At 72.1% G+C, this 56953-nt stretch carries 50 protein-coding genes and 2 pseudogenes (1 of these 52 cut by a window edge); 22 read left to right on the top strand and 30 right to left on the bottom strand.

Going from position 1 to position 56953, the window contains the following annotated elements:
* Positions 1-358 carry the start of a hydroxymethylglutaryl-CoA lyase gene (locus ACIBJG_RS28245; protein ID WP_399311581.1) on the bottom strand. Its footprint begins 584 nt before the window's first position, so only the first 358 of its 942 coding nucleotides appear in the window; the start codon lies at positions 356-358; its stop codon lies off the left edge, out of view.
* A 64-nt stretch (positions 359-422) separates the two neighbouring features.
* On the opposite strand from ACIBJG_RS28245, the gene ACIBJG_RS28240 reads away from it, so the two are divergent.
* Together ACIBJG_RS28240 and ACIBJG_RS28235 are read left to right on the top strand one after the other, a co-directional pair.
* Positions 423-1616 (top strand): CaiB/BaiF CoA transferase family protein, encoded by a 1194-nt coding sequence (locus tag ACIBJG_RS28240; RefSeq protein ID WP_399311579.1) that lies wholly within the window; start codon positions 423-425, stop codon positions 1614-1616.
* A 1-nt stretch (position 1617) separates the two neighbouring features.
* Positions 1618-2259, top strand: coding sequence for an isochorismatase family protein (locus ACIBJG_RS28235; protein ID WP_399311577.1), 642 nt, complete (start codon positions 1618-1620; stop codon positions 2257-2259).
* A gap of 78 nt (positions 2260-2337) precedes the next feature.
* Here the strand turns inward: ACIBJG_RS28235 and ACIBJG_RS28230 are convergent, their stop codons facing one another.
* From ACIBJG_RS28230 to ACIBJG_RS28205, 6 genes are all read right to left on the bottom strand, one after another.
* On the bottom strand, positions 2338-3069 hold the full coding sequence (locus ACIBJG_RS28230; RefSeq protein WP_399311575.1) for a neocarzinostatin apoprotein domain-containing protein: 732 nt from the start codon (positions 3067-3069) through the stop codon (positions 2338-2340).
* Positions 3069-3728 carry a neocarzinostatin apoprotein domain-containing protein gene (locus ACIBJG_RS28225; RefSeq protein ID WP_399311573.1) on the bottom strand — a complete coding sequence of 220 codons (660 nt, stop codon included), beginning with the start codon at positions 3726-3728 and terminating at the stop codon, positions 3069-3071. The genes ACIBJG_RS28230 and ACIBJG_RS28225 overlap by 1 nt, the downstream gene beginning before the upstream one ends.
* Positions 3725-5608, bottom strand: coding sequence for a hypothetical protein (locus ACIBJG_RS28220; protein ID WP_399311572.1), 1884 nt, complete (start codon positions 5606-5608; stop codon positions 3725-3727). Before ACIBJG_RS28220 ends, ACIBJG_RS28225 begins: the two co-directional genes overlap by 4 nt.
* Positions 5605-6792 carry a hypothetical protein gene (locus tag ACIBJG_RS28215; protein WP_399311571.1) on the bottom strand — a complete coding sequence of 396 codons (1188 nt, stop codon included), beginning with the start codon at positions 6790-6792 and terminating at the stop codon, positions 5605-5607. Before ACIBJG_RS28215 ends, ACIBJG_RS28220 begins: the two co-directional genes overlap by 4 nt.
* A complete protein-coding gene (locus ACIBJG_RS28210; protein WP_399311569.1) occupies positions 6789-7805 on the bottom strand; it encodes a WxL protein peptidoglycan domain-containing protein in 1017 nt (338 codons plus the stop codon). The genes ACIBJG_RS28215 and ACIBJG_RS28210 overlap by 4 nt, the downstream gene beginning before the upstream one ends.
* Before the next feature lie 155 nt (positions 7806-7960).
* Complete coding sequence (locus ACIBJG_RS28205) at positions 7961-9574, bottom strand: hypothetical protein (protein WP_399311568.1); 1614 nt, start codon at positions 9572-9574, stop codon at positions 7961-7963.
* Positions 9575-10034: 460 nt separating this feature from the next.
* On the opposite strand from ACIBJG_RS28205, the gene ACIBJG_RS28200 reads away from it, so the two are divergent.
* From ACIBJG_RS28200 to ACIBJG_RS28150, 11 genes are all read left to right on the top strand, one after another.
* Entirely contained in the window at positions 10035-10631 is a 597-nt protein-coding gene (locus tag ACIBJG_RS28200) for a MaoC family dehydratase (RefSeq protein ID WP_399311567.1), read from the top strand.
* On the top strand, positions 10628-11704 hold the full coding sequence (locus tag ACIBJG_RS28195; protein WP_399311565.1) for an LLM class flavin-dependent oxidoreductase: 1077 nt from the start codon (positions 10628-10630) through the stop codon (positions 11702-11704). Before ACIBJG_RS28200 ends, ACIBJG_RS28195 begins: the two co-directional genes overlap by 4 nt.
* The gene (locus ACIBJG_RS28190; protein ID WP_399311564.1) at positions 11701-12927 is read left to right on the top strand and encodes a CaiB/BaiF CoA transferase family protein; all 1227 of its coding nucleotides are present in this window, start codon (positions 11701-11703) and stop codon (positions 12925-12927) included. Before ACIBJG_RS28195 ends, ACIBJG_RS28190 begins: the two co-directional genes overlap by 4 nt.
* Positions 12928-13030: 103 nt before the next feature.
* Positions 13031-14530 (top strand): MmgE/PrpD family protein, encoded by a 1500-nt coding sequence (locus ACIBJG_RS28185; protein ID WP_399311562.1) that lies wholly within the window; start codon positions 13031-13033, stop codon positions 14528-14530.
* A gap of 80 nt (positions 14531-14610) precedes the next feature.
* On the top strand, positions 14611-15660 hold the full coding sequence (locus ACIBJG_RS28180; RefSeq protein WP_399311560.1) for a RidA family protein: 1050 nt from the start codon (positions 14611-14613) through the stop codon (positions 15658-15660).
* On the top strand, positions 15657-16199 hold the full coding sequence (locus tag ACIBJG_RS28175) for a MaoC family dehydratase N-terminal domain-containing protein (protein WP_399311558.1): 543 nt from the start codon (positions 15657-15659) through the stop codon (positions 16197-16199). Before ACIBJG_RS28180 ends, ACIBJG_RS28175 begins: the two co-directional genes overlap by 4 nt.
* Complete coding sequence (locus ACIBJG_RS28170; protein ID WP_399311556.1) at positions 16196-16642, top strand: MaoC/PaaZ C-terminal domain-containing protein; 447 nt, start codon at positions 16196-16198, stop codon at positions 16640-16642. The genes ACIBJG_RS28175 and ACIBJG_RS28170 overlap by 4 nt, the downstream gene beginning before the upstream one ends.
* Positions 16639-17787: an acetyl-CoA acetyltransferase gene (locus ACIBJG_RS28165; protein WP_399311554.1), complete on the top strand. Its 1149-nt coding sequence runs from the start codon at positions 16639-16641 to the stop codon at positions 17785-17787. The genes ACIBJG_RS28170 and ACIBJG_RS28165 overlap by 4 nt, the downstream gene beginning before the upstream one ends.
* Positions 17784-18233 (top strand): Zn-ribbon domain-containing OB-fold protein, encoded by a 450-nt coding sequence (locus ACIBJG_RS28160; protein WP_399311553.1) that lies wholly within the window; start codon positions 17784-17786, stop codon positions 18231-18233. The genes ACIBJG_RS28165 and ACIBJG_RS28160 overlap by 4 nt, the downstream gene beginning before the upstream one ends.
* Before the next feature lie 3 nt (positions 18234-18236).
* Positions 18237-19400 (top strand): acyl-CoA dehydrogenase family protein, encoded by a 1164-nt coding sequence (locus ACIBJG_RS28155; protein ID WP_399311551.1) that lies wholly within the window; start codon positions 18237-18239, stop codon positions 19398-19400.
* A gap of 4 nt (positions 19401-19404) precedes the next feature.
* Positions 19405-20256 (top strand): HpcH/HpaI aldolase/citrate lyase family protein, encoded by an 852-nt coding sequence (locus ACIBJG_RS28150; RefSeq protein WP_399311550.1) that lies wholly within the window; start codon positions 19405-19407, stop codon positions 20254-20256.
* A 33-nt stretch (positions 20257-20289) separates the two neighbouring features.
* Here ACIBJG_RS28150 and ACIBJG_RS28145 read toward each other — a convergent pair whose 3' ends face one another.
* From ACIBJG_RS28145 to ACIBJG_RS28135, 3 genes are all read right to left on the bottom strand, one after another.
* Positions 20290-21789, bottom strand: a complete 1500-nt coding sequence (locus ACIBJG_RS28145; RefSeq protein WP_399311547.1) for an MmgE/PrpD family protein — start codon at positions 21787-21789, stop codon at positions 20290-20292.
* Positions 21786-22628, bottom strand: a complete 843-nt coding sequence (locus ACIBJG_RS28140; RefSeq protein WP_219569843.1) for a cyclase family protein — start codon at positions 22626-22628, stop codon at positions 21786-21788. The genes ACIBJG_RS28145 and ACIBJG_RS28140 overlap by 4 nt, the downstream gene beginning before the upstream one ends.
* An 89-nt stretch (positions 22629-22717) precedes the next feature.
* Positions 22718-23938: a CaiB/BaiF CoA transferase family protein gene (locus tag ACIBJG_RS28135; protein WP_399311807.1), complete on the bottom strand. Its 1221-nt coding sequence runs from the start codon at positions 23936-23938 to the stop codon at positions 22718-22720.
* 148 nt (positions 23939-24086) lie between these two features.
* Between ACIBJG_RS28135 and ACIBJG_RS28130 the strand changes: the two genes are divergently transcribed.
* On the top strand, positions 24087-25535 hold the full coding sequence (locus ACIBJG_RS28130; protein ID WP_399311544.1) for a dihydroorotase family protein: 1449 nt from the start codon (positions 24087-24089) through the stop codon (positions 25533-25535).
* 171 nt (positions 25536-25706) lie between these two features.
* On the opposite strand, the gene ACIBJG_RS28125 is transcribed toward ACIBJG_RS28130, so the two are convergent.
* Complete coding sequence (locus ACIBJG_RS28125) at positions 25707-26537, bottom strand: DUF4437 domain-containing protein (protein ID WP_399311542.1); 831 nt, start codon at positions 26535-26537, stop codon at positions 25707-25709.
* Between the two features lie 54 nt (positions 26538-26591).
* Complete coding sequence (locus tag ACIBJG_RS28120) at positions 26592-28184, bottom strand: class I adenylate-forming enzyme family protein (RefSeq protein WP_399311539.1); 1593 nt, start codon at positions 28182-28184, stop codon at positions 26592-26594.
* Positions 28185-28408: 224 nt separating this feature from the next.
* On the opposite strand from ACIBJG_RS28120, the gene ACIBJG_RS28115 reads away from it, so the two are divergent.
* Complete coding sequence (locus tag ACIBJG_RS28115) at positions 28409-29230, top strand: NAD-binding protein (RefSeq protein WP_399311538.1); 822 nt, start codon at positions 28409-28411, stop codon at positions 29228-29230.
* An 84-nt stretch (positions 29231-29314) separates the two neighbouring features.
* Here ACIBJG_RS28115 and ACIBJG_RS28110 read toward each other — a convergent pair whose 3' ends face one another.
* Entirely contained in the window at positions 29315-30751 is a 1437-nt protein-coding gene (locus tag ACIBJG_RS28110; RefSeq protein WP_399311536.1) for an FAD-dependent oxidoreductase, read from the bottom strand.
* 280 nt (positions 30752-31031) lie between these two features.
* Positions 31032-34277: a TIM-barrel domain-containing protein gene (locus ACIBJG_RS28105; protein WP_399311534.1), complete on the bottom strand. Its 3246-nt coding sequence runs from the start codon at positions 34275-34277 to the stop codon at positions 31032-31034.
* A gap of 946 nt (positions 34278-35223) precedes the next feature.
* Here ACIBJG_RS28105 and ACIBJG_RS28100 point away from each other — a divergent pair.
* A complete protein-coding gene (locus ACIBJG_RS28100) occupies positions 35224-35946 on the top strand; it encodes a GntR family transcriptional regulator (protein WP_399311533.1) in 723 nt (240 codons plus the stop codon).
* Positions 35947-35950: 4 nt separating this feature from the next.
* Positions 35951-36730 (top strand): sulfite exporter TauE/SafE family protein, encoded by a 780-nt coding sequence (locus ACIBJG_RS28095; protein ID WP_399311531.1) that lies wholly within the window; start codon positions 35951-35953, stop codon positions 36728-36730.
* A 197-nt stretch (positions 36731-36927) separates the two neighbouring features.
* On the opposite strand, the gene ACIBJG_RS28090 is transcribed toward ACIBJG_RS28095, so the two are convergent.
* The 5 genes from ACIBJG_RS28090 to ACIBJG_RS28070 all read right to left on the bottom strand — a co-directional run bounded on the left by ACIBJG_RS28090 (position 36928) and on the right by ACIBJG_RS28070 (position 42487).
* The gene (locus ACIBJG_RS28090) at positions 36928-37458 is read right to left on the bottom strand and encodes a hypothetical protein (RefSeq protein ID WP_399311529.1); all 531 of its coding nucleotides are present in this window, start codon (positions 37456-37458) and stop codon (positions 36928-36930) included.
* The gene (locus ACIBJG_RS28085) at positions 37455-38891 is read right to left on the bottom strand and encodes a sensor histidine kinase (RefSeq protein ID WP_399311528.1); all 1437 of its coding nucleotides are present in this window, start codon (positions 38889-38891) and stop codon (positions 37455-37457) included. The genes ACIBJG_RS28090 and ACIBJG_RS28085 overlap by 4 nt, the downstream gene beginning before the upstream one ends.
* A complete protein-coding gene (locus tag ACIBJG_RS28080; RefSeq protein ID WP_399311526.1) occupies positions 38888-39571 on the bottom strand; it encodes a response regulator in 684 nt (227 codons plus the stop codon). Before ACIBJG_RS28080 ends, ACIBJG_RS28085 begins: the two co-directional genes overlap by 4 nt.
* 64 nt (positions 39572-39635) lie before the next feature.
* Positions 39636-41327: a murein biosynthesis integral membrane protein MurJ gene (gene murJ / locus ACIBJG_RS28075; RefSeq protein ID WP_399311524.1), complete on the bottom strand. Its 1692-nt coding sequence runs from the start codon at positions 41325-41327 to the stop codon at positions 39636-39638.
* Positions 41324-42487, bottom strand: a complete 1164-nt coding sequence (locus ACIBJG_RS28070) for a lipid II:glycine glycyltransferase FemX (protein WP_399311522.1) — start codon at positions 42485-42487, stop codon at positions 41324-41326. The genes murJ and ACIBJG_RS28070 overlap by 4 nt, the downstream gene beginning before the upstream one ends.
* 243 nt (positions 42488-42730) lie before the next feature.
* On the opposite strand from ACIBJG_RS28070, the gene ACIBJG_RS28065 reads away from it, so the two are divergent.
* The gene (locus tag ACIBJG_RS28065) at positions 42731-43948 is read left to right on the top strand and encodes an Ig-like domain-containing protein (protein ID WP_399311806.1); all 1218 of its coding nucleotides are present in this window, start codon (positions 42731-42733) and stop codon (positions 43946-43948) included.
* 139 nt (positions 43949-44087) lie between these two features.
* Here the strand turns inward: ACIBJG_RS28065 and ACIBJG_RS28060 are convergent, their stop codons facing one another.
* The 5 genes from ACIBJG_RS28060 to ACIBJG_RS28040 form a co-directional block, all read right to left on the bottom strand.
* Positions 44088-44960, bottom strand: a complete 873-nt coding sequence (locus ACIBJG_RS28060; protein ID WP_399311521.1) for an amino acid ABC transporter permease — start codon at positions 44958-44960, stop codon at positions 44088-44090.
* Complete coding sequence (locus ACIBJG_RS28055; protein ID WP_399311519.1) at positions 44957-45601, bottom strand: amino acid ABC transporter permease; 645 nt, start codon at positions 45599-45601, stop codon at positions 44957-44959. Before ACIBJG_RS28055 ends, ACIBJG_RS28060 begins: the two co-directional genes overlap by 4 nt.
* Positions 45602-45618: 17 nt before the next feature.
* Positions 45619-46530 (bottom strand): glutamate ABC transporter substrate-binding protein, encoded by a 912-nt coding sequence (locus tag ACIBJG_RS28050; RefSeq protein WP_399311804.1) that lies wholly within the window; start codon positions 46528-46530, stop codon positions 45619-45621.
* A gap of 14 nt (positions 46531-46544) precedes the next feature.
* Positions 46545-47288 (bottom strand): amino acid ABC transporter ATP-binding protein, encoded by a 744-nt coding sequence (locus ACIBJG_RS28045; RefSeq protein ID WP_399311518.1) that lies wholly within the window; start codon positions 47286-47288, stop codon positions 46545-46547.
* A 131-nt stretch (positions 47289-47419) separates the two neighbouring features.
* Positions 47420-47860 carry a DUF6278 family protein gene (locus ACIBJG_RS28040; protein ID WP_399311516.1) on the bottom strand — a complete coding sequence of 147 codons (441 nt, stop codon included), beginning with the start codon at positions 47858-47860 and terminating at the stop codon, positions 47420-47422.
* A 474-nt stretch (positions 47861-48334) separates the two neighbouring features.
* Here ACIBJG_RS28040 and ACIBJG_RS28035 point away from each other — a divergent pair, with 474 nt between their 5' ends.
* Entirely contained in the window at positions 48335-49501 is a 1167-nt protein-coding gene (locus tag ACIBJG_RS28035) for a Cmx/CmrA family chloramphenicol efflux MFS transporter (protein ID WP_399311514.1), read from the top strand.
* A 13-nt stretch (positions 49502-49514) separates the two neighbouring features.
* Here the strand turns inward: ACIBJG_RS28035 and ACIBJG_RS28030 are convergent, their stop codons facing one another.
* The 6 genes from ACIBJG_RS28030 to ACIBJG_RS28005 form a co-directional block, all read right to left on the bottom strand.
* Positions 49515-50294 (bottom strand): exodeoxyribonuclease III, encoded by a 780-nt coding sequence (locus ACIBJG_RS28030; RefSeq protein ID WP_399311512.1) that lies wholly within the window; start codon positions 50292-50294, stop codon positions 49515-49517.
* Positions 50295-50342: 48 nt separating this feature from the next.
* A complete protein-coding gene (locus ACIBJG_RS28025; RefSeq protein ID WP_399311510.1) occupies positions 50343-51005 on the bottom strand; it encodes an MBL fold metallo-hydrolase in 663 nt (220 codons plus the stop codon).
* Between the two features lie 12 nt (positions 51006-51017).
* Positions 51018-52313: an alpha/beta fold hydrolase gene (locus ACIBJG_RS28020; protein WP_399311508.1), complete on the bottom strand. Its 1296-nt coding sequence runs from the start codon at positions 52311-52313 to the stop codon at positions 51018-51020.
* Positions 52314-52320: 7 nt separating this feature from the next.
* Positions 52321-53457, bottom strand: a complete 1137-nt coding sequence (locus tag ACIBJG_RS28015) for a tyrosine-type recombinase/integrase (RefSeq protein WP_399311803.1) — start codon at positions 53455-53457, stop codon at positions 52321-52323.
* A 352-nt stretch (positions 53458-53809) separates the two neighbouring features.
* The gene (locus ACIBJG_RS28010; RefSeq protein ID WP_399311506.1) at positions 53810-54652 is read right to left on the bottom strand and encodes an IS5 family transposase; all 843 of its coding nucleotides are present in this window, start codon (positions 54650-54652) and stop codon (positions 53810-53812) included.
* Positions 54653-54756: 104 nt separating this feature from the next.
* Positions 54757-55377 carry a TetR/AcrR family transcriptional regulator gene (locus tag ACIBJG_RS28005; RefSeq protein WP_399311504.1) on the bottom strand — a complete coding sequence of 207 codons (621 nt, stop codon included), beginning with the start codon at positions 55375-55377 and terminating at the stop codon, positions 54757-54759.
* A gap of 392 nt (positions 55378-55769) precedes the next feature.
* Here ACIBJG_RS28005 and ACIBJG_RS28000 point away from each other — a divergent pair, with 392 nt between their 5' ends.
* The 3 genes and pseudogenes from ACIBJG_RS28000 to ACIBJG_RS27990 form a co-directional block, all read left to right on the top strand.
* On the top strand, positions 55770-56279 hold the full coding sequence (locus ACIBJG_RS28000) for an enoyl-CoA hydratase-related protein (protein ID WP_399311502.1): 510 nt from the start codon (positions 55770-55772) through the stop codon (positions 56277-56279).
* A gap of 62 nt (positions 56280-56341) precedes the next feature.
* Positions 56342-56578: pseudogene (locus ACIBJG_RS27995) on the top strand (VOC family protein); the annotation flags it as partial.
* 136 nt (positions 56579-56714) lie between these two features.
* Positions 56715-56822 (top strand): annotated as a pseudogene (locus ACIBJG_RS27990) (IS5/IS1182 family transposase); the annotation flags it as partial.
* Positions 56823-56953: the final 131 nt, after the last annotated feature.

The following is a 56953-nucleotide window of genomic DNA, read 5'->3' as shown; positions in this document are numbered from 1 at the left end:
CCTGGTTGCGGCGGCAGAAGGTGTCGCTCGCCACCACGACGCAGTTGACCTCGTCCACGCCACTGCCCAGCGCGCGTTCCAGGCCGCGGAGGTTGAGCACCAGTCCGGAGTAGCTCACCCCCTCGGTGCGGGGCACGAGCGCCATCACCTCTTCGGCTCCCGCCATCTGCGGCACCCGGCCGGGGTGGACGAACGCCACCGCCTCCACCCGCCGCGCGCCTGCGGCGACGGCTCGGGCGATCAGTTCGGCCCGCTCGGCGGGCGTCAGGATCTCGGACTCGTTCTGCAGCCCGTCACGCGGGGCGACTTCGACGATGCCGACGGCGGACGGAGCCGCCTCGGCTGCTCTGCTTTCCATGTCCCTCATTCTGCCTGCCCGGTTCCTCTGGCGGAACAGCGTTTCCCAAATCTACACTCGGCACATGACTGGACCCCTCTCCGATATCCGCGTGGTGGAGACCGGCACGCTGCTGGCCGGCCCGTTCTGCGGTCAGTTGCTCGGCGACCACGGAGCCGAGATCGTCAAACTCGAAGACCCCGGCCGCGGCGACCCGATGCGCCAGTGGGGGCGCGAACGCCCCTACGGCACCTCCCTGTGGTGGCCGGTGGTCGCCCGCAACAAGAAGTCGGTCACCTGCAACCTTCGCCATGCCGAAGGCCAGCGCTTGGCAAAGGAGTTGATCGCCACAGCGGACGTGCTGGTGGAGAACTTCCGCCCCGGCACCCTGGAGCGCTGGGGGATGGACTACGCGACACTCTCCGCCCTGAACCCCCGCCTGATCCTGGTCCGCGTCACCGGCTACGGTCAGACCGGCCCGTACGCCCCCCGGGCGGGCTTCGGCTCCATCGGCGAGGCGATGGGCGGCATCCGGCACATCACCGGAGAGCCCGACCGGCCCCCGTCGCGCACCGGGGTCTCCCTCGGCGACGCCCTGGCCGGCACGATGGCGGCCTACGGCGCGACGATGGCCCTGCATGCCCGGGAGCGCACCGGACGCGGCCAGGTCGTCGACTCCGCGCTCTACGAGGCGGTGCTCGCGTACATGGAGTCGCTGATCCCGGAGTGGGAGATCGGCGGCTACCGGCGCGAACGCACCGGCGCGGTCCTGCCCAACGTGGCCCCCAGCAACGTCTACCCGACGGCCGACGGCGCCGATGTCCTGATCGCCGCGAACCAGGACACCGTGTTCTCCCGCCTCACCGAGGTGATGGGACGTCAGGACCTGGCGGCGGACGAGCGGTACGCCACCCACAGCGCGCGCGGTGCGCACCAGGTGGAGCTGGACGTGGTGATCGCGGAGTGGACCGGACGCCAGAAGGCCGAGGCGCTGCTCGCGGCGCTGCACGAGGCGGGTGTCCCGGCCGGGCGGACGTACACGGCCGAGGACATGCTGACCGACCCGCACTTCGCCGCGCGCGAGGCCATCGTCCGGATGCCGCACCCCGACTTCGGGGAGATCCCCATGCAGAACGTGGTACCGCGGCTGTCCGACACACCGGGCAAGGTCCGCTGGGCAGGCCCCGAACTGGGCGCGCACAACGAGGAGATCTGGGGCGGCGTGCTCGGCCTGGACGAGGCGGAGCGCGCCCGGCTGGCCGCGGACGGAGTGATCTGAGGTGGCAGGCCGGCTCGACGGCGACTACGCGGCGGCCGGCTTCGGCCGCCGCGTGGGCTGGGGCGAGCGCCCGGCGCTCCTGCTCGTCGACGCGGTCCGTGCCTACGCCGAGCCGGACTCGCGGCTGTGGCTGGAGACCGCCGACGCGGCTCTGAGCGCCATGGCGGCCCTGGCCTCGGCGGCCCGCGCGGCCGGGGCTCCGGTGGTCTTCACCGCCGTCCACTACGACGGCGACCCCGCCTTGGACGTGCCTCACTTCCACCGCAAGGTGCCGGGCCTGGATGCCTTCCGGGCGGGCAGCCCGTACGCGGGCTTCACCCATGCCTGCCGGCCCGAGGAGGGCGACCTGGTGGTGCGCAAGCACTACCCGAGCGCCTTCTTCGGCACCGGCCTGCACCGGATGCTCGCCGATCGCGGCGTCGACACCGTGGTCGTCGGCGGCTTCTCCACCAGCGGATGTGTGCGGGCCAGCACGCTGGACGCGCTCCAGTACGGGTTCCGGCCGCAGGTCGTACGGGAGGCCTCGGCCGACCGTGACCCGGAGCCGCACGAGGCGAATCTCTTCGATCTGGACTCCAAGTACGCGGATGTGATCGCCCTGGACGATGCCCTCGCCCGGCTCGCGGCACACGGCCCGGGCTGACGGGCCATTGCGCTCGTACGTCCGCCCCCGTGACGCCGAACATGTCATGGGGGCGGACGTACGAGCGGGAGGTGCCGGTCAGTCGCGCCGTCGGCGCGGCATCAGCAGCAGGGCCGAACCGCCGCAGAGCACCAGCGTCGCGGCGGCCAGCAGGCCGACCGGGATTCCGTCGATGCTCCCGGTGTGGGCCAGGCTGTCCTCGGTCCCGGACGCACCGCCGGCCGACGTGTCCGACGAACCCCCGCCGGAGGAGGCGGAACCCCCGCCGGAGGAAGCGGAACCGCCTCCCGAGGAAGCGGAATTCCCACCGGAGGAAGCGGACGACGCCGTGGCGGAAGGGCTCGGGCTCGTCGACGGAGTACCGCCGCCGGCCGACACCGTGAGCGGCACCTGGACCATTTCCTTGGTCGCGGTGATGAAGACGGCGATCACGCAGGCTCCCGGCGCCTGCGTGCAACTCACGCCGCCCGCTTTCGCCTTGATGGTGATCTTGACGCTGGTCGCGTTGTCGGACGAGGCGTGCCAGACACCGGAGGCATCGGTCTTGCCGATGTGGGCGGAGTCGGCCGAGGTCTCGCAGTCGGTGGGCCCCGTGGGAGTCGGCTTGCACAGGCCGAGCGGCGCGAAGCCCTGGCTCGCGCTCAGTCCCTTCGCGGACACGGTGACGGTGTCACCGACCGCGAGTCCGGTGGTCTTGCTGACGTTGAGCACGCCCGCGGCGGAAGCCGTCGGGGCAGTGAGGACGGCGGTGGCGAACGCCACCGCGCCGGCACAGGCCAGTGCTGTGGACCGGCGGAGCACGGTGCGCATCAGGTGGTACCTCCAGAACGGGAGAGGGGGAAGGGCTTCGGGCGGAGCGGAAACCGCGACAGGCCGGCGCAGAGCACGACCACGGACAGACAGGCCGCCCACAGCCCCGTCGACGGACCGCCCCAGCCGGAGCCGGAGCCGCCTGTTCCGGTGGCCGCCGCCCGCGCGTGTCCGACACCGGACGGCTCGCCGGTGACGGTGCCGCCCTTCAGGCCGATCGGGATGTCGACGGTGTTGGGCGGGCGCAGCGAGGCCGGTGTGCCGGCGGGCAGCGGGGAGACTCCTACGACGCACTGGGTGGTACGGCAGTCGGTGCCGGCGACCGTGCGGTGCACGGTGAGCGTGACCTTCGGCAGCCGCCCGTGCGCGTCGATGTTGACCAGGGCGGCGCCTCCGGTGAGGTCGCAGTCCTTGTTGTCGCGGTAGCCCTTCTTGCACAGGCCCACCGCGACCGAGGTGAGTCCTGGCCGGAATCCCTCGCCGGTGACGGTGATGTGTCCGCCCTCGACGAGTCCGGTGGCCCTCGAAACCGTGACGGTGGCGCCCGCGTCCGCGGCGCCCGCCGCGGCGGCCGGCCCGAACAGGGGGATCAGCAGCGGGCCGCAGGCAGCCGCCGCCGTGGCGGCGCGCCGGGCACGCGACCGGGCGGAGTGGGTCATGCCGGTTTCCTTTCGTGTGAGGCCGTTCCGTCGACCACGGCCGGCCCGGATGGCGGCGCGTCGGTGGAGGCGGGACGGCGGCGGGACCGGGCGGGGCGGGAGGGTCGGCGCTCCGTGAGATCGATCGACCGGCCTCCGAGCAGCGTCGCGGCGCTGCCGGAGGTGGCCACCAGCACCACGGTCCCCTGGCCGGCGATCCGTCGTACGAGAGAGGCCAGTTGGGGGTCGTCGGCGAGGGCCGCGGCAGTCGGGGCGCTCAGGTCGAGCAGCAGCAGCCGGGGCCGGGCCAGGAGCGTCTGCGCCAGCCCCAGCACACAGCGCTCGGCGGGTTCGAGCTCGGCCGGGGGGTCGTCGAGCCTCTCGTGCAGCGCCGGGAACGCGGCAAGTGCACTCTGCTCCAACTCCACCGCACGGGCCGGTCCGTGGCGCTCGGCGGCGGCGCGCAGTGCCTCGCGGACCGTACGGCCCGAGGCGATCTGCGGCAGCACGCCGACGCCGGTGGCGTTCACCGGGTCCACGGCCGCCGACAGGCCGAGCAGCCAGCGCGAGCGTGGGTTCATCCGCCGTACGTCCTGGCCGTGCAGGCGGACGCGGCCGGCGGCCGGCCGGTCCAGACCCGCCAGGGCCCGCAGCAAAGCGACCGCCCGCCGGCCCGACCTCTCGTCGCGGAGCACCAGTACGTCGCCCGGCGCGGCGGCCAGGCACAGCCGCCGGATCTCGGTGTGACCGCCTCTTCGTACGGTCAGGTCCTGCACCCGCAACAGAGGTTCGTCCGCCGCTTCGGGCGCGGGCTCCCGGGCGGCGCGGGTCAGCAGGACGGTCCCCACCAGGGGCGGCAGGGCGCACAGGACGAGCGCGTCACCGGCATCCAGGGCGCCGCGCAGGCCGGACAGGGTGCCGATCCCGGCCAGCGCGCCCAGCAGGACCCAGCCGGCGTCCGCGTCGAAGCGACGGCCGGTGAACGCCCGGTCCAGCAGACGGCCTGCGAGCGCGGCGCAGCCGAGGAGGGCGCCGAAGGAGACGGCAAGCCGTTCCGGACCTGCCGCGGTGGCCAGTGCGAGCAGGGCCGCGCCGGCACCCGCCAGGAGCGTTGCGGCTCCCCGGCGGGCGTCGGTGGCGGACACACCGTCGGCGGGGAGGCGGAACAGCAGGCACAGCAGTGCGGCTCCGGCGGCGGCCGCGGCGAAGTACGTGGCCTGCTGCGCACCGAGCAGTTCGAAACGGAAGGTGAGGAAGTCCTGGGTGGCCAGGGCGCCCGCCCCGGCGGCGAAGCCGACGGCGGCATGGGGGAGGCGAGCGGCGTGGGAGGCTGTTTCGGGGAGGCCCGGGGCGGGTTCCGGGACCGGGTCCTGCACGGCCCCGGACAGGGCCACCGGTGCCAGAACCAGCACACCGGCCGCCGCGCACAGCAGCAGGGCGCGCTCCGGCCGGTCCGGGAGCAGCCACACGGCCGCGCCGCTCGCGGCGAAGCCGGTCAGCGCCGCCGGGTACCAGGCTCCGTGGGTCCGCAGGCCGAAGGCGGCGGAGCCGAGGGGCGCGGCCAGCAGGACCGCCCCGCAGAACACGGCGACGTGCGGCACGGCGCCCGCGAGGACCGCGAGCAGACAGGCCGCCAGCGCGCAGCGGGCGGCGCCGCGCGGATGACCGCCGCAGCGGGCGACGAGGCGCCGGGTCAGCGGCAGCCCGGCCAGGGCCAGGAGGGCGCCGGTGAGCAGGACGTAGCGGACGGCGGCACCGGGCATGCCGAGGATTCCGCCCAGTTGCTGGGCGCCGAGCACGAGACCGCCGGTCACCAGCCCGGTGGCGGCTCCCGCCGCGGCGGCGTGCGCGGCGGCGTGCGCGGCGGGAGGAGGCCGGTGCGTGAGGGAGAGCCGGTTCACGTCCGCCTCCCGGCCTCGGTGGCCACCGGCGCGACACCCTGCGGAGCGGGAGGCGGGGCCGATGCCAACAAGGCTTCCAACGTGTCCAGTCGTACGGGATCGATGAGGGCGGGCCGGCCCGCGAGGCGGCGCAGCAGCCCTTCCAGGCCGAGGGGCTCGGCCCGGGCCGCCGGGTCGTCGGGACGGGCGGGGGCCGCGGGCAGCATGGCGAGCATCGAGTGGAGTCCTTCGGCTGTGACCGGGACCGCCGCCGGGGCGGGGAACGTGGCGGGGGCGGGCGGCGGGACCGGGGCGGGCGGCCGGTTCCGGCGGCGGCGGATCGCCCAGCCGGCGGAGAAGACGGTGAGCAGGACCGAGGCGCCGGCCACGGAGATCAGCCCCCAGGGGTAGAGGTCGGTGGTGACGACGAAGGACCGGGAGTCGTAGCGGCCGCCCACCGAGTAGCGGCCGAAGGAGGCCAGTGGCATGGCCACCGGGACGCGGTAGGTGGCCTGCTCCCCCGGCTTCAGCGGGGAGGTGAGAGGGGCGGCGACGTCGGTGTCGATGCTGCTGCCCCCGCCCCAGCGCACGATGAGCGGGGTACGGCCGAGCGTGGCGGTACCGGTGTTGCGGACGGTGACGACGAGGGTGCGGTGAGGGCGTCCTCCGAATAGCTCGGCGAGGCCGCCGTCCCCGGTCAGTTCGGCGTCGACGACGGCCACTTGGGGGGTGTTGGTGCCGGGAGCGGGCACCACACCCTCGGGGACGTCGGCCACCTCGATGTCGGTCGTGGCGCTGCGGGCGTTCTGGCCCGCCCCTGTGGTGGCACGGAGTACGCACGGACAGTCGGCGGGCGGGGCGCCCACCAGGAGGGTCAGTCTGAAGGTTCCGTCGGCTGCGACCAGGGCGACCGCGCCGCGGGTGGTGTCGCAGTCGGAGCTGCCGTGGACGGCGCGCAGCCCGCACACCTCGGTCTGCACGGTGGCCCCGACGGGCCAGTCCGTGCCGCCGACCGTGACGGGACGGCCGGGGACCAGCCGCCCGGTGTCGGTGGTGATCGCCGGCCGGGCAGCGTCCGGCCCGTCAGCCGCCACCGACGGGCCGGCGGTCAGGGCGACGGCGAAGACGGCCGCGGCGAGGGCGCCGGGAAGCGGGGAGAGCAGGCGGTGGGCGGCCGGCGGTGCCACGGCCCATCGAACGGTCATACGTGCTCCAGCGCGAGGGTGCGGCGACGCCGGCGGAGCTGGGACAGCCCGGCGACGACGAGGGCGGCGGCTACGGCCACGGCGCCGAGCGTGGGCCAGGACAGGGCCAGGCGGTTGACGCGGGCGGTCGTGTCGGGCGTCCCGGTCGCGGAGACCGTGACCTTCGCGGTGAGCAGGTCGACGGGCGGGGATCGGCCTGTGTCGAGGGTGAGTTCGGTGTGCTGGCCGGGCAGGATCAGCGGCAGGGACCGGGTGCGGGCGGCGACGGTACGGCCGAAGAGGCCGGTGACCGCGATGGCGGCCTTGCCCTGCACCGGGGTGTTTCCGGTGTTGGTGACGGTGTAGTGGACGGTGGCACGACCGGCCTCGAAGGGGGCGTCGCCGGACGTCTGGTCGAGGCGGACCCCGCTCACCGAGAGGCCCGGGGTGAGCGGTCCGGAGACGGTGAGCTCCAGGCGGACCGCGATGGCCCGTTGGATGCTGACGTCCACACCGGAGTCGGTGGTGCCGGCGCCTCGCAGGGCGTTGTCGAGGGCGATGACCCCGCCCGTGTGGGTGCCGGGGGTCGCGTCGCGGGGAACGGTGACGGTGAACGGGATGTCGGCGGCACGGCGCGCGGGGATGACGAGGGCGTTGGTCCGCAGCTTCACCCACGCGCCGATGGCGCGCTGGGCCTCGCCTGCCTGGCGGTACGCGAGCCCGCCGTCGCGGGGGGTGTTGTAGGCGTCGGCGCCGTACACCTGGAACGAGATCGGCTCGCCGGAGAGGTTGCTGACGCGCACCGAGTCGCGGATGACGGCGCCGGGCGGTGCGTCCAGCTGGAACACCAGGCGTCGGGCACCGCCGGAGCCCTTGTCCGTGGGCTGTACCGACCACGCCTGGGCCTTCCCGTCCGTGCCGGCCGTGGCCGCGGCCTCAGGTGCGAGCAGCCAGCCGGCCAGGGCGGTGAGCACCGCGAGCACGGCGAGCGGGACCGAACGGGCGGCCACGCGGCCGCGGGCGGTAGGACGCATCGGTCTGTCAGATCCTCCGGACGGCCGCGGACCCCGGAGTACGGGGCCCGCGGCGGGCTGAGGTCGTTCGTACGAACGCCAGGGGTGCCGCGTTCACGGGCGGAGTTCGTACGAACGCCAGGGGTGCCGCGCTCGCGGGCAGGGCCGGGAGCGACTCAGGAGAGGGTCAGGCGCAGGACGGCCGCGTACTCGCCGGCCTGGGTGATGGCCGGCACGCTCAGATCGAGCGCGGCGCCGGCATCGAAGTCGCCGCCGGTGACGGAGGCGGGATCGTCGCTCGCGGCCTGGGTGCACAGCGGAACGGCGGTGGTGGAGCTGAGGGCTCCGGCGCTGCCCGGGGTGACGGTGGAGGCCGCGGCGGCGCCGTCATGGACGGCGCAGGTGGGCGTCCATGACAGGTTGCCGGCCGGGATGGCGGCTCCTGCGGCGTTGGTGAAGTCCGTGACGGTCCCGACCAGCGACCAGCCACGGGTGCTGCCGCGGAAGTCCTTCACCTCGACGGCCTTGAGATCACCGGTCGACGCGTGTTCCGTACCGTCCACCGACACGGGCGAGAGGGTGACTTCGCCCGCTTCCTGCGCCATGGTCAGTGCCCCGCCGGAGACGACCACCTTGAGAGTCTGCTCCGAGCTGCCGCCGTCGGCGAGCGCGGTCCAGGCGAGCTCGGCGGAGTCCGCGGCGGTCCCGTCCTTCTCCGTGGCCAGGATCTTCACGGTGCCCGGGGGCGGGGTGAGGGAGGCGGTGAAGCCGCCGCGCGCGTTGACAGGTGCGGTGAGCGTGTCACCGACGGGATTGCCGTCGGCGTCGACGCCGGTGACCGTGACCTCGTCGCCCGGGTCGAAGGAGGCGCCGGTGACGGTGGTGGTCGTGCCGGGCCCGCCGGTGGCCGGGCTGAGCTGGATGGCGCGGGTGCCGAGGACGCCGAGGGGAACGGTTGAGCTCAGCGAGCCCTGGGTGAGGACCAGGCTGTGCGGGCCGGGGGTGGCGTCGGCGCCTATCCCGACGGTGCCCGCGAGCTTGCCGTCGCCGTCCACGGTGAGCGCGGGGGTGACAGCACCCGCGGCGCAGGCGGTGCCGTCGAGGGCGCACAGTTCGGCGTCGACCGCCTCGCCGGCGGTCCAGCCGGTGCCGCCGAGGGTGACGACGTCACCCCGGCGGGCCCCGGTGGTGTCGGCGGCGGGCCGGCCCGAGATCGATTCGACGGCCGCGGCGGCGGAGCCGACGCTGCCGTCGGTGACGGTCACGGTGGACAGGACCGGTGGTGTGCCCTGGACCGTGCACGCGATGGTGAGGCCGTAGTTGGTGATGTTGAGCGTGATGTCACCGGGGGTGAGCTGGACCGTGCCGGGCTGGGCGACGGTGAGCTGTCCGGTGAGCTCCGGGATGGGGATCTCCGCGTAGGCGGGAACGGCCGCGTTGGAGGCGGGCGCGCTCACGTTGACCGCGTCCTGGCCCGAGACGCCGACCTTGGCGGAGACGGCGACGGTGTTCGCGGTCAGCGCGACCGGGCCGTTGGCGGGTCCGTCGGCGAAGGCCAGGGTGAGGTCGACAGGGGTGCCGGCCGTGGTCGTGTCCGCGGCCGTCAGGGTCGCCGTCGTGTTGAACAGCGAGTGGGACGAGGAGAACACACAGTCGTAGGACACCTCGGCGCTGCCGGCGAACGCCGGCCGGGCGCCGCCGAGCACGAGTGATCCGGCCGCGGCGACGACCAGCGCGGCAAGCGCTGCCGCGGTGCGGGTCGAACACGGTGCGATGGTCTTGGCTCTCATAGCGGGAAACTGCCCCCTCCATGTGCGGCACGTGCACGCGCACGTGCCGTGGGAGCCGGGCACCGACGGCGCCCGGAGTGTTTCTTATGGGGAAACGGTGTTTCGAATCAGTGGGTCACATGGAGCCACCGTCACGTCCCGCTGTCAAGGCGCAGACGGCCCGCGGTGGTAAAACTCCTGTTTCCGACGGGAGTCGAGCCATCACTGCCGAAGGGAAACGCTGGACCGCACAGGGAAACATTCCTCTTGACGGGGGCTTGGCGCCCTCCTAGGGTCGAGACGGGACACCGCCCCGGACCGCCCGGCAGCCGGGTCCTGTCCGTCACCGCCCCGCCGCACCCGGGGCCCACCTGTCTCTCCACCGCATCGCCGCCGCACGGCCGCCCGCTCCGGTCCGACGTCCGGGCGGCGCACAGCCTCTCGCCGCGGCCCCGGGAGCCCGCATCCGAAAGAGGACGCCATGAGTTCCACCGCCGAGCCCGAACCCGTCGTCCGTCCGGGCTGGACCGGGCGCTTCTACGACGACTTCAGCCCCGGTGACGTCTACGAGCACCCACTCGGCCGCACGGTCAGCGAAGCGGACAACACCTGGTTCACGCTGCTGACGATGAACACCAGTCAGATGCACTTCAACAGCACCTACGCGGAGCACAGCGAGTTCGGCCGCCCGCTGGTCGTGTCCACCCTCACCGTCGCCATCGCCGTCGGCCAGAGCGTCACCGACCTCACCCAGAACGCCTTCGCCAATCTGGGCTGGGACGACATCCGTATGACCGCCCCCGTGCACGCCGGAGACACCCTGTGGTCGGAGTCCCTGGTGGTCTCCAAGCGCGAGTCCGCCTCCCGGCCGGAGGCCGGCATCGTCACCGTGCGCACCCGGACCATCAACCAGCACGGCACGGAGGTGTGTTCGTTCCTGCGCACCTTCTACGTCCACAAGCGGGGCGCCTCGGCCCTGGTGGACGTACGTCCCCGGCCCGCCACCGCACTGACCGCGCACCCCGCTGCCGCGCGACCGGAGCGCCCACGCCCGGCCGCCGCCCGGAATCCGGAGTGAGCGCCACGCCCGCGGCCCCTGCTCCCGGCCCCGGTCGAGACCGGCCCGCGCCCCGCCTCGGTTACGCCCCGTGGGGCGAGGACCTCGCCGAACTGACCGCCGCCGGCCGGGCCGCCGAGGAAGCGGGCGCCGACACCCTGTGGGCATCGGAACTCCACCGCAGCGCGACCGTCACCGCCGCCGCGCTGGCCAGTGCCACCTCCACCGCCCGCATCGGCACCGCCGTCGCGCTGGCCTTCACCCGCTCCCCCATGATCTGCGCACTGGAGATCATGGACCTCGACGAACTCTCCGGCGGCCGGGCCGTACTGGGGCTCGGCACGGGGGTACGCCGGCTGAACGAGGACTGGCACGGCGTACCGTTCGACCACCCGGCGCAGCGGTTGCGCGAAACCGTCGACTGCGTACGGACGTTCATCGCCCGCTGCGCGGACGGCGAACCGTTCGAGGCAGGCGGTCCTCTCGCCTCGCTCCGGGTGCGCGGCTACCGCCGGCCCCGCCCCGTGCGCACCCGGATCCCGGTCCACCTGGCGGCCGCCGGTCCGCTGACCTTCCGGCTCGCGGGCGAGATCGCCGACGGCTGGATCGGCCACGAACTGGGCTCCCGCGACCATCTGCGGGACACCGTGTTGCCCGCCCTGCACACCGGGCTTTCCGCCGCCTGCCGCAAGCCGGAGGACCTGGAGGTGGTGGCGTCGGTGTGTGTCTCGGTCCACCCCGACCCCGCCGAGGCCCTGCGCCGCGCCGCCGGCAACGTCGGCTTCTACGCCTCGGTCCGTACGTACGCACCACTGTTCGCCGCGCACGGCCTGCGGGAGCCGCAGCGCCGGGTCGCGGAGGAGTTCCGCAGGCCCGGTGCCCGCGCGGGCACACTGGCCGCGGCCGTGGACCCGGCGATGACCCGCGCGCTGACCCTGTGCGGTACCCGGGAGCAGGTCGCGGAGCTCCTCACCGACTACGCGGGCACTGCGGACAGCCTCAAAATCACCGTGCCGGTGCACGGCCTGACGGACCATGAGATCCGCGAGTCCCAGACCCATGTCCTCGACCTCATCCGGGAGCTGCGCCCATGACCACCGCCCCCGCCCCCGCCCGACGCCCCCTGGAGGACGTCCGGGTGATCGCCGTGGAGCAGTACGGCGCCGGACCGTTCGGCACCTGGCACCTGGCGGAACTGGGCGCCGAGATCATCAAGATCGAGGAACCCCACTCCGGCGGGGACGTCGGCCGCTACGTCCCGCCGTACCAGGAGGGCGAGGACTCGCTGTTCTTCGAGACCTTCAACCGCGGCAAGCGCAGCGTCCGTCTCGACCTCGCCAACCCGGCGGGCCGGGAGGTCTTCGAGGACCTCGTACGCCACAGCGACGCCGTCTACTCCAACCTGCGCGGTGACGTCCCGGCCCGGATCGGCATCACCTACGCCGATCTGCGCCACCTCAACCCGGCCGTGGTCTGCTGCTCCCTGAGCGGCTTCGGGCTGACCGGGCCGCGGTCGGCCCAGCCCGGCTACGACTACGTCCTGCAGGGCCTGGCCGGCTGGATGGACCTGACCGGCGAGCCGGGCGGTCCGCCCGCCAAGTCCGGCCTGTCGCTGGTGGACTACTCCGGCGGGTTCGTCGCCGCGCTCTCGCTGCTCGCCGGGCTGCACGCGGCCCGCCGCGACGGCGTGGGCTGCGACTGCGACGTGTCCCTGTACGACACGGCCGTCTCCATGCTCACGTACCCGGCGACGTGGCACCTCAGCGCCGGCTATGAACCCCGGCGCACCCGGCACTCCGCCCACCCTTCCCTGGTGCCCTTCCAGGCCTTCGAGGCCGCGGACGGCTGGCTGGTGGTCGGCTGCGCCAAGGAGAAGTTCTGGCAGCGCCTCGCCGCGGTGCTCGGACATCCCGAGTGGGCCGAACCCGGCCATCCGTACGCCGACTTCGCGGGCCGCGGCGAACGCCGCGACACCCTCGTGCCCGAGCTGGAGGCCCTTTTCGCGACCCGGACCGTGGCCGCCTGGCTGGAGATCCTCACCCCGGCGAAGGTGCCGTGCGGGCCGGTGCACACCGTGCCGCAGGCGCTCGCCGACCCGCACACCGAAGCGCGCGGCCTGGTGGTCGAGAGCGACCACCCCCGCTACGGCACCGTGCGCTCCGTGGCCAGCCCCGTCCGGGTCGGCGAGCGGCCCCCCGGCAAGGCGCCCCGGGCGCCGCAGCGCGGCGAACACACCGACACCGTCCTGCGCGACCTGCTCGGCTACGACGCCGACCGGGCGGCGGGCCTGCGCGCGAAGGGGGCCTTCGGTGACTGACGCCGGCCGACCACACACCGTCCCGGCCACCCCCGGCCGGCCTCCCGCCGCCCCAACCACTGCCGGCCGACCACTCGCCGCTCCCGCCACCACCGTCCCGGCCGTGGCGGAACCGGCCACCGCCGAGGCGACCGGGCCCGCGCATCCGCATCCGCACGCGCACGGCCCTCATGAGGCCGGTCACGGCCACTCCCATGCGCACCCCGACGACCTGGCGCGCGAGCCCGCAGCCGTCCAACTTGCCCGTTGGGCGGTGGAACTGACACCGGCGAAGGTTCCCAGCGTGATCCGCCGCGCCCTGTGCCGCCAGCTGCTCGACGGCCTCGGCTGTGTACTCGCCGCGGCACGCGGCGGGCAGGCCGCACCCGCGCTGACCGTCGCCGCCGCGCTCGGCGGCCCGCCGGAGGCCGTGGTCCCGGGACTCGCCGCACCGGTCGGGGCACCGGCCGCGGCACTCGCGCTGGGCGCGCTGGTGCACGCCCTGGACTGCGACGACACCCACCCCGGGGCACTCGTGCACGCCACCGCTGCCGTTCTGCCTGCCCTGTTCGCCTCGGCCGCAGCCGCCCGGGCGGACGGTCCCGCCCTGCTGACCGCCGCCGCGGCCGGCTACGAGACCGCGCTGCGGGTCGGTCTCGGCGCCCCCTACCGTTTCCACGCCCGGGGCGTGCACGCCACCCAGGTCGCGGCCGTCTTCGCCGCCGCAGTCACCTCGTCGGTCCTTCAAGGGCGGTCCGCCGAGGTGACCGCCCACGCGCTGGGCATCGCCGGCAGCAGCGCGGGCGGGCTGCTGGAGTTCCTGGACACGGGCAGCGACACCAAGTCCCTGCACCCGGGGCTCGCCGCGCACGCCGGACTGCTCGCCACCCGCCTCGCCGCGGCCGGCGCCGAAGGCCCCTCCACCGTTCTCGAAGGACGCCACGGTGTGTACACGGCACTGGCCGGCCACACCGTCACAGCCGACGAGATCGTGGGCGACCTGGGCGAGATGTGGCACGTCAGCGCGGTGCAGAGCAAGCTCTACCCGTGCTGCCACCTGCTTCACCGCACCCTCGACGCGGCGGCCTTGCTGCACGCACGGCTGATCCCGTACGGCGGCACGTCGGCGCTCGCCTCCGTCGTCGCGGAGGTTCCCCCGGGCAGCGAGCCCGTGGTCTGCGTACCGCGCCCGTACCGCGTCGCGCCCCGCACCGCCTACGAGGCCAAGTTCTCCCTGCCCTTCAGCACCACGCTGATGCTGCGCGACGGCACGCTGTCCCTCGCCAGCTACCGTGCCGACGCCCTGCTCCGGCCGGATGTGACGGCACTCGCCGCCCGTGTCACCCATACCGTCCGCGCGTACGACGGCCCCGACGCCGAGGCGCCCGGTGTGCTGCGGGCGCTGCTGCACGACGGGACCGCCCTCGACGTCCGGGTCGACGGGGGCCCCGTGCGGCCCCCGGACACCGCGCGCGTCGTCGCCGGATTCCATGCCAACGCGGGTGGCGAGACCGCCCTCACTCGCGAGCTCGCCGAACGCGTCCTGCGCCTGGACCGCGAGGACGGCATCGACGCCGTGCTCGCTCTCGCCGCGGCGATCCTCGCCGCCCCTCCTGCCTCGTGACCCGTTCCTCTCCTGTCTCGTGACCCGTTCCTCCCCCTCTCCTGTCTCGTGACCCGTTCCTCTCCCCCTTCGGAGGCCCCGTGACCGCCGCAACTCCCCCGGCCGCCCGCCCGGCCGACGTGACCGTCCTCGGACGCGGGGCGGGCCCTGCCGCCCAGGCCCGCGCCGCCTACGGCGCGCTGAGTGCCCGGCTCGCGGACCCGGACGGCGCCCTGCTCACCGAGTTCGTCACCGTCGCCGCGCTCGACGCCCACCAGGAGCTGGCGGCGGCCCGCGCCGCGCACTTCCCGGACGCGGCCGGCACCGCGCGCACCGTGGTGGTGGAGTCCCTCCCCGATCCCGACGCGCTGCTCGCGGTTCGGGCGGGGTCCCGCACCACCGCCGGGGACGGCACCGTGCGCCTCCCCACCGTGCTGCCCGTCGACGACCACGGCGATGTCGCCCATCCGGACGACTTCCCCGCCCAGTACGCGTACTGCCTGCGCAAGGCCGGACGACTGCTGAAGAGCGCCGGGCTGAGCCTCGACCACGCCGTGACGACGTTCGACTACACCACCCCCGCCACCCGCCGCGCCTACCCGGCCTGCTCCGGACCGCGCCGCGAACTGCTGGGCGGCGCCGGGGTGTTCCCGGGAGCCGGCGGCATCCTGATGAGCCGGCTGCACGCACCGGGCATCCTGGTGGCGCTCGACGTCACCGCGTCCCGGCACCCGCTGAGCTCCGTCAATCCCGGCTGGAGCCGCTACGACACGCTCACCTACAGCCCCGGTGTGCTGGCCGGCCGCACCCTGCACATGTCGGGGTTCGCCGCGCTCGACATGGAGACCCAGCAGGCACTGCACCCGGGAGACGTGGTGGCGCAGACCGAGACGGTGCTGCGCGCCGTCCTGGAGGTGGTCGCGGCGGCCGGCGGCGGTCCGGAGCACCTGGTCACCGTGGAGGAGTACTTGTGCCCGCCCGCCGTCGCGGACCGGGCCGCCGTCACCGCCGCCCGTACACGGGTCCTGGGAGCCGCGTCCCGGCCTGCCGTCACCTCCGTCGGCTGCGCCACCCTGCTGCGGCGGGAGTTCCTCACCGAGTTGTTCCCCACAGCTGTCCTGCCCGCACCCGCAGAGGGAGGTACGACGTGACCACGCCCAGGCTGCTCACCGAGGAACTGCGCGCCCAACTGACCGGACGCACCGCCGTGTACACCGCCCCCGAGGTCCTGGGGCGGGCGGCGATCCGCTACTTCGCGCTCGCCACCGGCAACGCCGACCCGCTCCACCTGGACCCCGACTACGCGCGCGCCCACGGCCACCCCGACGTGATCGCCCCGCCCACCCTGGTGTGCGAGACCAACCAGTACGCGGATCTGCCCCCGGACGAGGACGGCTACCCGGGGCACACCTGGGGCATCTCGCTGCCCGGCACCCGCACCGTGCGCGGCGGCAACTCCTACACGTTCCACCGGCCGGTGGGTCCGGACGACCTGATCACCGCCACGTGGACGCTCGCATCCGTCACGGAGCGCACCACGGGCGACGGTCTGCCGATGCTCGTGGTGCGCTCGCACTGCGCCTACACGTCCGGCGACGAACTGCTGGCGGAGAACGAGGAGACCGTGCTGTACATCGCCCTCGCCCCGGCCGACGACGTGCCCGCCGCGGACGAGGGGAGCAGCCGATGACCGGCCCGCAGCTGATGCCCGGTGCCGTGGTCCCGCCGCTGCGGCGCGACTTCCCGCTGTCCCGGATGGTGGCCTATGCGGGCGCCACCTGGGACTGGCACCGTCTGCACTACGACACCGAGTACGTGACGGCTCGCGGGCTGCCCGCGCCGGTCGTCGACGGCCAGGTCCTGGGCGCGCTCCTGGCCGAGCAGCTCCAGCGCTGGCTGGGCCCGCAGTGTGTGCTGCGCAGCCTGCACTTCCGGTTCGCGCAGCCGGTGTTCGCCGGGGAGAGCGTGGTGTGCACCGGCCGGGTCACGGCGGTCGGCGACGACGGCCTCGTGACCGTCGAGCAGCGCGTCGAGGTCGCCGGGCCGAAAGCCCGCACGGCCGTGGCGACCGCCGGGGCGACTTTGACGCTCACCCCGCCGCCGGCCTCTCCGGTCGCCGGCGGCCCCTCGTGACGGCCGCGATCGTCGGGGCGGCCACCTCCGATCTGGGCGTGACCGGTCTGCCCGCCCTCGCCCTGCTCGCCCAGGGTGTCACCCGGGCACTGGCCGATGCCGGACTCGCCCTTTCCGACGTGGACGGCCTGGCCACGGCCGGTCCGGGACGGTTCGCCGCCACCCAGGCCGCCGACTACCTCGGCATCCGGCCCGCCTGGACCGACTCCACGTTCGCGGGCGGCAGCGCCTTCGAGATGTACGTGGCGCGGGCCGCCCAGGCGCTGGCGGCCGGGCAGTGCCGCACCGTCGTCATCGCGTACGGCTCCGACCAGCGCTCGGCGCGCCGCCGTTCCCTGACCGGCCCGTACGACGCGGCTTCGCCGGAGGCCCAGTTCGAGGCGCCGGCCGGCCCGCTCTTCCCCGCCTCGCACTACGCGCTGGCCGCCCGCCGCTATCTGCATGTGTACGGTCTCGACCGGCGTGTGCTGGCCGAGGTGGCCGTGGCCGCCCGCGCGTGGGCCCTGCTCAACCCGGAGGCGTACCGCCATCCGGCCGGACCCCTGACGGTTGAGCAGGTGCTGGCCGCGCCGATGCTGTCCAGTCCGCTCACCACCGCCGACTGCTGCCTGGTCACCGACGGCGGCGGCGCCCTCGTCCTCACCACCGCCGAACGGGCCCGTGACCTGCCGCGTCCCGGCGTGCTGGTGCTGGGCTACGGCGAGGCCACCTCCCACGCAGGGTCGGCCGGCCCCGCCGACCTCCTGGACACCGGCGCGCGGGCCGCCGCGGACCGGGCCTGGGCCGGTTCCGGCCTCGGCCCGCACGACATGGACGTCGTCCAGGTGTACGACTCCTTCACCATCACCACGCTGCTGTCGCTGGAGGCCCTCGGTCTCTGCCCGCCGGGCGGCGCCGGCGCGCTCGTCGCCGAGGGGCGCATCGGCCCCGGCGGCGACCTGCCGGTCAACACCTCGGGCGGCGGGCTGTCCTATGGACATCCGGGCATGTTCGGACTGTTCCTGCTGATCGAGGCGGTACGGCAGTTGCGCGGGGAGTGCGGGGCCCGCCAGGTCCCGGGAGCGCGAACCGCTGTGGCCCACGGAACCGGGGGAATCCTCTCGACCCACGCCACCGTGGTGCTCGCCCGGCAGGACGCGCGATGAGCGGCACGACAGGGGAAGCCGCCCTGCCCGGTCCTCCGCCCGCCCCCGCCGACGCGGTCACCGAGGAGTTCTGGCAGGCGACGCGGGAGGGGACGCTCGGCGTCCAGCACTGCCCGGCGTGCGGCGGCCACCAGCATCCGCCGCGGGTGCTGTGTGTGCACTGCGGCGGCATCGACGGTCTGCGCCAGGTTCCGGTGCGGGGTGCGGCGGTGCTGGACTCGTTCACGACCGTGCACCGTGCACCGGACGGCCGCGCGGTGCCGTACACCGTGGGCCGGGTGCGGCTCGCGGAGGGCCCGGTGCTGCTTGTGCCGTTGCTCGGCGATCCCGACTCGTTCCGCTGCGACCAGCCCGTACGCCTCGTCTGGCTGCCCCTGCCCGACGGCCGGCGCCAGCCCGCCTTCACCCCGGCGCCCGACGCGGCGCCCGACGAACCGGAGCCGTGAACCGTGGACTTCACCCTCAGCCCCGAACAGGAACTGTTCCGCCGCACGTTGCGGGACTTCGTCGCCCGCGAGATCGAGCCGGTCGCCACCGAGTGGGAGGAGTCCGGCCGGCATCCCGCGGAGATCATCGAAACGATGCGCACGATGGGTCTGTTCGGGCTCACCGTGCCGGAGGCCTATGGCGGTCTGGAGGTCGATATGGTTTCCTTCGCGCTGGTCTTCGAGGAGATCTCCCGGGGCTGGATGGGTATCGCCGGCATCCTCGGCTCGCACTCCCTGGCCTGCCTGCTGATCGCCCGGAACGGCACCGAGGAGCAGCGCACGCGCTGGCTGCCCCGGATGGCGACCGGTGAGTGCCGCAGCGGGATCGCCCTGACCGAGCCCGACGCCGGCACCGATCTCCAGGGCATCCGGACCACCGCCCGCCTCGAAGGCGATCACTACGTGGTGAACGGCGCCAAGACCTGGATCACCAACGCCCGGCACGCCGGTGTGCTGCCGGTGCTGGTGAAGACGGACCCGCACGCCGAGCCGGCCCACCGGGGCATGAGCATCCTGCTGGTGGACACCGCGACCGAGGGGTTCACCGTCACCCGTGACCTGCCCAAGCTGGGGTACAAGGGCACCGAGACGTGCGAACTGCTGCTGGAGGACCTGCGGGTGCCGGCGGACTGTCTGCTCGGCGGGGTCGAGGGGCGGGGCATGCAGCAGGCACTGTCCGCACTGGAGACCGGCCGGATCAATGTGGCGGCGCGTTCGGTGGGCATCGCCCAGGCGGCACTGGACGCGGCGCTGTCGTACACCGCGGGACGGCACGCGTTCGGCAGCCCGATCCATGACTTCCAGGCAGTGCAGCTGCGGCTGGCCGACATCGCCACCCGCCTCCAGGCGTCGCGGCTGCTCGTGTACTGGGCGGCGTCCCGGGCGGACGGCGGGGAGCGGGTGGACACCGAGTCCGGAATGGCGAAGCTGTTCGCCTCCGAGACGGCGATCACGGCGGCGCTGGACGCCATGCGGCTGCACGGCGGATACGGCTACTCGAAGGAGTTCGTGGTGGAACGGCTGTACCGCGACGCGGCGTTGATGAGTATCGGGGAAGGCACCAACGACATCCTGCGCACCGTGATCGCCCGCCGGCTGACCTCCGGCGCGACCAGGATCGGGTGACCCGGTGGCCCGTTCCTATCTCTATGTGCCGGCCGACCGGCCGGCGATGCTGGCCCGCGCCCTGGAGCGCGGCGCGGACGCGGTGATCGTCGATCTGGAGGACGCCGTCGCCCCGGACGCCAAGGACGCGGCGCGAAAGGCCGCCGCCGACTGGCTCGCCGGGATCTCGCCCGGGGGGCCGACCGAGGTGTGGGTCCGGGTCAACCCCGGCCCGATGGGCCTCGCGGACGCCGCCGCCGTCGTCTCGCCCGCCCTGTACGGCCTGTGCCTCGCGAAGTGCGAGAGCCCGGCCGATGTGGCGGCCGTGGACGGGGTCGTGAGCGGGCGGGAGGCCGCGCTGGGTCTCGCGCCGGGGTCCGTCGCGCTGTCGCCGCTGCTGGAGTCGGCCGGGGCGGTGCTGGCGGCGCCCACGCTCGCCGCCTCCCCCAGGGTGGCGCATCTCCAGGCGGGCGAGGCCGACCTGAGGGCCGAGATCGGAATGGAACCAGGCCCGGACGAAAGGGAGTTGCTGCCGATCCGGGTCTCACTCGTACTGGCCTGCGCTGCCGCCCGGGTGGGTCCTCCGGTCGGCCCGGTGAGCACCGACTATCGCGACACCGAGGCGCTGCGCCGCTCCACCACGGCGCTGCGCGCCCTCGGTTACCGTTCCCGGGCCTGCATCCACCCGGCGCAGATCCCGGTGGTGCATGAGGTGTTCACCCCGTCGGACGCGGAACTGGGTGCGGCGCGCGACCTGGTGGACCGGTTCGACACCGCGGTGCGCGCCGGCCGGCCCGTCATCGTCGGTACGGACGGCCGCATGATCGACGAGGCCGTGGTGCGCGCGGCCCGCCGCACCCTGGCGGCGGGCCGCTGAGGGGGCCGGCCCGGGGGCGCAGGCGCCTCCGGGTCACCCCTGCGACGGCTCCGGTACCTCCGGCCGGCACCCGTCGACGAGTTCCCGGGCACACCCCTTGCCCGCGCCCGGCAACGCACGCACGTACGCCGCCAGTCGTTCGGCGCGGTCGGCGCCGAGGACGGGTCCGGCGCCCAGCCGGTACTTGGTCTCCAGCTCCTTCGGCGTGAGCGGGGCGGCCGGACCGCCGCGCGAACCGGGCACGCGGTGCTCCCAGCGTGTGCCGTCGTGGGTGGTGACCCGCAGGGCGGCGCTGAAGGCGTGCGGGAACTCGTCGTCGCAGACGGCGTCCTGGACGACCTCGACTCGTGCGGCCAGCGCCCGGCGCCGCGGGTCCTCGAACGCGCCGGGGCTGAAGTCGGCGAGGTGCAGGCCCAGTCCGGAGTTCTCGCCGGCGAGCAGGGCGGCCGCGACGGTGTACGGGCCCGAGAACTTGGCGTGGTACGGGGTGCGGGGGCGGGCCTTCTCCTCGCGCGGTTCGCCGATGGTGCGGCGGGGCGCGCCGGCGACGCCGAGTTCGGCGGTGGCGATGGTGTCCGGGTCCAGGCCGCGGGCCCGCAGGGCGAGGGCGCAGTCGATGCCGGGATGGGTGAAGTGGTTGGAGGGGTAGGGCTTGTAAACGGTGCGCAGGTACTGCCAGTTGGCGGTGTCGTGCATCGCGTCGAGGCCCTCGGTGAGGGGCTCGGCGTGCCACTGGTCGCCGAGGAAGGCAGTGAGGAAGCCGAAGCGCCCCTCGATGACGGTGGGCGGGCCGGTGACACCTTCGGCGGCGAGCTGTGCGGCGGTGACGCCGCAGTGGGCCGCCCAGCCGCAGTGCACGCGCTTGACGCTGCCGCCCGTCCGGTTCGCCTCGATCACTCCGGCCCCCATGGAGCAGGCGATGCCGATGGCGTCGGCGATGCCCTCGGCGGGGAGGCCGAGCAGCATGGCGGAGGCCACGGCGGCCCCGACGGTCCCGCAGATCGAGGTGGCGTGCAGTCCGCGTTCGAAGAACACCGAGTTGCGCAGCGCCGGATCGTAGGACGCCATGCCGAGCCGTACGCAGACCTCGCCGCCGGCCGCGAGCGCGGCGGTGAGGGCGGCGCCGTCCGCTCCCTCCGCCTCGGCGACGGCCAGGGCTGCGGGCAGTACGGCGGCCGTGGGGTGCAGGACGGAGGGCAGATGCGTGTCGTCGAAGTCGAGGGCGTGTGCGAGGGTCCCGTTGACCAGCGCGGCCCGGTCGGCCGGGAACCGGTCGCCGGCGCCGATGACGCCGGCCTCGGGGTGTCCGCCGGACCGCCGGGCGGTGCGCAGAGCGGCCCGGTGGGGTGCCGCTTCGTCTCTCTCGCCGGTGTCCGGGCCGAGGGCGGCGAGGCAGTTGCCGAGGAAGTCGAGGATGCGGCCGGTGGCGTCGGCGGTGACCTCCTCGGGCACACCGTCCCGGCAGCCGGCGGCGAACGCGGCCAGTCGGGCCGCCAGGCCGGGGGGTGTGGTCAGTGCGCTGGTGGCGTTCACTCGGCAGCATCCTCGGGGAGCAGGGCGAGCGGGCGGGCGGGGGCGCCCGTCGCGCCGACGAACGGCAGCGGGGCGAGGACGAGCAGGAACTCGGCTGCCCCTGTGGCGGCGAGCGCGTCGAGCCGCATCGTCTCCACGATGTTGATCCCGGACTCCACCAGCAGCGTGCGGTGCACCGGCAGCGTGGCGTGACCCCGGCCGGGCGCGATGTGCTCGAACGCGATGGTCTCGCCGCCGACGAGGGCGGGGCGACGGGCGGCCAGCCACTCCCCGGCCGCTGCGCCGGGCCCGGGGGCGCCGCCGGTCTGGCCGGTGAAGACCGCCGTGTCCGCCCAGTGCCGCGACCAGCCGGTGCCGATCAGGACGGCCTCGCCCGCGGCGACGGTGACGCCCGCGGCGCTTTCGGCGGCGGCGAGGTCGTCCGGGGTGATCTCGTACCCGGCGGGCAGCACGGGCACCCCGTGCAGCCGGGCGACGTCCAGCAGGACGCACCGGCCGACGTACGGAGTGAACTCGTCGATGCCGAGGCGGGCGAAGCCCTCGTGGCTCTGCTGCTCGGCGGCCGCGAGCCCCCCGTACAGCAGTCCGTCGTGGGAGACATGGGCGAGCGCGTCGACATGGGTGCCTACGTGTCCGCCGGTGATGACGATCTCGTTGGCCGCCGAACCGCCGTCCTCACGCACCATGTCGCCGTGGCGGCGCTCCAGCAGGAGGCGGAACGGCGGGTGGTTGGGCGACTGGGGCATGCCGCGCCTCATCGGCTGCGCGAGGTCGACGACGCGCGCTCCTGCGAGGGCGTGCCAGAGCGGTGTGGGCAGGACGCCGGGGGCGCCGGACATGGAGTTCCCTTCATCGGGCTTCTCGGTGAGTGCGCCGGCGGGGGCCGTGTGCGCGGGTGGCTCTGCGAGGTGTCGTCATACGGAGCCGCTCATACGGCTCCCTCGTCGATGAGCACCTTGAGTTCGTCGGCCGTCAGGCCCAGCCGGCCGCCGTACACGGCCTCGTTGTCGGCGCCGTGCGGGCGTCCGGTCCAGCGGATCGAGCCTGGGGTGGCGGAGAGCCGGAAGAGGACGTTCTGCATGCGCAGCGGGCCGAGTTCGGGGTCCTGGACGGTGGTGATGGAGTCCAGCGCCCGGTACTGCGGGTCGGCGAACACGTCACGGATGTCGTAGACCGGGCAGACCGCCGCTTCGGCCTCGGTGAAGGCGGCCATGACGTCGTCCAGGTCACGCGCGGCGATCCAGCCCCCGACGTGCTCGTCGAGGAGGTCGGCGTGGGCGGCCCGGCCGGAACCGCCGGCGAACCAGGGTTCGTCGATGACCTCGGGGTGGCCGACGAGGCGCAGCACCCGTTCGGCGATGGACTGCGCGGAGGTGGAGACGGCCACCCAGCGGTCGTCGCGGGTGCGGTAGGTGTTGCGCGGTGCGTTGTTGGCGGATCGGTTGCCGGTGCGGGTCGGTACGGTGCCGAGCTGGTCGTACGCGGAGGCCTGGGGGCCCAGCAGGGTCAGCAGCGGTTCGATGATGGCGAGGTCGACGACCTGCCCCTGGCCGTCCTGGAGCGTCCGGTGCAGCAGCGCCGTCTGGACGGCGGACGCGGCGACGAGGGCGGCGATGCCGTCGGCCAGGCCGAAGGGGGGCAGGGTGGGCGGGCCGCCGGGTTCCCCGGTCACGGCGGCGAAGCCGCTCATCGACTCGGCGAGGGTGCCGAAGCCGGGCCGGCGCGCGTACGGACCGAACTGGCCGAAGCCGGTGACCCTGGCGATCACGAGGCCGGGGTTGACCTCGTGCAGCCGCTCCGGGGCGAGACCCCACCGCTCCAGCGTGCCGGGGCGGAAGTTCTCGATCAGGACGTCCGCCTGCTCGACGAGGCGCAGCAGGAGTGCGGCGCCCGCCGGCCGGGAGAGGTCGAGGGTGGCGGTGTGCTTGTTGCGGCCGAGCATCTTCCACCACAGACCGGCGCCGTCGCGGGCGGGGCCATGGGTGCGGGCGGGGTCGGGACGCCGCGGGTGTTCGATCTTGATGACGTCGGCCCCGTAGTCGCCCAGGAGGGTGGCGGCGAGCGGTCCGGCGAACAAGGTGGCGCAGTCGAGCACGGTCAGTCCGGCTAGCGGACCCGGAGGGGGCACGGGGCCGGCTCCGGAAGGGATGCGGGACGGCACAGCGGCTCACACCTTTTCAGTCAAGCCTGTTTCTCCTTGCGGAACAGCGTTACCAAAAGCTAGCATGCGGCACGCTCGCACAGAAGAGAAACGACGTTTCCCCCAGGGGATCCGGGACCGGAAGGCGGCAGAGGACTTGGCACGCTACGACCTGCTCGTGAAGAACGGCACGCTGGTCCAGCCATGGACCGGCGAGATCCGCGCCGACCTCGCGGTCCGGGACGGGGTGGTGGCCGCGATCGGCGACGACCTCCCCGCATCGGACGCCGAGGAAGTGCTCGACGCACAGGGCAAGATGGTGTTCCCGGGCGCCGTGGACGCCCACTTCCACCTCGGCATCTACCGGCAGCTGGGCGTCGACGCCGCGCAGGAGACACGCTCCTCGCTGGTCGGCGGCGTCACCAGCGTGCTGTCGTACTTCCGCACCGGGGAGCACTACCTCAACCGGACCGGGCCGTACGCGGACATCCTGCCCGAGGTCCTCAAGGCGGTGGAGGGCCGGGCCCACACCGACTACGGCTTCCACCTCGCCCCCATGGACACCGCCCAGACGGGCGAGATCCCGGCGCTGGTGGCCGACGCCGGGGTGAGCTCGTTCAAGTACTACATGTTCTACAAGGGGTTCAACCTCTCCGCCGACTCCCGCGACGCCCGCGGCTTCCGGATGACCGGTGAGGGCGAGGAGTACGACCTCGGCCACCTCTACCAGCTGATGGAGGCGGTCGCGGCGGCCGACGCCTCTCGTCCGGACGGCCGGGTCTCGCTCTCGCTCCACTGCGAACAGGCCGAGCTCATGCGCCTGTTCATCGACCGGGTCCGCGCGGCGGGCGATCCGCAGACGCTGCGCGCCTACAGCGAGGCCCGTCCGCCGCTCACCGAGCGCGTGGCCATCGGAGAGGCTGCCACACTCGCCCACGCCACCGGCTGCCCGGTCAACCTGCTGCACCTGTCCAGCGGGGAGGCGCTCGACGCGGCACGTGCGGCCCGCGCCGCCGCACCCGGAACGGACATCCGGGCAGAGGTGACCCTCCATCACCTGTGCCTGGACCACGAAAGTCTGGATGCGGCAGGTGCCGGTCTCGGCGGCAAGGTGAATCCGCCGATCCGTACGTCCGCGGACAACGAGGCGCTGTGGGCGGGTGTCGCTGACGGCACGGTCGACTGGGTGGCCTCCGACCACGCGTGCTGCATGGAGGAGAGCAAGGGCGACGCACTGTGGCCCGCCCTGCCGGGGTTCGGCGGGACCGCCCTGCTCTATCCCCTGCTGCTGTCGGAGGGTTACCACCGGCGGGGAATACCGCTGCGCCGGATAGCCGAGCTGGCCTCGGCCTCGCCCGCCGCCGCCTACGGCCTGGCCGGCCGCAAGGGCTCGTTGATGGTGGGGCACGACGCGGACCTGGTCGTCGTGGACCTGGACGCCGAACACACCGTCACACCGGAGCTGCTGCTGTCGGGCCAGGACCACTGCCCCTTCGACGGGCGCACCGTGCGCGGCTGGCCGACCGCGACGGTGCTGCGCGGGCAGATCGCCTACCGCGACGGCAAGGTCACCGGGGCGCCGCAGGGCCGGTACCTCTCCCGCTGACCCAGCAGACCGACACGGTCGACGCCCCTGCCCGGACCGGCACAACAGCGGGTCCGAACAGGGGCGTTCGCTGTGCGGCCGCCATCCGGAAGGCCGACGGCGGTGCGGGACGACGTACAACCTCCGGCGAGGCCGACCGCGTCACCGCGATCCGCCCCGCCGGAGGGTCCGTCACATGCCGTCGCGGGTCCACGCACCCCGGGAGCGGGAACGCAGCGGCATGGTGGAGGGCTGCGGTGCCTGGTGGGGCTCGTAGTTCTCCGCCTCGCCTCCCCAGTTGATCCACTCCTCGGTGGTGTACCAGTTGATGAGTTCACCGTCCGAGCGGATGATCCACGTGGTGTCCTCCTCCGCGACGAAGTGACCGTGCTTGACGAACGGCGGGCGGAAACAGTACGTGCCCGGGTCGATGTCGCCGAAGTTGTAGGTCATCCGCCCGCCGAGTGTGTAGAACTCCTCGTAGCAGGGGTGGTGGGCCAGACGGTGATCCGTCCAGCCCTTGGGAGCGAGGATCAGCCGGGTGTAGAAGCCGGTCTTCTCGTCACGGTGCAGCAGCTTGATGTACAGCGGCGAGATCGGCCCCACGGTCGGGGCGGCCACCCACTCCATGTCCTCCGGGTCCCGCACGGTGACCTCGCCGTCGGCCTCCGCCGCACGCTCACCGTCCAGGGCGAAGTCGGCGGGGCCGTACTCGCGCCAGTGCAGCACCCGGCTGCCCGCGTCGATCGACACGGCTTCCATCGGCACCCCGGTGGGCACCTGGACGTACCCTCCCGGCCCCAGCGGTGTGTCGCCGTAGGTCAGCCGGCCCGACACGACGAAGAACTCGGTGTCGGCGGCGGGCACACCCGCCCCGCGTGACCAGTCCGTGTCGAACTCGAGGGAGAGCGCGCTGGAGCCGTCCTCCTCGTCGGTGCTGAGCCGCCGCTCGCGCACCTCGCCCGCCCCCCCCGGCAATTCAGCCACGTGCCATACGTAGTCGTCCTCATGGATGAGTTCCACATGCGGGCGCACCGCGCCACCGCCTTTCGCTTCTCATGCCGTACTGGGATCTTGCTACGGCCGCAACGGGGCTGCCCCGTCGCGGAGTTCGCGTTTGAGCACCTTGCCAGCCGAGTTGCGCGGGAGCCGTTCCACGGCCTCCAGCCGACGCGGCAGCTTGTATCCGGCCAGCCGGGGACGCAGGAAGTCCGCGAGGTCCTCGACGGCGGCCGGGGCGACGCCGGGCGCCCACACCACGAAGGCCGTGACCCGTTCACCCCACACCGGGTCGGCCGTTCCCGCCACCGCGCACTCGGCCACGGCCGGGTGGTGCAGGAGTGCCTCCTCCACCTCGCGCGGGTAGACGTTGAGCCCGCCGGAGACGATCAGGTCCTTCTTGCGGTCGACGATGGTCACGTACCCCTCGTCGTCCATGGTGGCGACGTCGCCCACCGACAGCGCGCCGTCCGGGGCGGTACAGGCGGCGGTCGCCTCGGGGTCGTCGAGGTATCCGGCCATCAGGAAGGGAGAGTTGCTGAACAGTTCCCCTGGCTCGCCGGAGGGCACGGCACGGCCTTCGTCGTCGACCACGCGGACCTCGGTCAGATACCAGGCCCCACCGACCGAACCGGCCTTGCGGCGGGCGTCCACAGGACGCAGGTCGGTGACCACGCCACCCTCGGTCGAACCGTACAGTTCATGCACCCCGCAGAGCGGAAACGCGTCCAGCACCCACTCCTTCAACTGAACCGGCAGAGCGGCGGCGTTGAAGTACAGCGTGTCCAGGGCGTCGAGGCGGTGCCGGGCGGGTGCGTCCTCGCCCAGCGCCCGAAGGGTCTGCGCATGCGTCGGCACGAGGAACACGGACTGGACCCGGTGCTCCTCGGCCAGGGAGAGCATGCGGGCGGGGTCCCAGCGGGGCAGCATCACGACGGTGCCACCGGTCAGGACCGGCGCGAAGCCGAACATGAACCCCGCCCCATGGCTCATCGGAGCGACCGCCATGCTCGTCCGGCCGGCCCCCAGCCCCCACTCGTGCGCCGAGAGCAGCGCGGTCAGTGCCCGGCCCCGATGGGTGAGCAGCGCGCCTTTGGGACGGCCGGTGGTCCCGGAGGTGTACTGGATACAGAAGACGTCTTCGCCGCCGACCCGCACCAGCGGGTCACGGTCGGGCGCGGTGGCAAGCGCCTCCTCGTACGCACGGCCGGGGCCGGGCGCACCCACAGTGAGCACGAGGGCGATCCGGTCGGCGCTCGCCGAAAGGGCGTCGAGCATTTCCTCGGCCCGCTCGCCCTGGACGATCAGGGCGCGCGCCCCGCTGTGCCCGACGATCCAGGCGGCCTCGGGGCCGGTCTGACGGATACCCAGGGGCACCATCGGCAGTCCGGCCTTGGCCAGGGCGGCGGCCACCTCGGGGTACTCCAGGCGGTTGCCCAGCAGGACCGCGACGGGATCGCCCGGTACCAGGCCGGCACCGAGCAGCGCCTGGGCGAGCCGGTTCGAGCGCGCGTGGACCGCGGCGAAGGTCAGAGTGCGTTCCCCGTCGACGACCGCGGTCCGGCCGGCGGAGTCGAGGGCGCGTGCACGCACGCCGTCCGCCATGGTGACGGTGACACCGCCGGCCATGATCCGCCGGACCGGGTCGGGCAAGGATGGTGCATCAGGCATGACGACGTCCTCCGCGGGCCCAGCGGTGATCGGAGATGAGCACCCCTCTTGTCTACTGCCACGGTTCCACCTACGTCAACATGGTTTCCCTCATGGAAACGTCACTACGCACCGTGCGGCCGAGCGGCACAGGACCGAAGTCGCGGTCAACAGCCCTTCGGTACTGGCGCGTCGACGTCTCGTGCGCCACAGTGGAACACTGTTTCCTTATGGAGGTGTGTCGGGTGCGCTATGTCGTGATCGGCTGCGGCAATGTCGGCGGGGGCGTCGCGCGGCTGCTGCGCGCGGACGGGCACGAGGTGGTGGGCACCACCACCTCCGAGGAGCGGCGGGCGGAGGTGGCTGAGGTGTGCGGTGAGGCGGTAGTGCTCTCCGGCCGGGACACCGAGGCGATCCGGCGGGTCGCCGAGGGGGCGGACGGGCTGGTCCTCACGGTCAGCCCCCGGCTGCGACGGGCCCTGGACCCGGCATCCCGGGCAGCCGAGTACGCCGACGCGCTGGTGGCGACCGCACGGGCGGCCGCGGCGGCCCACCCCCGGGTGGTGATGGCCGGGTCGGTCTCCGTCTACGGCGACGCCGCCGGCCCGGTCGTCGACGAGAACACCGCGCCGACCACGAGCGAGGACGCGTCCCCGCGAAGTTTCCTGGCGGCCGAGGCCGCCGTCCTGGCGCTGCCCGGTGGCGCGGTCGTACGGCTCCCCGACGTCACCGGGCATCCCGGCGACCTGGACGACACCGCGCGGGTGAGACTTGCCCACGAACACCTCGGTGGCACCGTGCCGTTCGCGTCCGGCGCCCTGCGCCACCGCATCGACCACCAGGACGCCGCGGGCGCGCTCGCCTTCGTCCTGACCGGGCAACTGAGTGGCCTCTACAACGCCGTGCCCGACGCCACGGTGCCACCCACCAACGCCGAGTCCTTCGGCAAGGTGTGCGCGGCCGCCGGCCTTCCCCCGCTCACCTTCGCGGAGCAGATCCGCACTCCGGCGCACCCGATCTCCTCGGCACTGCTGCGCCGGGCGGGGTTCACCTTCCAGCACTCGTGAGACCACCGCCGGCGACCGGCCCCCTGGAGCGCGTTTCGAAAGCGCCGCCTGCCGCGCGACGTCTTTCGAAACACGCCCTGGGGCTCAGGCCGCCGGCCCCGGGGTGGCGGGTCGGTCCGCCAGCGCACGTCCGAGGATGCGGCCGAAGGCCATGGCGGGCGTGAGGCACATCCCGGAACAGAAGGAGTTGCCGTTGACCGCCGCCGACCCGATGACCTCGCCCACCGCGTAGAGGCCCGAAAGCGCACGACCGTCCTCACGGAGCACCCGCAGGCGGGTGTCGACGTCCAGTCCCGCGAAGGTGATCACGGTGACCGGCCGGTTCTCCACCGCGTAGAACGGCGGCTCCACCAGAGGCGCGGGCAGATGGGTCCGGCCGAACTCCGGGTCACGCCCGGCCGCGACGAAGCCGTTGTAGCGGGCCACCTGCTCGGCCAGGCCGCCCGGTGCGATGCCGGCCAGGCGCGCGAGGCCGGCGACATCCGGTGCGCGGTGCAGGCCGGGGCGGCGGCCGCAGGCGGCGTCGAACTCCTCGGGGCTCCAGCCGTGCACCATCGGCCGGGACGATCGGAGCGCCCGCGCGTCGAAGACCGTCCAGAAGGTCATCCGGTCCAGGCGAGCCAGGGCGCGTTCCTTGCGGTCGATGGACGGCTCGTCCTCCGCCGTCCACCGCCTCCCGCGCACATCCACGTACACCTCCCACGGAGGCCGTTCCGGAGCGACGAGCTGCGGGCGATGCACCCAGTCCACGCGGAGCGTGCCGGGCTCGGGCGGCAGGCCGCCGAAGGTCGGCAGGTACTTCCCCCGGCCCTGGATGCCCGCCCCCACCGAACGCCCCAGACGGATACCGTCACCTGTCGCCGTGGGCGCCGCCGAGGTGGTCAGCGGGGCGTTGTCCAACTCGTCGAAGAGTTCGGGGTCATGGCCGAATCCTCCTGTGGCGAGGACGACGTCCGCCGCGCCGAAGGCTCGGCCGCCCTCGGTCCGTACTCCGGTCACCCGGCCGTCCGGCGCGGCGCAGAGCTCCACCACCCGGACACCACAGTGGAGCCGGACCGCACCGGAAGCCAGGTGCGGGGCGAGCAGTCGGCGCAGAACTGCCAGCAGGGCCGGCCCGCCCGGCACTTCGGCCGCGTGGACCGTGCGCGGAACAAGGTACTGCTCGTGCCCGTGGACGATGCGCGGCGTCGCCGGGTCGACGGCGAAACCCGCGTCGAGCAGCCACTCCAGCACGGACGGCTGCTCCGCCAGCGACAGCCGGGTCAGGTCCTCGCGCCCGGTGCCGCCGCTGATCCGGGCGATGTCCTGCCAGTGCCGCTCGGGATCGTCCTCGATACCCCGCGCACGCTGGAGCGAGAAGCCACCGGCCGAAAGATGGCCGCCCGACCACGGCAGGGCCCCGCCGATATCGGCGGTCTTCTCCAGGAGTACGACGCGTGATCCGCCCTCGGCCGCCGCGATCGCACACGCGATCCCGCCTGGGCCCGCACCGACCACCACGATGTCCGCTTCCCTGCCCACAGACAACCTCTCCCCCGCTGTCGGACCGGCGGCCGGCCAACCGAGAAGCGTTCCGCTCCAGGGGACACCGTTTCCGACTGGAGGTGGATCGGTCAAGACGCGATGCGAAGAACCACTGGCCGGACTCATCCGGTCGACAGATCCGGACTGGCGCGTTCCGAAGGGCCCGCCTCCGACCGCGGGCCGACTCGGCGCCCTCCGGCCCGGGCGGCGAGTGCGTCGGCGCTCGCCACCCGGGTGCACGCGGGTCGTCGGACCTCCGGGCGGTCCCGGGCGACCGCTACCGCACGGTCACCGTGACCGGCGTGTGCACCGACCGGCTCGGAAGCGTGACGGTGAGGACTCCGGTGCCGGCGTCCCAGTGGTACGCGTCCGGGGCGAGCCGCACCCCGCGCACGGTGACCGCGGTGGGGGCGTGGGCGGTGCCCAGGAGGGAGAGCGTCCACCGGCGGTTCTTCACCTGGCCCTTGAAGGAGCCCTTGGCCGCACCGATGGAAACGGTCCGTTGAGCACCCTTCTCCCGGTACGTCACCGTCGTCGTGGCGCTCCGCTGCTTCAGCGTCGTGGTGCCGTCGTCCTCGTACATTCGGTACGAGCCCGAGGCGCCGGCGGCGACGGACAGCGTGACGTCCGTCAGGGGGTTGCGGTCGTTGTCGGTGACATCGTGGGTGCGGGTGGGCAGGATGCCGCCCGACTTGATGAAGACGGGCATGGTGTCGAGGGTGGTCGTGACGTCCTGGGTGGTGCCGCCGGCGTAGGTCTTGCCGGTGAAGTAGTCGGTCCACTGCCCCGGCGGGAACCACACCGAGGTGGTAGCGGTCTCACCGGGCGTGGTCACCGGGGCGACCAGCACGTCGGAGCCGAAGAAGTACTCACTGCCGGCGGCGGCGTACGCCTGCGGCTCCTCCGGGTACTCCAGGTAGGTGGGTCGGACGATCGGTACACCGGTGCGGTTGGCTTCCTCGGCGAGCGTGTAGGTGTAAGGCACCAGGTTCTCGCGGAGGTTGAGGAAGGCGTTCGCCGACTTCCGCGCCGACGGGCCGTACTGCCAGGGCAGTCGGTCACTGTGGTTGCTGTGCAGACGGTCGATCGGCTGGAAGGTGCCGAACTGGACCCAGCGGGCGTACAGGTCGTCGGGCAGCTTGTGCGTGGATTCCTCCGAACCGGGGATCCCCGTCGTGTCGTTGTGGCCACCGATGTCGTGGGTGATGGACGCCATGCCGGTCGCCGCCGACTCGCCCGGGGTGTAGCCGACCTCCAGACGGAGGGTGCCCCAGGTGGACGCGGTGTCGCCGGTGAAGTGGACGGTGCTGCGCTTGTCCGCCCAGGGGCCGGTCGGCAGGGCCTGCTGGCCGCTGTATCCGCCCGCCTGGAGCGATCCGTAGGCACGGGAGAGGACGAAACCCCTGCCGATCGCCTCGGCGGAGGCGTCGGCGTACTGCTGGTTGATCCACGCGTCCGGCGTCACTCCCTTCAGCGAGGACTGCGAGGCGTCGCAGCACCAGTCCAGCCACCAGAAGTCGTTGCCTTGCTGGTCCATGGTCCGGTGCAGGTCCATGTAGGCCTTGAGCTGGTCCGGGTCACCGAAGTCGAAGACGTAGCAGTCGTCGCCGCAACCGCCCTTGACCAGCTTGCCCTTGGCGGTGGTCTGCGCCTGGGCGAACTGGGGGTCGGAGGCCCGGATGCTCGGGTGCACGTTGAGGGTGTTGTGCAGTCCCTGGGCCTGCGACCAGTCGAAGAAGCCTGCCGGATCAGGGAACTTCGCCGGGTCGATCTCCCAACCCCGCCAGGTGTCACCGGCCTTGAAGTCGGTGTCGGTCACCAGGACGTCGAGGGGCACACCCTCGGCGCGGAAGGCGGGCAGGATCTTTTTCTGGTAGTCGGCGGCGGTCCGGTCGATGTACTCGGAGTACCAGACGCCGTACGCCCAGGTGGGCAGGAGTGCGGGCGGCCCGGTGAGGGTGGCGAGGTCCGTGAGGCCCTGCTTGTAGTCATGGCCGTAGCCGAAGACGTAACCGTCCTGGTAGGGGGCGCCGCCGTGCCCGGGGCGGGGGCGCACCTTCTTCGCCTTGGTGTCGTACAGGGCCGACGGAGAGTCGTCGAGCAGGTACCAGCCGTCCTGGTTGAGCAGGCCCGGCGTGGTGACGGGGGCGGCGCCCTCGCCGGTCACGCCGTCGAGGCCGCGACGGTATCCGCCGAGCGCGATGTGGGGCTGCGGAGCGGCGGCTTTCGGGGCGGCCAGGGAGAGGGTGTCTGCGTTGATGTGGCAACTGGCCGGGTCGGGGCAGCCGAGGGTGACGTCGTTGTCGCCGGCCTTGAGGGTGACGGGGACGGCGGCCGTCTGCCAGTCGTCCCAGTTCTTCGTCGCGGGGAGCTCCAGGGTCGAGGCCGGCCCGGCCGCCGCGGTCGTCACGGTGGCGGTACGCGTCCGGTGGAGTCCGTCGCCGCCCTGTCCGTTGGCGTAGCGCACTCTGAACGTGTACGTGCCGTCTACAGGCACGCCGACCACGTGGGCCGTCAGGCTGGACCCCTTGTTGAGTTCGGCGACGAAGCCGTTGCCCGCGTATCCCTGGTGGTCCAGGGCGCCGGTGGCCGTGCCGCCGATCCGCGCCGCCTCCGCCTCGCAACTCGTCCCGAAGAGGCAGTCCTTGATGGCGGTGTCGGCGACGGACGGGTAGGTGTCGTCATCGGGCCGGAGCAGGGCGACGCTGTCGACGTTCACCGATCCCGAGTCCGAGGCGGTCCGGGTCAGCGCGATCGTGTGCGGTCCCTTGCCGAGCTTGACCTCCGCCGTGGCCTTTGCCCAGGTGTCCCAGTCCGCCGTGGCCGGCAGGTTCACCTTCTGCGGGGTACCACCGTCCACCGAGAGCGACAGCGTGCGGGTCTCCGTCTTGCCGTCTCCGCCCCGGGAGTTGGCGTACTTCAGGGCGAACCGGTAGGTCCCCGCGGCACTGACATCGATGTCAGTGGACACCGAACTGCCGGTGGCCTCGAAGCCGGCGGCGAAGGCTGCCCCGGTGTGGTCCCGGTGATCGGCGGCGGTGCCGAGCCCGTCGAGCCGGAGGTCCTCCGCCTCGCACAGGGCGCCGACCGCACAGACGAGCCGCTGCCAGGGGGCGGCGGTCACCGGCGCCTTTCCCGCGTCACGCCGGACGGAGAGGTTCTGTGCGTCGAACGGCCCGGAGCCGACCCGGTAGCGCAGGGTCATCGCGCTCGTCGAGACGGTCAGCCAGCCATCCTTCGTCCGCGCGGTGTAGGCGGTCGGGGTGAACCCCTCGCGCCCGATCGCATTGAACGTCGCCTCGTCGGTGAACTCGCCGTCACCCGCGTACTCGGTACGGATGAGCGTCGGCGAGAGGATCTCGAAGCGGGCGTCCCCGGAGGTGACGGTCGGGATCCGGTGGCCGCGCTCCCCTCCCGAGGAGGCGACGCCCGCGCCGGTCAGAGTCGTCGAGGCGGCCACGGCAAGTACGGCGGCGACGCCCACTCTCCGGCGCACGCGCCGTGGACTCCTGCCACGGTTCATCGATGCGGGTATCACACGCAACTCCGTTCTCCTGCACGTCGGTCGGTGGCGCGTCCCTGCCGCCCCGACTTCTTCCAACGTTGGAAACCACCTGCTCGGCACGTAGGACACCACGCCGTCTCGCGTGGTGTCCATAACGGTGCGGCAAATAGAGCCGGATCCGTGACCGCGGCGGCGGCCGGCTCCACAACGGCCCCGCCGGCCGCAATCGGTACGCGAGTGGGGCGGCCGGTGCGACTTGGAACCGTTGTCCGCATTTGCCCGGCCGGGAGCAGGCCGCAGATCTCATGGCGGCCTGGCAGTGCGGCTCGTGTGCCGAGACTTCGGACTGCCGGATCTGCCGCGGCGTGCTCTCGCCCCTCGGAGGCTCCTTTGGATGTGCTTCTCCTCGACAGGGAGGCAGAGCCGTCCATGTCGGAGGACTGGCGGGTGGTGTGGTCCGAGGAGGCGTTCCCCCGTGGCGGAGCCGGCCCACCACCTGGCGCGGTGGCTCCGGAACTCGGACGCCGGCCCCCGAGAGGACTTCGCACTCGACTCCGCGCAGGCGGATCCGGGACTGGTCCGCCTCATGCACTTCGCCGAGGGCCGGCGGGTCGGGCCGGTCTTCACACCGGAGTTCTGGAGCGTGGTGGTGCACCTGTCACCTGGGATGTCCTCCTGGCAGCGGTCGACGAGTTCGGCCGTTCCGTACGACAGCTCGCGGCAGCGGGAATCGGCCCCGACGTCATCCCGAAGCCCTGACGGGCGGTCTTCCACCGACCCCTCTCCGGCTGCCGGATCCCAGGACGCGGCCGACCGGTGCCGGACAGTGGCCCGGCGTTGGCGCGCCGACCCGCGGCAGAACCACAGGTCAGATGTTTCCCCAGGTCGCAGTGGGTGGCGTAACACCGGCGAAACATGAAGGCGGGTACGGTCTGCAGCCCTGAACCGGGAAGGAGGGCGGGACATGGCCGGCACGGGACGGGCAGCACAGGCGCGACGGGCCGCGGACGCGCTGCGGCAGCGCATCGTCGCCGGTGAGTTCACGGATGGCAGGCTCCCCGACGAACACCTGCTGAGCCGGTCGCTCGGCGCCTCGCGCAACGTCACCCGGGAGGCGCTGAACCTGCTGCGGGACGAGAACCTCGTCGTCCGGCGGCGCGGCATCGGCACCCTCGTCACCGCACACACCTACCGGCACGGCCTCGACCGCCTGGTGGGGCTCGCCGAGGAGCTCACCTCCTACGGCACGGTCTCCAACGACGTACGCGAGGCACGCGTCGTCCCCCACCCTCCCCCGGCGATCGCCGAGCGTCTCGCTCTCCCTCCGGGATCGGAGGCCGTGTACATCGAGCGGCTCCGCCGGCTCGACGGCGACCCGCTGTCTCTGGACTCGACGTGGCTGGCCCCGGACATCGGGCGGCCACTGCTCGAACGCGACCTGGCGGGACGCGACTTGTTCGCGCTGATCGAGGAGTCGACCGGGGCCGCGCTGGGCAGCGCCGAAGTCACCGTGCACGCGGTCACGGCCGAGCCGGACACCGCGCGGGCGCTCGACGTCGCGGACGGTGCCGCACTGTTCGCCATCGACCGGCTCACCCGGCTGTCCGACGGACGTCCGGTCGACGTGGAGTCCCTGCGCGTGCGGGCCGACCGGTTCGCGCTGCGCACCGTACTGCCGAGGAGCTGAACCGATGACGGCCCACCTGGACGCGGCCCATCTCGTCCTCCTGGCCCTCACCGGGCTGCTCGGCGGCATCGGGATCACGGCCATCGGGCCCGGCGGCGTGCTGCCGACGATCGGCCTGTTCCTCCTCACCGGTCTGTCGCCGTCCGGTGTCGCCGGCACCGCGATCGTCACGCATGTCGCCACCGGCATCCTGGGCACGACGGCTTACACGCACTCGGGCCAGCTGAAGGCGGCGGGCACCCGCCGCTGCGCCGCCGTGCTCGCCCTCGCCGCACTCGTCGGCACCCCGCTGGGCGTGCTGTGCAACACCCTGGTCGAGGGGCCCGGTTTCGGACTGCTGCTCGCCTTCGCGGTCACCGTCACCGGCGTGCTGGTGTGGGTACGCGACCGGCGCACCCCGGACGTGCCCGAAGACCTCGCGGACCCCGGCATCCCGCCGGTGCGCACGGCGGTGGTCGGTGTCGTCGTGTCGCTCGTGGCATGCCTGTTCGGACTCGGCGGCCCGATGCTGAGCGTGCCGCTGCTCGTCGTCTGCGGGCTGCCGGTACTCGCGGCGCTGGCCGCGGCACAGGCCCAGTCGATCGTGATCGCGAGCGCGGGCACGGTGGCGTACGTGGTTCATGGCGATGTGGACTGGCCGCTGGCCGCGCTGGTGGGGGTGCCGGAGCTGGCCGGGGTCCTGATCGGCTGGCGCATCGCCCACCGGCTTCCGGCCCGGCGCCTCAAGTACGCCTTGGTCGTCAGCCTGTTGGCGATGGCTCCCTACTTGGCGCTGCGCACCTGACCCGGCCGGCCACTGAGTACCCGGGCGGGGCGGGACCGGTGGGCCGGATCCTCCGGTCCCGGTCCCGGTCCTGCCGTACGGGGGACCGGACCGGTGACCGGACGGCCGAAGGGGACGCCCGTCACCGCGAGCGCGGTGGAGCGGAACGCCGCGGTGTGCGACGGGATCGCTCCCGGGTTCCGGGGCCGGACCACACATCAGACGGAGCAGTGGGCCGGCCCGATGACGCCGTCGGTGCCGGTCACCGTCACCGCCTCGCTCCGGTCGGCCGTCCCGGCCAGGGCCGCGGTGCAGAAGAGCTGCTGACGGGCGGATTCGGAGAGCCCGGTGACCCGGGTGTACAAAGTGACGTGCACGCCCTGAGCGTTCATCTGGACGCCCATCTTGAACCGCTCGTCGGGGAGTTCGGAGCGGAGGCCTGCCGCACGCTCCGCTCCGGTGGGGCCGGAGAAGAGCAGGTCGAGGGCTTTGGCCGCTTCGGCCTGATGCTTCTCCCCGCCGGAACCGGGCCCACCCGCTTCGCCCAGCGAATCGGAGTAGCGTACGACCGGCATCAGCCGGGCCGCCGAGGACGAGGACACGAAGTACAGGACCGTGCCCCACTGCCCGGTCGGCACCTGCACGATCGCCGGTTCACCGGCCTCCACGACGTCCGTCGCCCGGATGCCGCAGCCCGCGGCCAGCAGCACCAGGGGCAGAAACACGCCGAGCGTGCGCCCGCCCCTCATCGTCCCTCCATCGGCAGTTCGACGGTGAACACCGCGCCGCCGGCCGGCCCGTTCGCGGCACTGACCGTGCCGCCGTGCAGCCGGACGTTCTCCCGGGTGATCGAGAGGCCCAGCCCGCTCCCCGTCGACCTGGTGCGGGCTGCGTCGGCCTTGTAGAAGCGGTCGAAGATGTGCGGGAGCACGGTCGCTTCGATGCCCGGGCCGCTGTCCTCGACCTCCGTCACCAGCCGGGCCGTCCCGTCCCGTTGCCCGGTCCGCAGCCGTACGGTGACGGGCTCCGCCCCGTGCCGCAGGGCGTTGCCGACCAGGTTGGCGACGACCACGTCGAAGCGGCGCGGATCGAGCATCGCCCGCACGCCGTCCGGGAGTTCGGTGCGGACCCGGCCGTCCCAGCGACGGGCCTGGAGCGTCTTACGGATGGTCTCGGCCACATCGACCTCGTCGCTGTGGAGATCGGCCGCCCCGGCGTCGAACCGGGAGATCTCCATCAGGTCCTCGACGAGCGTGGCGAGCTTTCCGGTCTCCGTGCTGATCAGCCGAACGGCCGCCGCGGTGTCGGGGCGCAGCCCGGCGGCGTCCTCGTCGAGCACCTCGGTGACGGCGAGCATGCCGGCGAGCGGGGTGCGCAGTTCGTGGCTGACGTCCGAGGCGAAGCGCCGGGCCCGTTCCTCGGCCTGGCGGAGCTCGTCGACGGACTCCTGGAGCTTGGTCGACGATTCGTTGAACGTCCAGGCCAGTTCGGCGAGTTCGTCGGAGCCGCGGACCGCGATCCGGGTGCGGAGTTCGCCCCGGCCGATACCGGCGGCGGCGCGGCGCAGTTCGCGTACCGGGCGCAGCACGCTGCGTGCGGCGAGCAGGGCGGGGACCAGGGCGATGAGCAGGGCGGGCAGGGCGCCGTCACGGGCCGCGGTGACCATGGCGGCGACGTTCGCCTCCTCGGTGGCGAGCGGCATCACGGCGTAGAGGACGAGGCCGGTGGGCTGGCGGCCGTCGCCACGGTTGAAGAAGGTCGGCATGCCGACCGTCAGCCAGGGCTTGCCGTCCTTGACGACCCGCTGGAACGAGCCGTGGCTGTTGTCCCGGGCCGCCGTGCGCAGTGCGGCCGTGATCACGGTGGAGGTCGTCCGGTCCGAGGAGGAGACCCGCAGGTTCCCGTACTCGGCGAAGACGGTCCAGGTGCGCGACTTTCCGTCGCGGGCCAGGGCGAGGCACATGTCCCGCAGCCCGGCCCGGTCCGGCGGGAGGTCGATGCCCCGCGCGCCGATCCTGTCGCGGAACTGGGCGACGGCGGTGTCCTGCGCCTGCTGCAGGATCGCCGAGCGGGCCTCGCGGTAGGTCAGGGTCGCGGTCGTGGCGGCGCTGACCGCGGCGACGAACAGGAACGCGGCTATGAGGCGGGTGCGCAGGCCGAACCGGCCGGCGAGCAGCTTCATCCGAGAGGCCCGAAGCGGTAGCCGAAGCCGCGGACGGTCTGGATGTAGCGCGGGGCTCCCGCCACGTCCTCGATCTTCTGGCGCAGCCTGCGCACGCAGGCGTCGACCAGCCGGGCGTCGCCGTGGTAGCTGTGCTCCCACACGTATTCGAGGAGCTGCTGGCGGCTGAAGACCTGCTCGGGCGAGCCCGACAGATGCAGGAGCAGCTTCAGTTCGGAGGGGGCGAGCAGCAGCCGCTCCCCCGCCTTGGCGACCGTGAGACCTACCCGGTCCACCGTCAGTGCGCCGTGGCTCTCGACGCCGCTGCGCCCGGCGGGTTCGGCGAGCCGGCGCAGCACCGCGCGGATCCTGGCCTCTATGACCTCGGTGCGGGCGGGCTTGACGATGTAGTCGTCGGCGCCGGCCTCCAGCCCCACGACCACGTCGAAGTCGTCGCCGCGGGCGGTGAGCATGATGATCGGCAGTTGGCTCGTCTCCCGGATGCGGCGGCAGACCTGGACGCCGTTCATTCCCGGCAGCATGAGGTCGAGCAGGACGAGTTCGGGCCGGAACTCGTCCAGCGCGGCCAGCCCCGCCTCGCCCGTCCCGACGGTCCGCATGTCGTGCCCGCGCCTGCGCAGCCCCAGTTCGACCCCTTCCCGTACGGAGGGGTCGTCTTCGATCAGGAGCACGCGAGGCATGGCGTCAGTATCCCAGCGATCAAGGAGTGGATTCGGAAGTACGTGCGGTCCGGCGGGCGCCGTCTCAGGAGCGCCGCAGTCGGTTCCGTACGGCGCTCAGCGCGGTGTCGACCTCGGTCAGCCGCAGCGGGCGGGCGAGCAGTGCCACGACCAGGAAGAGAACCAGCACCCCGGCCCCGGCCGCGGCGAAGTCCCCGATGCCCGGTCCGTCCGTGTCGACGGCACGCGCCGCCGCGTACGCCAGCAGTCCCGCGGGCACGCACGCGGCCACCAGCCGGGCATGCGCCCCCACCCCCGGCGAGCGCAGCAGCGAGGGGCTCGGCGCACCGGATGCGGAGACCCTGCGGTGCAGTACGTACGCGGTGACGGTGAACCCCGCGAACAGGGCCACGGAGTACGCCCCCGCCATCCCCGTCACCGCCCAGCGCGCCGGCAGCAGCAGATAGGCGGCGACCGAGAGCCCGGCGTTGAGCGCGGCGATGACCAGGTTGAGGAGGAAGGGGGTGCGGGTGTCGCTCATCGCGTAGAAGGCGCGGGAGAGCACGTACTGACCGGAGAAGGCGATGAGCCCCGGTGCGAAGGCGGCCATCATGCCCGCCATCACGGTGATGTCCGCGGGGCCGGTGTGTCCGTACCCGAAGACGGACCCCATCACCCACGGGGCGAGCGCGAGCAGGGCGGCGGCGGCCGGGATCACGACGGCGGCGGAGGTCCGCAGCGCGTACGAGACGTCGCGCCGCACCCCGGCCAGATCGCCGTCGGCTGCGGACCGGCTCATCCGCGGCATCAGCGCGGTGACGAGGCTGACGGTCACGATGCCCTGGGGCACCACCCACAACTGGTAGGCGTAGCTGTACGCGGTGTAGCCCGCGCCGCCCGCCAGGTGCTGGTCCGCCGCGTGCTGGCCGGTGGCGGTGGAGAGGCGGGTCACCACCCAGTAGGCGGCCTGGTTGGTGAGCACCAGCATGACGAGCCAGCCGGCCGCCCGCAGCGGCCGGGTGAGTCCGCTGCCGCGCCAGTCGAACCGTGGCCGCCAGCGGAACTTCGCGGCACGCAGGGCGGGCACCAGCGCGAGGGTCTGCACGGCGATCCCGGCGGTGGTCCCCCAGCCGAGCCACTGCGCCTGGGCCGAGGTCAGTTCGCCGTTCGAACTCGCCGCTGTCCATAGGTACAGCCCGAACACCGCAATGATCACGAGGTTGTTGAGGACCGGGGTCCACATCATGGCCCCGAACCGGTTGCGGGCGTTGAGTACTTGTCCGAGCAGGGTGAAGAGCCCGTAGAGGAGGATCTGGGGCAGGCAGTAGCGGGCCAGCGCGATGGTGAGTTCGGCCTGGTCGCCGTCGTAGGTGGGGGCGTACACCGAGATGATCAGTGGGGCGCCCGCGACGGCGAGCGCGGTGAGGGCCAGCAGGCCGACCGTGCACAGGGTGAGGAGTCGATCGGTGTAGGCGGCCCCGCCGTCGGAGTGTTCCCGGGCGGCCCGGACGAGTTCGGGGACGAAGACGGCGTTGAGGGCGCCGCCGATCAGCAGCATGTAGAGGATGTTCGGGACGGTGTTGGCGACCGTGTAGCCGTCGGCCCGCAGTCCGGTGCCGAGCGCGGCGACGACGACCGCCGAGCGTATGAACCCCGTCGCCCGTGAGACGACGGAACCGGCGGCCATGACGGCGCCGCTGCGCAGCACCGAGCCGGATCCCTGCTGCTCGCGCTCGTCCGTGGCGACCGTGCCGGCGGTCGCGTCCGCCGCCGTCACCGGTGCGCCAGGTAGGCCTGGAACGCCCGGTACAGCGTCTTGTTGGCGGTTCCGCCCACTGATGTCTCCCACTCTCCGAGGGTCTCCACGACCTGCCCGCCGGTGCCGAACTTCCAGCGCAGCAGCCCGAAGGGGCGGTCGTCGGGATCGAGGGTGGAGGATACCCCGCGCATGTCGTACACCTGTGCGCCCTGGGCCTGGGCGTCGAGGAGCATCTGCCACTGCAGGGCGTTGCTGGGGCGGACCTCTCGTCGGTGGTCGGCGGACGCGCCCGTCTGGTACCAGACCCGGCGCCCGGTGCTGATCATCGTGTGCGCGGCAAGTATCTCGCCCTCGTGCACGGCGAGGCAGAGCTTCATCCGGCCGGGCTGTTCGGCGTTGAGCACGGCGTACTGGCGCTGGTAGTAGGCCAGGGAGCGGCCGAGCCGGAAACCGTCGCGTTCCTCGGTGATCCGCAGCAGGCGGTGGAACTCGGGGAGTTCGGCCGCGCTCCCGGTGACGATGCGCACCCCCGCCTTTCCGGCCCGGCGGACGTTGCGGCGCCACTCCTGGTTGAGCCCCGCCCACAGGTCGTCGGGGGTCCGTCCCGCGAGCGGCACCCGGAAGACGTACCGGGGCTGGGCGTCGGCGTCGTCGCCGTCCCCGCCGCAGCGCCGCCAGCCGCGGGCCCGCAGCCGGTCGGCCACGGCCGCGCCGAGCGGGTCGACCTCACGCGCCAGTACGTCTCCGACGGTGCGGCCGGGGCCGGTGGCGGCCTTGAGGCGGGCGGTGTCCCAGCGGCGGTAGGCAGGGGACGGTCCGATGCGTACGGCGAACGCCCCCGCACCCCGCAGATGTGTCATGAGCGGCCGCAGCCACCGGTCGATTCCGGGATCGGCCCAGTCGGCCACCGGCCCTTCCGGTATATAGGCGAAGTATTTGCGGGTGCCCGGGAATTGCCGGTAGAGAATCAGCGCGCTGCCGGCCAATTCACCGTGGTCGCCGAGCCAGCCGACCATTTCCGACGACCACTGGTCCTTCACACCGGCCCAGGACGGGTACTGGAGAAAGCTCGCGTCCTCGTGTGCGGCCACGTGTGTCCGGTGCTCGCCGGCGGTCAGACGGCATATCCGTAGTTCCTGATCACGGCTGCGGTCTCCGGTCGCGAGCAGCGCTGACATGTCCGTGGCCCTCCCTCGTGGGCCCCGCGGCGTTTCTGCGGGGCTGCACAGGATGCTCACAGCGGACCATGACGGGGCTGCGCGCCGGATGTGACCGGACGATGACCGTTGCGCTGCGTTCCTTGTCACACTCCACATTCCCGCTTTTCCGTGCATTCACGGAACTTAGGCTCCGGTGAATGCCTCTCCACAGACGACAGTTCAAGGCCCAGGAGGTTTTTTCCGTTGATCCCCGCCCCTCTCATATCCACCGCTCGGCGCACTGCCCGTGCCGCGTCGCCCGCCCGCCCCGCCCGGCTCGCCCTGATCGCCGGCACCGCGGTGCTCGGCGCCGCGCTGACGGCCTGCTCCGGCGGCGCCGCGGCCTCGGGTCATGACGGCAAGGGGCAGGGCACCGGCCCGTCCAAGGCCGCGGAGACCCGGATCTCGGTGAACCTGCGCGGGACCGCGGCCGCCGCCGGCAAGCGGGTGACGGTGAGGCTGGCCGCCGGGAAGCTGCGCACCGTCACGGTCTCGGCGGACGGTGGCGCCCTCACCGGCCGGGTGTCCCCCGACGGCAGGACCTGGACGTCCGACCGGCCGGCGGCGCCCGGCACCACGTACCGCGTGGAGGCGAAGGACACCGGCGGTGGCGGCGCCACGGCCGGGTTCACCACGGCGGCGGCGGACAAGGTGAACAAGCTGACCCTCGCCCCCGGCAAGAACACCACGGTCGGCATCGCCCAGCCGCTGTCCATCGTGTTCGACAACCCGGTGAAGAACAGGGCGGCCGTCGAGAAGGCGCTCAAGGTCTCCACCTCGAACAGCACCGAGGGGTCCTGGGGCTGGCTGCGGGACTACTCGGGCCGGGACCGCGTGGACTGGCGGCCCAAGGAGTACTGGAAGTCCGGTACGCGCATCACCCTGGACGCCGGGCTCAACGGCATCGACTCGGGTTCCGCGGGCGGCTGGTTCGTACGCGACTACGCGACGACGTTCACCGTCGGCAGCAGTCAGGTGGTCAAGGTCGACCTGGACCGCCACCGGCTGGCGCTGAAGCGGGACGGCAGGACGGTCATGGACGTGCCCATGTCGGCGGGCACACCGGGCGGCGACAAGGCGTCCTGGCGGGGCACCGCCGTGCTGATGGCGAAGGAGGGCACGATCAACATGAACTCCGAGACGGTGGGCCTCGGGGACGCGTACGACAAGATGGTCGACTTCTCGATGCGGCTGACCTGGTCGGGCATGTACGCCCACGCGGCGCCGTGGAACGCCGCGTACTTCGGCGTGGCCAACCACAGTTCGGGCTGTGTCGGGATGAGCGACGCCAACGCCGCGTCCCTCTACCGCCAGGCCCGCGTCGGCGACCCCTTCGAGATCACCGGCGCGGACGCCAAGGGCACCGTCGCGGAGGGCAACGGCTACGGGGCGTGGAACGTCTCCTGGGCCGACTGGCGGACCAGGAGCGCTCTCGGCTGATGGCACGGCCGGCACGCAGCTGACCTTCTCCCCGCCCGGCACGGGCCTTCACAGGCATCCCTGCCGTGTACGGGAAGTGATCACCGGCTGCTGCCGTACGGGCACCGTTCGCCCGTGGCCGCCCCGCGGCGGATCCCGGCTACCGCCCTCCCGGCATCAGAGTGCCCGGCTGGGCCGGACCGACGCCCGTCGCCTCCGTCTTCGGGTTGCGCCGCTCCCGCTTCGCCACCCAGGTGGCGAACCAGGAGAGCAGCATGCACATCCCGATGTAGATCGGCGAGATCACCATCACCACAGGGATGAAGGGCAGATCGTAGTCGAGGTTGGACGCGATGAGCTTGCCCGCGTGGAGGAACTCCTCGTACGTGATCAGATAGCCCAGCGAAGTGTCCTTCAGCGCCACCACCAGCTGGCTGATGATGGTGGGCAGCATCGCGCGCACCGCCTGCGGGGCCAGCACGAAGGTCGTGACCTGCGTCTTGCGCATGCCCAGGGCGGACGCCGCCTCGCCCTGGCCGCGCTCCACCGATTTGATGCCGGTACGGAACACCTCGGCGAGCACCGAGCCGTTGTACAGGGTCAGCCCGGCGACCAGCGCCGGCAACGGCTGCACCTTCAGCGCGACGAAGATGAAGAAGATCATCACCAGTACGGGCATGGCGCGGAAGAACTCGACGAGGATCGTCGCCACCCAGCGCACCGGCCGGTGGTCGGAGAGTCTGCCCACCGCGAGGACGGCCCCGAGCGCCAGCGAGAGCACCGCGGCGTACGCGAACGCCTTGAGGGTGTTGCCGAGCCCGCGCAGCAGCAGTTCCTGAATGCCCTTGTACTCGAAGGGCGTCCACTTGGCGCTGGTGAACTGGTCGGTGTCGAAGAGCAGATAGATGACCCAGCCGACCAGCGCGAGGATGAGGATCGTCGAGACGATCCCGTACACGAGATGCCGTTTGCGGGTCTGCGGCCCCGGAATGTCGTAGAGAACGGTCGCGCTGGGGGTGGAGTGGGCGGTCATCGGGCGACTCCCCAGCGCTTTTCCAGCACGTTGAAGATCGCGCTGATGGTCAGAGTGATGATCAGGTACCCGACGGCGATCCAGACGAATGTCCAGATGATGCTGTATCCCAGCTCGTTGAGGGTCTTGTAGGTGCCGAGCAGTTCGGTGACGCTGAACGCCCCGGCGATCGCCGAGTTCTTGGCGAGCGCGATGAGCGTCGAGCCGATCGGCGGGATCACCGAGCGGAACGCCTGCGGCAGCACCACGTTGCCGAGCGTCTGACCGAACGTCATGCCCAGACTGCGCGCCGCCTCGCCCTGCCCGGTGGGCACGGTGTTGATGCCGGAGCGCAGCACCTCGCAGATGAACGCGGAGGTGTAGCAGCCGAGCGCGAGGATCGCGAAGACGTTGAACGGCAGCACCAGGCCGAAGCGCGGCAGGCCGAGCAGCACGGCGAAGAAGAGCAACGTCAGCGGGGTGTTGCGCAGCACGGTCACCCAGACCGTGCCGAGTACCCGGAGCGAACCGACGGGCGCCACCCGGAAGGAGGCCATGACGAATCCGACGACCAACGCCAGGATCGAGGCGTAGAAGGTCAGTTCGACGGTTCCGAGGAAGCCCTTGCCGTAGAGCGAGAAGTTGTCGGTGAGTACGTCCATGTGTCGTGGCCGTCCTCTCAGTTCGCCGGGTAGCGGTCGATGGGCGGCGGCTTCGGCGCGGGCGCCCCGGAGAGGCCGAGCGTCGCCTCGAACGCCTTCTTCCAGTTGCCGTTCTTCTCGTTGGCCTCCAGCGCGTCGTTGAGCGCGAACCGCAGCGCGTTGTCGCTGCGCGGGACCCCGATGCCGTACGGCTCCTGGGAGAACGGCTTGCCGACGACCTTCATCTCCTGGGGCGCCTTCGCGGCGAAGCCCAGCAGGATCGCGTCATCGGTGGTGACGACGTCGACCTGGTACGTCAGCAGGTTGTCGACGCAGATCGAATACGTGTCGTAGGCGACCAGCTTCGCCTTCGGGTAGTCGGCGGCGATGCGCTGATACGGGGTCGAACCGGCCGCCGAACAGACCGTCTTGCCGGCCAGGTCCTGCGGTCCGTGGATGTCGTTCTCGTCCGTACGGACGAGCAGACCCTGGCCCGCCATGTAGTAGGGGCCGGCGAACCCGACGAGCTTCTTGCGCATGTCGTTGATGGTGTAGGTGCCGACGTAGTAGTCGATCTGCCCGTTCTGCAGGGCGGTCTCGCGGTTGGCGGAGGCGATGGTCTTGAACCGGATGGTCTTCGGATCGAAGCCGAGCGATGCCGCCATCATCCGGGCGATCTCGATGTCGAAACCGGAGTAGACGCCCGTGGCCGGATCCTTCTCGCCGAGGTAGGGCTGGTCCTCCTTGGCGCCCACCCGCAGATATCCGCGCTTCTTCGCGCTGGTCCAGGTCCTGGAGTCCGGCAGCCGGAAGGAGGTGTCGACCTTGTAGACCGGCAGCGCCCCGGCCTGCGGCCCCTTCACCGGCGGGCTGCCGTCCTTGCCGCAGCCCGCGGCGAGTACGGCCAGCAGGAGGCCGGCACAGGCAGCCAGTACTTTTCTCGTACGCAACACAGGGCCCCCCGTCAGTGCTTGAGGATCTTGGACAGGAAGTCCTTGGCGCGGTCGCTCTCCGGGGCGGTGAAGAAGTCCTCCGGGGTGCGGTCCTCGATGATGCGGCCGTCGGCCATGAAGACGACACGGTTGGCCGCGGAGCGGGCGAAGCCCATCTCATGGGTGACGACGACCATGGTCATGCCCTCGCGGGCGAGCTGCTGCATCACCTCCAGCACCTCGTTGATCATCTCCGGGTCGAGGGCCGAGGTGGGCTCGTCGAAGAGGAGCGCCTTGGGGTCCATGGCGAGGGCGCGGGCGATGGCCACGCGCTGCTGCTGGCCGCCGGACAGCTGGGCGGGGAACTTGTCGGCCTGGTCGACGAGCCCCACGCGCTCCAGGAGTTCCCGGGACCGCCGGTCCGCCTCGTCCTTCTTCCGCTTGCGGACCTTGAGCTGCGCCAGCGAGACGTTGGCCAGCACGGTCTTGTGCGCGAACAGGTTGAACGACTGGAAGACCATGCCGACTTCGGCCCTCAGCTGCGCCAGGCCCTTGCCCTCCTCCGGGAGGGGTCTGCCGTCCAGGGAGATGTGGCCCGACTCGATCGTCTCAAGGCGGTTGATGGTCCGGCAGAGCGTTGACTTCCCGGAGCCCGAGGGGCCGATGACCACCACCACCTCCCCGCGGCCGACGGTGAGATTGATGTCCTGCAGTACGTGCAACTTTCCGTAGAACTTATTGACGTCACGCAGCTCGATCAACGGATCGACGGCCATACGCTGCCCTACCCAATTATCGCTTTGTCGAGGTCAGCGCAAACTATCCACCCCGGAAAGGGACTTCACACCCGACACGCGTAAATGGGTCATAAGGCGTTTTATCTCGTCGCGTGGTGCGCGGCCGGATGTCACCCCTCGGCCGACTCCGAGTACACCTGCGACAGCTCGGGGCTGCCCGTCATCGCCCAGTCCAGACCGGCCTCGACCACATCGATCTCCCGCCCCGAGGCGAGACGCACCACGGGCTGTCCGCTCGGCCAGATGTGCCAGAGCGCGCCGTCGACGTTGCGTACCAGGACCGTGCCGAGGTAGAGCCCCGCGTCGTTGCCCAGCCAGGGCAGCTCCTCCGGGTCGTCGCGCCAGCGCGGCGGCAGCTGGTCCAGTGCCGCCAACGAGGCCGGGCTGTCGTCGAGTTCGAGCCCCCGCTCCCCCACCCGGACGCGCAGCAGCTCACATTCGGCGAGCAGCTCGGCCACGCCTTCCGGATCGGCCTCGACGGCGGCTGCGAGCCCCGCCTCCCGCGTTCCGTCGTGACGCTTACGCCAGTTGTCCAAGAAAGGGATGTTCATACCACTCAGGTTCCCATCCCGGCCCGGATCCGCACCACAGGGCGCGCGGCCTGTCGTTCGAGTGCTGAACACCACGCGTACGCCCCGCGTTCACCCGGACACGCTCCCGCCCGGGGAACGCACGGGCCGGACGGACGCGGCCACCGCAGAGAACGCAGTGGAGGAGCCGGCCCGCGGGCTGGTAGGTTCCCCCTTCATGAGCAGCCCCGAGTCCGACAGACGCTAGCCGCCGGTCCCCGGTGGCTTCCCGCGTCCGCGCCTGACCGACCGCTCGTCGTCACGGCTGCCGCGCTGCCCCCTTCGGACCCATGCGATGCGGGTCGCGCCCAGCACTGCGTACGGGCAATGCTCTTCCCGGCACCTCACGGTCCTGTTGCCGCTGTGCCGTTCTGCCGCATTGCCGCTCGTCGTCACGAGCGGGTGCGGCCCGCATCCCCGACCGGTTCTGTCCATCAGCCGTCCATGGGGTTCTTCATGCCGTTTTCCGTCTACGCTCTCGGGCTCGCCGTCTTCGCCCAGGGCACTTCCGAGTTCATGCTGTCCGGTCTGCTGTCGGGCATCTCCGATGACCTGCACGTCTCCATTCCCGCTGCGGGGCTGCTGACCTCGGCTTTCGCCGTCGGCATGGTCCTGGGGGCGCCAGCGATGGCCCTCCTGGGCCGCAACTGGCCGCGCCGCCGCGCGCTGTTGTCCTTCCTCTGCGTCTTCGCCGCCGTGCACGTCATCGGTGCGCTCACCTCCAGTTACGGGGTGCTGCTGGCGACACGGGTCGTCGCGGCGGTGGCCAACGCCGGGTTCTGGGCCGTCGCCCTGGTGACCGCGGTCGCCCTCGCCGGACCCGCGGCGCGGGCGCGGGCCACGTCCGTGGTGGTGGGCGGTGTCACCGTCGCCTGTGTGGCGGGGGTGCCCGCCGGAGCGTGGCTGGGCGGTCTGTGGGGGTGGCGTGCGGCGTTCTGGGCCGTGGCCCTTGTCTCGCTGCCGGCGATCGCGGTGATCACGGCGACGATTCCGGCGGGACGGCCCGCGGCCACGCTGCCGAGTGCGTCCGCCGAGCTGCGGACCCTGGCCGGACCCCGGCTGCTGCTGGTCCTGCTGACGAGTGCGCTGGTCCAGGGAGCGACCTTCTGCGCGTTCTCCTACCTCGAACCGGTCGCCCGGCACGTCACGGGGCTCGGCGCCGCATGGGTTCCCGCCCTGCTCGCGCTGTTCGGTGTGGGCTCGTTCGTCGGGGTCGCCGTGTGCGGCCGGATCATCGACTCCCACCCGGTCGCGCCGGCCGCGGCCGGCCTGGTCGCCCTGGCCGTCGGCTGGGCCCTGTTCGCAGCGGGCGCCGGCAGCCCCGTGGCAGTGGTCGCGCTCGTCCTCGTCCAGGGGATGCTCGCGTTCGGCACCGGGACCGCGCTGATCTCCCACGTGTTCCGGCTGGCCGGCGGGGCGCCGACGCTGGCGGGTTCGTTCGCCACCGCGGCGTTCAACGTGGGCGCCGCCCTCGGGCCCTGGCTCGGCGGGATGGCGATCGGCGCGGGGTTCGGGTTCCGGGCGCCGCTGTGGGTGAGCGCACTGCTCATGGTCCTGGCAATCGGGACGGCGTCGGCCGCCCTGGAGGCCGTACGGGCTCAGGCGCCGCAGCCGGACGCCTGAGCGCGGCCCCTGCTCAGAGGTCGAGGTCGACGACCACCGGAGCGTGGTCGGATGCGCCCTTGCCCTTGCGCTCCTCGCGGTCCACGTAGCTGTCCTTGACGGCGGCGGTGAACGGGGCGTTTCCGTAGACGAGGTCGATCCGCATGCCCCTGTTCTTCGGGAAGCGCAGCTCGCGGTAGTCCCAGAAGGTGTACGGGCGGTCGTACTTCAGCGGGCGGGGCATCACGTCGGCGAGGCCCTCCTCGCGCAGGGTGGCGAGGGCGGCCCGCTCGGCGGGGGTGACATGGGTGGCGCCCTCGAAGAGGGCCGGGTCCCAGACGTCCTCGTCGGTCGGGGCCACGTTGAAGTCGCCGAGGACGGCGAACGGCTGCGCCCCCGCGGCGTCCGCCGCCACCGCCTTCTGCAGCGCCTCGAACCAGCGCAGCTTGTACGCGTAGTGCTCGTGCGCGACCTCGCGGCCGTTGGGCACGTAGACCGACCAGAGGCGGACCGGGCCGCAGGTCGCACTGATCGCCCGGGGCTCCTGCACGCCGTCGTAGTCGGGGCCGCCGGGCAGCCCCGTCACGACGTCGGCCAGGCCGACGCGGGAGATCATCGCCACCCCGTTCCACCGCCCCGTGGCGTTGACCGCGGACTCGTAGCCGAGCTCACGGAGCGCGTCGGCCGGGAACTGCTCGGCCGTGCACTTGGTCTCCTGGATGCACAGCACGTCCGTGCCGGTGCTCTCCAGCCAGGCCAGCAGCCTCGGCAGGCGGGCGGTGATCGAATTGACGTTCCAGGTGGCGATGCGCATGTACGTAAACCTAGCGGCTCCCACTGACAGCGGCGGGGGCGGCGCCCGTCACACGCCGGTCGACTGCCCCGGGGTCAGCCGGGCGTGGTCGGCGCCGCCCAGGTTGCCGATGTGGGTGTCGTAGATGGGACGGGCCAGATCGGTGAGCAGCGCGTCGTGGATGTCGATGGCGCGGCGCGGCTTGACCTCGCGGACGTAGTCGATCACCTCGGAGATCTTGCTCCAGGGCGCCATCACCGGGAGCAGCAGCGTGTCGACCGGCTGCTCGGGCACGGTGAGGGCGTCGCCGGGGTGGAAGACGGACCCGTCGACCAGGAAGCCGATGTTCGTCACCCGGGGGAGGTCCGGGTGGATCACCGCGTGGAGTTCGCCGTGCACCTGGACGTCGAACCCGGCCACCGAGAAGGCGTCCCCGTGCCCGACGGTGTGGACACGTCCCGGGAACGCCGCGGCGAGCTTGTCGGCCACGCTGTGCAGCGTCCAGATCTCGGCGGCCGGATCGGCCTCCAGTCCGGCCCGCAGCCGCTCCTCGTTGAAGTGGTCGGGGTGCTCGTGCGTCACCAGGATCGCCTCGGCGCCGATCGCGGCGTCCTGCTCCGAGAACCCGCCCGGGTCGATGACGAGGGTGCGCCCGTCCTTCTCCAGTCGGATGCAGGAGTGGGACTGCTTGGTCAGCGTGAGCGCGAGCGGCTCGGGGTTCTGGGCGTTCATGCATCCATCCTGCTACGCGGGAGGGGTCGTTTCGGCCTGAATCACGGACTGGGCGATCCGGAAGGCGGCGCTCGCGGCCGGAATCCCGCAGTACACGGCGGTCTGCAGCAGTACTTCCCTGATCTCGGCCGGGGTGAGGCCGTTGCGCAGGGCGGCGCTGACGTGGGCGGCCAGGCCCTCCAGGTGTCCGGAGGCGACCAGGGCGGTGAGCGTGACGCTGCTGCGGGTGCGCCGGTCCAGCCCCTCCCGGCCCCAGACCTCGCCCCAGGCGTAGCGGGTGACGAACTCCTGGAAGTCGCCGGTGAAGTCGTCGGCGGCGGCCATGACACCGTCGACATGGGCGTCACCGAGCACCTCACGACGGATCTTCATGCCCGGCCCGTACGGATCGGCGCGCCCGCCGGATTCTGCTTCCGGCTGCGCGGGAGCGGCGGTGAGCTCCGCGACGGGCAGCACGGGGGCGGAGAGCCTGGGCACGAACGAGGGCACGGGGATGGCTGCCAGGGTGTCCTGCCAGGCCGTGGAGAAGTGGGTGAGCAGAAGGTCGGTGACGGCTCCCGGCTGCTCGACCGGCGCCAGGTGCGAGGCGCCCGGGACGAGGGCGAGCCGCGCGTCGGGTATGCCCGCGACCAGGGTCCGGGCATCACCGGGACCGGTGACCTGGTCCTCGGCGCCGACCAGGACGAGCGTGGGGGCACCGATCCTGCCGAGCTCACCGCGGATGTCGAAGGCGGCCAGTGCCTCGCAGGCGGCGATGTAGCAGCCGGGATCGGTGGTGCGGACCATCTGGACGGCCCACTCGACGATGGCCGGCTGCGCGGCGGCGAAGCCCGGCGTGAACCAGCGCTCCGGCGCGGTGCGGGCCATCGGCTCCAGCCCGTTGGTCCGGACGATGACCCCGCGCTGGCGGAACTCGTCGGCGCTGCCGAACCGGGCCGACGAGGCCACCAGAGCCAGCGAGGCGACCCTCTGCGGGTGGCGCAGCGCGAGATCGGCGCCGATCGCGCCGCCGATGGAGCAGCCCGCGTAACCGAATCGCTTCACCCCGAGTCCGTCCAGGGTGGCCACCAGCCGGTCGCCGAGCTCACCGACGGCGGTGGCGGGATGCGCGGGCGCGCCGCCGTGCCCCGGGAGGTCGTAGCGGAAGACTCTCCAGTGCTGGGTGAGCTCGGGTATCTGCCGGTCCCACATGTGCCATGTAGCACCGAGGGATGTGCCCATGACGAGGACCGGGGCGTCTTCTGGCCCGTCAAAGCGGTATTGCAGGGATTCAACGTTCTTCTCACTCACCCACTCACGCTCCCACATCTCACATTCACTCCGAGAGCGGGGGCGGGACACTCGCCAGTTCTCCCCACGTTGCCGCGGCCGGCCGTAGATCCTCCACATCCGGCTTCACGTACCAGCGCTTGGTCGTGCGGACGTCGGTGTGCCCGGCCCAGCGGGCAAGAAGATGGTCCGGCACCCCCTTGTTCGCCAGATACGTGAAACAACTCGCACGGGCGTCGTACAAACGCACCCGGCGCAGCGAATTCTCGGCCATGACCGTGTAGGCCCGCTCACGCAACTGGCGCCCGTTGAGTGCCCTGCCTAGCCCGTCCACGAGCACGTACTCGTTGTCCTCGTACCTCTCCCCCGCATCGAGCTTCTCGGTGACCTGCGCGGCCTTGAAGCCGGCGAGGGCGTCGCCCACCAGGTCAGGAAGGGGAAGCCGGCGCTCCCCGGCAAGGGACTTCGTGTCCTTCTCGACCACGACCTTGTTGCCCATCAGTGTCCGGGTCCGGTGGACGGTCAGAGTGGCCCTGTCCAGGTCGATATCGGCCCAGCGTATTCCGCAGATCTCCGCCGGCCGCAAACCCATCAGGGACAGGAGGAAGGCGGCGTACAGACGGTCGGCCTTGACCGCATCCACGAACGCGCGCACCTCCTGGAGGTTCCAGGGCGGGATCACGGTCTTCGCCCGCCGCTCCGCCTTCCGATGGTTGCGAGGGACCTTCACCTCCCGGGCAACGTTCACCTCGACGAGGCGCCGAGCCACCGCCCGGTCGAGCGCCTCCTTCAACCGCGCCAGTGACATCTCGACCGAGGCCACCCCCAATCCGGTGCCCGCCTTGCCACCTCGCACCCGCCCCTCGCGCAGCGCCCACTTCATCCACGCCTCGACATCGTCCTCGGCAAGGTCCTGGAGCCGGATGCGCCCGAGCATTCCCCGAAGACGCCCCAGAGTCATGGTGTAGCTGTAGACGGTGCTCTCCTCCAGGTCCTCCGCCTTCCTGGCCAGCCACTCATCGAGCCACTCGTCCAGTGACCTGGCATCGAACGGCACGGCCGCTGCCTCGTAGCGGCGGTGCGTGATGTGCGCGTACTCGGCCTTCGCCTCCCTCAGCGTCCCGAAAGTACGGGTCACCTGCCGCCGCTTCCCAGTCGAAGGATGAGCTCCTACGTCGACCACAAACCGGTACCGGACCTTCCCCTTCGCATCAGGGGAAAGCTTCTTGATCGGAACAGACACGACTTTCACACTCCTTGAGAGCCCGGGAACGCTCGCACAGGCTGGGCAGAGCCGGAACCTCAGCAAGGTCCCACCACATGGAGACGCCGCCTCCCCTGAACGTCACGGTGCTAGCCGGGCCGAACGCGAGCAACTCCCATGGTCGTCACGACCGCCGGTTTGGCTAACCGGCATTCTTGGTCTATGTTCCGCACCGCCGCGTGCTGCAGAAGGCTGTGGCAGGGCAGGCCAGAGCTGGGTTCTGCGTCGACCGGGCCGAACCGGGTCGCCTAAGAGCGCCCGGCAGTAGGCGTCACTTCAGTCGCTTGGTGTTGGGACGGTCGTCCCAGCGGTAGCGTGGGGTGGCACGGCGGATGAGCATACGCAGCGTGACGATCGCTGCGGCGAGGTAGAGATAGAAGTCCACGACTCGGCTGCGCCTGTCGGTGCAGCGCCGTAGCTTGCCGAAGCCGTTCATCCACGCGTGACTGCGCTCGACCACCCATCTCTTGCTGGCTTGGATCGGGGCCGGGACGCCCTTGCGGGCGATCTCGGCGGTGAATTCGAGTCCGGCGAGCGCGGAACGGGTCTTGCTGCTGTCGTAACCGCGGTCCAGGTTCACGTTGACCTGGTCGGGAAGGTCGCCGACCTGTTCCTTGGCGGCTTGAAGGGTGGGCACGAGAAGCGGGGAGTCGTGGCGGTTGGCCCCGGCCGCCACGACGCCGAGTGGAACGCCGGTGGCCTCGGTGGCCACGGAGCGTTTCAGGCCCTGCTTGCCCCGGTCCACGGGTGAGCGCGCGGCGGCCTCCCCGCCGCAGGGGGCCTTGGTGATGCAGCCGTCCACGGACAGTTCATCGAGCTCCAGGCCGATCATCCGGTCGTACGCCTGCAGGGCGAGCGCATGCACCTGCTTGGCTATCCCCAACTCGGCCCAGTGCGTGAGGCGGCGTCGAATCGTGCGGTCCGAGCAGCCGGGGCTGGCGATGCGCTCGTAGCCGGAGCCGTGTACCAGCGCGGCGATGACGTGTTCGAAGACGGTCCGGTCGGAGGTGCGCGGGTTGTGGCAGCCGAGCGGGTGGGTGTCGATGTGCTCGGGCAGCAGCGCCGCGAACTGGTCCCACAGGGGTTCGAGCAGGCATGTTGGCAAGACAGGCACGAGCCCTCCGGTAATCACTGAGCGTAGAGAACTCCATGATCACCCGGGCTCGTCGTTGCTCTGCTCCGAGTGCCCGATGGCGGCGTGCCGCCTGCCGGGCGCTCTCAAGGGCGGGGGCCGTGTACGGCCGCGTCAGTGCGAGGCTGTACACCGGTGATCACGACGTTGAGCAGATGGCCGGCCTGCCGCTCCCGCTCCCGTGCGTGCTCGGTGGCGACCGCGATGCCGTTGGCCAGGTTGAGGAGATCCGGCACCGTGATGTCGTTCCGGGCCGCACCCGACTGCTGCGCCTGGCGCAGAAGCTCTCTACCTGCGGCGCGCACCTCGTCGTGCCGTGCCTCCACGTGATGTCCGGGCTCGGCAAGTTCCTCGGACAGCAGCATGGCAAGGCCACGGAAGGTGTTGTTGTGTTCCACGACCGCCCGGAGCCACTCCTCAAGGGCCTGCCCGGGTTCGAACTCGGCCGAGAGCCGGCGCGCTCGTGAGCACAGGGCCTGGACCCGCTCGTCCATCACCGCAACGGCAAGTGCGCGTCGCCCCTGGAAGTGGCGGTGCAGCGTCGCCGAGCCCACCCCGGCGTGCCGGGCAATCCGCTCCAGGGATACCAGCACGCCTTCCTCGGCAAACAGTTGACCGGCGGAGGCCACGATCCGCTCGCGGCTGATCCGGGCATCGGCACGCACGGGTCGGCCGTCGCCCGCACGTTCCTCGTTCGATGACTGCATACTTTCCCGTCTTCTCATTAAGTGGGGTATGACCCCACTTAATATGGCAGAGTGAAGGCGCCAGGCTCCTGCCGATCGAAAGGTTCGATGCCCGATGCCCGATGCGCTGGATGATCGCGACAGGCTTCTCGGCGGCTTCGTGGAACGCCCGACCCTGAAGCGGTATACGGCCGCGTTCGCCGAACACTTCGACATCCACCGGGACTCGGGGGTCGTCGAGATCCGCATGCACACCAAGGGCGGGTCGGCGGTCTTCTCGCGTGCGCTGCTGAACGCTTGGGGGAGAGTACTCGCGGAAGCCGGCGGGGACCCGGACAACGAGGTCCTGATCATTACCGGGACGGGCCGACAGTGGATTGGCCGGGGTCGATCCGCGGTCATTTGCGCAACCGTTGTCACAGTGGTCCAGCGACCTGCTGTACGAGCAGTATGCCGACGGAGCGCGACTCCTTGAGGGGCTGATCCTCGACGTCGACGTCCCGACCATCGGGGTGCTGAACGGACCCGGTCCACGCCAGGAACTGGCCTTGATGTGCGACATCACCCTGTGCGCCGACGACGTGGTGATCGCCGACGGGAATTTCGCCGCCGGTTCGGTGCCCGGCGACGGCATGTACCTCGCCCTGGAGGAGCTTCTCGGAACCAAACGAGCCGCCCACCTCGCCTACACGGGCGGGGGGATCGATTCCGCGACCGCACTGCAATGGGGGCTGGTCAACGAGGTACTGCCGAGGGATCAACTGATGAACCGAGCCCGCCGAGTCGCAGAAACGATCATGGCTGCGCCCCGCACCTCCCGTCGACTGACCCATGCGGTGATCAGCCGCCCATGGCGACGCCGGATCACCGAGGAACTGCGTAGCGGATACGCACGGCAGCTCCTCGCGAGCAGTGGCAACTAGCGTTGCCGCGCCCCCCGGCACGAGCAGAGACCCCGCCCCTACGAGGAGCTACGGCACCGACCATGAAGATCGACTCAGTGATCGCACGACAGCGTGTTGACGACCTGGACGCGGCCATCACCTTCTACGAGAGGGTGACCGGCCAGACAGCCGCCCGCTTCGCCTTCGCCGGGGTGAGTCTGGCGAGCATCGGCCCCTTTCTCCTGTTCAGCGGGCCCGACGAAGCGGCGCAACGGGTCGCCGGAGTCGGGGCCACTCTCGTGGTCGCTGACCTGGACATGGCGGTCGAGGAAGCGGTGGCGGCCGGGGCCACCGTGGTGAGGCCAGCGAATCCCACCCCAATGGCCATCGTGCGGTGCTTCGTCACCCCCACGGGGGTGTGTACGAATACGTCGGCTCCTGAGCGGCCGCCGCGTCTGGGACCAGTTCGCGGCGATGCTGCCCGAGCACATCGACACCCACCCGCTCGGCTGCCACAACCCGCGCACGTCCGATCAGACCGTCTTCGAACATGTCATCGCCGCGCTGGTACACGGCTCGGGCAAGCAACTGACGTGACGCCAACTGCCGGGCGCTCTAAGCTTGACTCTGTCGGGGATCTTGGAGTTGTCGAGGTCAGGTGCCCAGGGTTCGCCAGGATTTCGGTCGGGGTAGCTCGCGCTGGTCGAGGTAGT

The sequence above is a fragment of the Streptomyces sp. NPDC050422 genome, assembly GCF_044458665.1.
GTDB lineage: Bacteria > Actinomycetota > Actinomycetes > Streptomycetales > Streptomycetaceae > Streptomyces.
The sequence above is the reverse complement of the archived record's forward strand: the minus strand, read 5'-3'. Positions and strand labels throughout refer to the sequence as shown.

Bases quoted from the DNA above. Each gene is read 5' to 3' on its own strand.
- ACIBJG_RS28055 (WP_399311519.1), bottom strand. From the start codon at position 45,601: ATGGACGTACTCACCGACAACTTCTCGCTCTACGGCAAGGGCTTCCTC.
- ACIBJG_RS28060 (WP_399311521.1), bottom strand. From the start codon at position 44,960: ATGACCGCCCACTCCACCCCCAGCGCGACCGTTCTCTACGACATTCCG.
- ACIBJG_RS28240 (WP_399311579.1), top strand. From the start codon at position 423: ATGACTGGACCCCTCTCCGATATCCGCGTGGTGGAGACCGGCACGCTG.
- ACIBJG_RS28005 (WP_399311504.1), bottom strand. From the start codon at position 55,377: ATGCAGTCATCGAACGAGGAACGTGCGGGCGACGGCCGACCCGTGCGT.
- ACIBJG_RS28040 (WP_399311516.1), bottom strand. From the start codon at position 47,860: ATGAACATCCCTTTCTTGGACAACTGGCGTAAGCGTCACGACGGAACG.
- ACIBJG_RS28030 (WP_399311512.1), bottom strand. From the start codon at position 50,294: ATGCGCATCGCCACCTGGAACGTCAATTCGATCACCGCCCGCCTGCCG.
- ACIBJG_RS28070 (WP_399311522.1), bottom strand. From the start codon at position 42,487: ATGTCAGCGCTGCTCGCGACCGGAGACCGCAGCCGTGATCAGGAACTA.
- ACIBJG_RS28210 (WP_399311569.1), bottom strand. From the start codon at position 7,805: ATGCGTCCTACCGCCCGCGGCCGCGTGGCCGCCCGTTCGGTCCCGCTC.
- ACIBJG_RS28190 (WP_399311564.1), top strand. From the start codon at position 11,701: ATGACCACCGCCCCCGCCCCCGCCCGACGCCCCCTGGAGGACGTCCGG.
- ACIBJG_RS28080 (WP_399311526.1), bottom strand. From the start codon at position 39,571: ATGCCTCGCGTGCTCCTGATCGAAGACGACCCCTCCGTACGGGAAGGG.
- ACIBJG_RS28090 (WP_399311529.1), bottom strand. From the start codon at position 37,458: ATGAGGGGCGGGCGCACGCTCGGCGTGTTTCTGCCCCTGGTGCTGCTG.
- ACIBJG_RS28045 (WP_399311518.1), bottom strand. From the start codon at position 47,288: ATGGCCGTCGATCCGTTGATCGAGCTGCGTGACGTCAATAAGTTCTAC.
- ACIBJG_RS28205 (WP_399311568.1), bottom strand. From the start codon at position 9,574: ATGAGAGCCAAGACCATCGCACCGTGTTCGACCCGCACCGCGGCAGCG.
- ACIBJG_RS28225 (WP_399311573.1), bottom strand. From the start codon at position 3,728: ATGACCCACTCCGCCCGGTCGCGTGCCCGGCGCGCCGCCACGGCGGCG.
- ACIBJG_RS28200 (WP_399311567.1), top strand. From the start codon at position 10,035: ATGAGTTCCACCGCCGAGCCCGAACCCGTCGTCCGTCCGGGCTGGACC.
- ACIBJG_RS28170 (WP_399311556.1), top strand. From the start codon at position 16,196: ATGACCGGCCCGCAGCTGATGCCCGGTGCCGTGGTCCCGCCGCTGCGG.
- ACIBJG_RS28085 (WP_399311528.1), bottom strand. From the start codon at position 38,891: ATGAAGCTGCTCGCCGGCCGGTTCGGCCTGCGCACCCGCCTCATAGCC.
- ACIBJG_RS28025 (WP_399311510.1), bottom strand. From the start codon at position 51,005: ATGAACGCCCAGAACCCCGAGCCGCTCGCGCTCACGCTGACCAAGCAG.
- ACIBJG_RS28105 (WP_399311534.1), bottom strand. From the start codon at position 34,277: ATGAACCGTGGCAGGAGTCCACGGCGCGTGCGCCGGAGAGTGGGCGTC.
- ACIBJG_RS28160 (WP_399311553.1), top strand. From the start codon at position 17,784: ATGAGCGGCACGACAGGGGAAGCCGCCCTGCCCGGTCCTCCGCCCGCC.
- ACIBJG_RS28230 (WP_399311575.1), bottom strand. From the start codon at position 3,069: ATGCGCACCGTGCTCCGCCGGTCCACAGCACTGGCCTGTGCCGGCGCG.
- ACIBJG_RS28095 (WP_399311531.1), top strand. From the start codon at position 35,951: ATGACGGCCCACCTGGACGCGGCCCATCTCGTCCTCCTGGCCCTCACC.
- ACIBJG_RS28035 (WP_399311514.1), top strand. From the start codon at position 48,335: ATGCCGTTTTCCGTCTACGCTCTCGGGCTCGCCGTCTTCGCCCAGGGC.
- ACIBJG_RS28215 (WP_399311571.1), bottom strand. From the start codon at position 6,792: ATGACCGTTCGATGGGCCGTGGCACCGCCGGCCGCCCACCGCCTGCTC.
- ACIBJG_RS28100 (WP_399311533.1), top strand. From the start codon at position 35,224: ATGGCCGGCACGGGACGGGCAGCACAGGCGCGACGGGCCGCGGACGCG.
- ACIBJG_RS28120 (WP_399311539.1), bottom strand. From the start codon at position 28,184: ATGCCTGATGCACCATCCTTGCCCGACCCGGTCCGGCGGATCATGGCC.
- ACIBJG_RS28140 (WP_219569843.1), bottom strand. From the start codon at position 22,628: ATGTCCGGCGCCCCCGGCGTCCTGCCCACACCGCTCTGGCACGCCCTC.
- ACIBJG_RS28020 (WP_399311508.1), bottom strand. From the start codon at position 52,313: ATGTGGGAGCGTGAGTGGGTGAGTGAGAAGAACGTTGAATCCCTGCAA.